The organism is Tabrizicola caldifontis, assembly GCF_004762095.1.
In the GTDB taxonomy this organism is placed as follows: Bacteria; Pseudomonadota; Alphaproteobacteria; order Rhodobacterales; family Rhodobacteraceae; genus Tabrizicola; species Tabrizicola caldifontis.
Genome location: NZ_SIJH01000016.1, coordinates 1 through 54104, shown reverse-complemented (window position 1 = coordinate 54104; position 54104 = coordinate 1). Strand labels below are relative to the sequence as shown.

The 54104-nt window shown below is 64.4% G+C and carries 62 protein-coding genes (1 of these 62 running past the window's edge); 21 read left to right on the top strand and 41 right to left on the bottom strand.

All coding sequences use genetic code 11. The features are described from left to right. Positions 1–501: the 3' portion of a ParA family partition ATPase gene (gene parA / locus EYB42_RS14255; protein WP_135450795.1), read on the top strand. 129 nt of this gene lie to the left of the window's left edge; the window shows 501 of its 630 coding nt (coding positions 130–630); its start codon lies off the left edge, out of view; it ends in the stop codon at positions 499–501. A gap of 147 nt (positions 502–648) precedes the next feature. Here parA and dacB read toward each other — a convergent pair whose 3' ends face one another. Together dacB and EYB42_RS14245 are read right to left on the bottom strand one after the other, a co-directional pair. Continuing rightward, positions 649–2145, bottom strand: a complete 1497-nt coding sequence (dacB, locus tag EYB42_RS14250; RefSeq protein ID WP_240784185.1) for a D-alanyl-D-alanine carboxypeptidase/D-alanyl-D-alanine endopeptidase — start codon at positions 2143–2145, stop codon at positions 649–651. A 59-nt stretch (positions 2146–2204) separates the two neighbouring features. Beyond that, a complete protein-coding gene (locus EYB42_RS14245) occupies positions 2205–2807 on the bottom strand; it encodes a nicotinate-nucleotide adenylyltransferase (RefSeq protein WP_135450794.1) in 603 nt (200 codons plus the stop codon). Positions 2808–2932: 125 nt separating this feature from the next. Between EYB42_RS14245 and ettA the strand changes: the two genes are divergently transcribed. Further along, entirely contained in the window at positions 2933–4588 is a 1656-nt protein-coding gene (gene ettA / locus EYB42_RS14240; RefSeq protein ID WP_135450793.1) for an energy-dependent translational throttle protein EttA, read from the top strand. Between the two features lie 314 nt (positions 4589–4902). Here ettA and EYB42_RS14235 read toward each other — a convergent pair whose 3' ends face one another. From EYB42_RS14235 to EYB42_RS14205, 7 genes are read right to left on the bottom strand one after another with little or no spacing between them, the layout of a single operon-like run. After that, positions 4903–5793, bottom strand: coding sequence for a lysophospholipid acyltransferase family protein (locus EYB42_RS14235; protein ID WP_240784183.1), 891 nt, complete (start codon positions 5791–5793; stop codon positions 4903–4905). 29 nt (positions 5794–5822) lie between these two features. Then, positions 5823–6092 carry an HPr family phosphocarrier protein gene (locus EYB42_RS14230; RefSeq protein WP_135450792.1) on the bottom strand — a complete coding sequence of 90 codons (270 nt, stop codon included), beginning with the start codon at positions 6090–6092 and terminating at the stop codon, positions 5823–5825. Between the two features lie 3 nt (positions 6093–6095). Further along, a complete protein-coding gene (locus EYB42_RS14225; protein WP_135450791.1) occupies positions 6096–6491 on the bottom strand; it encodes a PTS sugar transporter subunit IIA in 396 nt (131 codons plus the stop codon). Then, positions 6488–7396, bottom strand: a complete 909-nt coding sequence (gene rapZ, locus EYB42_RS14220) for an RNase adapter RapZ (RefSeq protein WP_135450790.1) — start codon at positions 7394–7396, stop codon at positions 6488–6490. Before rapZ ends, EYB42_RS14225 begins: the two co-directional genes overlap by 4 nt. A 19-nt stretch (positions 7397–7415) precedes the next feature. Further along, positions 7416–7835 (bottom strand): HPr kinase/phosphorylase, encoded by a 420-nt coding sequence (locus EYB42_RS14215; protein ID WP_135450789.1) that lies wholly within the window; start codon positions 7833–7835, stop codon positions 7416–7418. Beyond that, complete coding sequence (locus tag EYB42_RS14210) at positions 7832–9529, bottom strand: sensor histidine kinase (RefSeq protein ID WP_135450788.1); 1698 nt, start codon at positions 9527–9529, stop codon at positions 7832–7834. Before EYB42_RS14210 ends, EYB42_RS14215 begins: the two co-directional genes overlap by 4 nt. Before the next feature lie 12 nt (positions 9530–9541). After that, entirely contained in the window at positions 9542–10243 is a 702-nt protein-coding gene (locus EYB42_RS14205) for a response regulator transcription factor (protein ID WP_135450787.1), read from the bottom strand. A 357-nt stretch (positions 10244–10600) separates the two neighbouring features. On the opposite strand from EYB42_RS14205, the gene EYB42_RS14200 reads away from it, so the two are divergent. Next, the gene (locus tag EYB42_RS14200) at positions 10601–12211 is read left to right on the top strand and encodes a phosphoenolpyruvate carboxykinase (protein ID WP_135450786.1); all 1611 of its coding nucleotides are present in this window, start codon (positions 10601–10603) and stop codon (positions 12209–12211) included. Between the two features lie 72 nt (positions 12212–12283). Here the strand turns inward: EYB42_RS14200 and EYB42_RS14195 are convergent, their stop codons facing one another. Together EYB42_RS14195 and EYB42_RS17610 are read right to left on the bottom strand one after the other, a co-directional pair. After that, positions 12284–12886, bottom strand: coding sequence for a sulfite exporter TauE/SafE family protein (locus tag EYB42_RS14195; RefSeq protein ID WP_240784181.1), 603 nt, complete (start codon positions 12884–12886; stop codon positions 12284–12286). Beyond that, positions 12886–13053, bottom strand: coding sequence for a hypothetical protein (locus EYB42_RS17610; RefSeq protein WP_240784179.1), 168 nt, complete (start codon positions 13051–13053; stop codon positions 12886–12888). Before EYB42_RS17610 ends, EYB42_RS14195 begins: the two co-directional genes overlap by 1 nt. Positions 13054–13129: 76 nt before the next feature. On the opposite strand from EYB42_RS17610, the gene EYB42_RS14190 reads away from it, so the two are divergent. The 4 genes from EYB42_RS14190 (at position 13130) to EYB42_RS14175 (ending at position 16349) form a co-directional block, all read left to right on the top strand. Beyond that, positions 13130–13645 carry a DUF3859 domain-containing protein gene (locus EYB42_RS14190; protein WP_135450785.1) on the top strand — a complete coding sequence of 172 codons (516 nt, stop codon included), beginning with the start codon at positions 13130–13132 and terminating at the stop codon, positions 13643–13645. A gap of 112 nt (positions 13646–13757) precedes the next feature. Further along, positions 13758–15422 (top strand): acyl-CoA dehydrogenase family protein, encoded by a 1665-nt coding sequence (locus EYB42_RS14185; protein WP_135450784.1) that lies wholly within the window; start codon positions 13758–13760, stop codon positions 15420–15422. Positions 15423–15743: 321 nt separating this feature from the next. After that, entirely contained in the window at positions 15744–15914 is a 171-nt protein-coding gene (locus EYB42_RS17840; protein WP_394346494.1) for a hypothetical protein, read from the top strand. 18 nt (positions 15915–15932) lie between these two features. Further along, the gene (locus EYB42_RS14175; RefSeq protein WP_135450782.1) at positions 15933–16349 is read left to right on the top strand and encodes a Rossmann-fold NAD(P)-binding domain-containing protein; all 417 of its coding nucleotides are present in this window, start codon (positions 15933–15935) and stop codon (positions 16347–16349) included. On the opposite strand, the gene EYB42_RS14170 is transcribed toward EYB42_RS14175, so the two are convergent. The 13 genes from EYB42_RS14170 to folK form a co-directional block, all read right to left on the bottom strand. Next, positions 16324–17652, bottom strand: coding sequence for an MFS transporter (locus tag EYB42_RS14170; RefSeq protein WP_135450781.1), 1329 nt, complete (start codon positions 17650–17652; stop codon positions 16324–16326). The genes EYB42_RS14175 and EYB42_RS14170 overlap by 26 nt on opposite strands. 62 nt (positions 17653–17714) lie before the next feature. Beyond that, the gene (recO, locus tag EYB42_RS14165; protein WP_135450780.1) at positions 17715–18434 is read right to left on the bottom strand and encodes a DNA repair protein RecO; all 720 of its coding nucleotides are present in this window, start codon (positions 18432–18434) and stop codon (positions 17715–17717) included. A gap of 36 nt (positions 18435–18470) precedes the next feature. Next, entirely contained in the window at positions 18471–18806 is a 336-nt protein-coding gene (locus EYB42_RS14160; RefSeq protein WP_135450832.1) for a DUF1491 family protein, read from the bottom strand. A 69-nt stretch (positions 18807–18875) separates the two neighbouring features. Then, positions 18876–19787: a GTPase Era gene (gene era / locus EYB42_RS14155; protein WP_135450779.1), complete on the bottom strand. Its 912-nt coding sequence runs from the start codon at positions 19785–19787 to the stop codon at positions 18876–18878. 153 nt (positions 19788–19940) lie between these two features. Further along, positions 19941–20630: a ribonuclease III gene (gene rnc / locus EYB42_RS14150; protein ID WP_135450778.1), complete on the bottom strand. Its 690-nt coding sequence runs from the start codon at positions 20628–20630 to the stop codon at positions 19941–19943. Further along, complete coding sequence (lepB, locus tag EYB42_RS14145) at positions 20627–21415, bottom strand: signal peptidase I (protein ID WP_135450831.1); 789 nt, start codon at positions 21413–21415, stop codon at positions 20627–20629. Before lepB ends, rnc begins: the two co-directional genes overlap by 4 nt. Before the next feature lie 60 nt (positions 21416–21475). Continuing rightward, positions 21476–22189, bottom strand: a complete 714-nt coding sequence (locus EYB42_RS14140; protein ID WP_135450777.1) for a hypothetical protein — start codon at positions 22187–22189, stop codon at positions 21476–21478. Between the two features lie 3 nt (positions 22190–22192). Further along, on the bottom strand, positions 22193–22603 hold the full coding sequence (gene acpS, locus EYB42_RS14135) for a holo-ACP synthase (protein WP_135450776.1): 411 nt from the start codon (positions 22601–22603) through the stop codon (positions 22193–22195). 64 nt (positions 22604–22667) lie between these two features. Continuing rightward, positions 22668–23426, bottom strand: coding sequence for a pyridoxine 5'-phosphate synthase (locus tag EYB42_RS14130; RefSeq protein WP_135450830.1), 759 nt, complete (start codon positions 23424–23426; stop codon positions 22668–22670). A gap of 46 nt (positions 23427–23472) precedes the next feature. Beyond that, positions 23473–24156: a DUF2062 domain-containing protein gene (locus tag EYB42_RS14125; protein WP_240784177.1), complete on the bottom strand. Its 684-nt coding sequence runs from the start codon at positions 24154–24156 to the stop codon at positions 23473–23475. A gap of 67 nt (positions 24157–24223) precedes the next feature. Then, positions 24224–26341 (bottom strand): RelA/SpoT family protein, encoded by a 2118-nt coding sequence (locus tag EYB42_RS14120; RefSeq protein WP_135450774.1) that lies wholly within the window; start codon positions 26339–26341, stop codon positions 24224–24226. Between the two features lie 25 nt (positions 26342–26366). Next, entirely contained in the window at positions 26367–26720 is a 354-nt protein-coding gene (rpoZ, locus tag EYB42_RS14115; RefSeq protein ID WP_135450773.1) for a DNA-directed RNA polymerase subunit omega, read from the bottom strand. A gap of 83 nt (positions 26721–26803) precedes the next feature. Beyond that, positions 26804–27382, bottom strand: coding sequence for a 2-amino-4-hydroxy-6-hydroxymethyldihydropteridine diphosphokinase (gene folK / locus EYB42_RS14110; protein ID WP_240784175.1), 579 nt, complete (start codon positions 27380–27382; stop codon positions 26804–26806). Positions 27383–27516: 134 nt separating this feature from the next. Between folK and EYB42_RS14105 the strand changes: the two genes are divergently transcribed. The 8 genes from EYB42_RS14105 (at position 27517) to EYB42_RS14070 (ending at position 32412) form a co-directional block, all read left to right on the top strand. Beyond that, the gene (locus EYB42_RS14105; RefSeq protein WP_135450771.1) at positions 27517–28092 is read left to right on the top strand and encodes a LabA-like NYN domain-containing protein; all 576 of its coding nucleotides are present in this window, start codon (positions 27517–27519) and stop codon (positions 28090–28092) included. 19 nt (positions 28093–28111) lie between these two features. Continuing rightward, entirely contained in the window at positions 28112–28543 is a 432-nt protein-coding gene (locus tag EYB42_RS14100; RefSeq protein ID WP_135450770.1) for a YqaA family protein, read from the top strand. A gap of 64 nt (positions 28544–28607) precedes the next feature. Beyond that, positions 28608–29561, top strand: coding sequence for a 4-hydroxy-3-methylbut-2-enyl diphosphate reductase (gene ispH / locus EYB42_RS14095; protein WP_135450769.1), 954 nt, complete (start codon positions 28608–28610; stop codon positions 29559–29561). Positions 29562–29789: 228 nt separating this feature from the next. Beyond that, positions 29790–30263: a hypothetical protein gene (locus tag EYB42_RS14090; RefSeq protein WP_135450768.1), complete on the top strand. Its 474-nt coding sequence runs from the start codon at positions 29790–29792 to the stop codon at positions 30261–30263. 41 nt (positions 30264–30304) lie between these two features. After that, a complete protein-coding gene (locus EYB42_RS14085) occupies positions 30305–30766 on the top strand; it encodes a DUF3429 domain-containing protein (RefSeq protein WP_135450767.1) in 462 nt (153 codons plus the stop codon). A 4-nt stretch (positions 30767–30770) separates the two neighbouring features. Then, positions 30771–31229 carry a ribonuclease HI gene (gene rnhA / locus EYB42_RS14080; protein WP_135450766.1) on the top strand — a complete coding sequence of 153 codons (459 nt, stop codon included), beginning with the start codon at positions 30771–30773 and terminating at the stop codon, positions 31227–31229. After that, positions 31226–31873, top strand: a complete 648-nt coding sequence (locus EYB42_RS14075) for a trimeric intracellular cation channel family protein (protein WP_135450765.1) — start codon at positions 31226–31228, stop codon at positions 31871–31873. The genes rnhA and EYB42_RS14075 overlap by 4 nt, the downstream gene beginning before the upstream one ends. A gap of 38 nt (positions 31874–31911) precedes the next feature. Continuing rightward, positions 31912–32412 carry a TetR family transcriptional regulator gene (locus EYB42_RS14070; protein WP_135450764.1) on the top strand — a complete coding sequence of 167 codons (501 nt, stop codon included), beginning with the start codon at positions 31912–31914 and terminating at the stop codon, positions 32410–32412. Here the strand turns inward: EYB42_RS14070 and EYB42_RS14065 are convergent. From EYB42_RS14065 to def (EYB42_RS14045), 5 genes are all read right to left on the bottom strand, one after another. Further along, the gene (locus EYB42_RS14065; protein WP_135450763.1) at positions 32405–32638 is read right to left on the bottom strand and encodes a GlsB/YeaQ/YmgE family stress response membrane protein; all 234 of its coding nucleotides are present in this window, start codon (positions 32636–32638) and stop codon (positions 32405–32407) included. The two genes, EYB42_RS14070 and EYB42_RS14065, sit on opposite strands and share 8 nt — an antisense overlap. A 53-nt stretch (positions 32639–32691) precedes the next feature. Continuing rightward, positions 32692–33585 carry a methionyl-tRNA formyltransferase gene (gene fmt, locus EYB42_RS14060; RefSeq protein ID WP_135450762.1) on the bottom strand — a complete coding sequence of 298 codons (894 nt, stop codon included), beginning with the start codon at positions 33583–33585 and terminating at the stop codon, positions 32692–32694. Continuing rightward, complete coding sequence (gene def / locus EYB42_RS14055) at positions 33582–34085, bottom strand: peptide deformylase (protein WP_135450761.1); 504 nt, start codon at positions 34083–34085, stop codon at positions 33582–33584. Before def (EYB42_RS14055) ends, fmt begins: the two co-directional genes overlap by 4 nt. After that, positions 34082–34567 (bottom strand): peptide deformylase, encoded by a 486-nt coding sequence (def, locus tag EYB42_RS14050; RefSeq protein ID WP_135450760.1) that lies wholly within the window; start codon positions 34565–34567, stop codon positions 34082–34084. Before def (EYB42_RS14050) ends, def (EYB42_RS14055) begins: the two co-directional genes overlap by 4 nt. Before the next feature lie 180 nt (positions 34568–34747). After that, positions 34748–35263: a peptide deformylase gene (def, locus tag EYB42_RS14045; protein ID WP_135450759.1), complete on the bottom strand. Its 516-nt coding sequence runs from the start codon at positions 35261–35263 to the stop codon at positions 34748–34750. A 203-nt stretch (positions 35264–35466) separates the two neighbouring features. Here def (EYB42_RS14045) and EYB42_RS14040 point away from each other — a divergent pair, with 203 nt between their 5' ends. Further along, positions 35467–36639, top strand: coding sequence for a MalY/PatB family protein (locus tag EYB42_RS14040; RefSeq protein WP_135450758.1), 1173 nt, complete (start codon positions 35467–35469; stop codon positions 36637–36639). Further along, positions 36636–37175, top strand: a complete 540-nt coding sequence (locus tag EYB42_RS14035) for a L,D-transpeptidase family protein (protein WP_135450757.1) — start codon at positions 36636–36638, stop codon at positions 37173–37175. Before EYB42_RS14040 ends, EYB42_RS14035 begins: the two co-directional genes overlap by 4 nt. A 210-nt stretch (positions 37176–37385) precedes the next feature. Here EYB42_RS14035 and EYB42_RS14030 read toward each other — a convergent pair whose 3' ends face one another. After that, on the bottom strand, positions 37386–37739 hold the full coding sequence (locus tag EYB42_RS14030; RefSeq protein WP_135450756.1) for a hypothetical protein: 354 nt from the start codon (positions 37737–37739) through the stop codon (positions 37386–37388). Positions 37740–37960: 221 nt separating this feature from the next. Between EYB42_RS14030 and cbiB the strand changes: the two genes are divergently transcribed. The 3 genes from cbiB to EYB42_RS14015 are packed head-to-tail and all read left to right on the top strand — an operon-like array spanning position 37961 to position 40936. Then, positions 37961–38860, top strand: a complete 900-nt coding sequence (gene cbiB / locus EYB42_RS14025; RefSeq protein WP_135450755.1) for an adenosylcobinamide-phosphate synthase CbiB — start codon at positions 37961–37963, stop codon at positions 38858–38860. Between the two features lie 16 nt (positions 38861–38876). Further along, positions 38877–40034: a lytic murein transglycosylase gene (locus EYB42_RS14020; RefSeq protein WP_135450754.1), complete on the top strand. Its 1158-nt coding sequence runs from the start codon at positions 38877–38879 to the stop codon at positions 40032–40034. Then, positions 40034–40936: a glycosyltransferase family 2 protein gene (locus EYB42_RS14015; RefSeq protein WP_135450753.1), complete on the top strand. Its 903-nt coding sequence runs from the start codon at positions 40034–40036 to the stop codon at positions 40934–40936. Before EYB42_RS14020 ends, EYB42_RS14015 begins: the two co-directional genes overlap by 1 nt. Here EYB42_RS14015 and EYB42_RS14010 read toward each other — a convergent pair. Then, a complete protein-coding gene (locus EYB42_RS14010; RefSeq protein ID WP_135450752.1) occupies positions 40933–41316 on the bottom strand; it encodes a group II truncated hemoglobin in 384 nt (127 codons plus the stop codon). The genes EYB42_RS14015 and EYB42_RS14010 overlap by 4 nt on opposite strands. Before the next feature lie 125 nt (positions 41317–41441). After that, entirely contained in the window at positions 41442–43811 is a 2370-nt protein-coding gene (locus tag EYB42_RS14005) for an aminomethyltransferase family protein (protein ID WP_135450829.1), read from the bottom strand. A 126-nt stretch (positions 43812–43937) separates the two neighbouring features. Here EYB42_RS14005 and EYB42_RS14000 point away from each other — a divergent pair, with 126 nt between their 5' ends. Next, entirely contained in the window at positions 43938–44918 is a 981-nt protein-coding gene (locus EYB42_RS14000) for a DMT family transporter (RefSeq protein WP_135450751.1), read from the top strand. Here the strand turns inward: EYB42_RS14000 and EYB42_RS13995 are convergent. The 9 genes from EYB42_RS13995 to EYB42_RS17400 all read right to left on the bottom strand — a co-directional run bounded on the left by EYB42_RS13995 (position 44822) and on the right by EYB42_RS17400 (position 53978). Then, on the bottom strand, positions 44822–45829 hold the full coding sequence (locus EYB42_RS13995; RefSeq protein ID WP_135450750.1) for a GlxA family transcriptional regulator: 1008 nt from the start codon (positions 45827–45829) through the stop codon (positions 44822–44824). The genes EYB42_RS14000 and EYB42_RS13995 overlap by 97 nt on opposite strands. Further along, the gene (locus tag EYB42_RS13990) at positions 45822–46892 is read right to left on the bottom strand and encodes a heme-dependent oxidative N-demethylase family protein (RefSeq protein ID WP_135450749.1); all 1071 of its coding nucleotides are present in this window, start codon (positions 46890–46892) and stop codon (positions 45822–45824) included. Before EYB42_RS13990 ends, EYB42_RS13995 begins: the two co-directional genes overlap by 8 nt. Positions 46893–46901: 9 nt before the next feature. Then, positions 46902–47864: a PDR/VanB family oxidoreductase gene (locus tag EYB42_RS13985; RefSeq protein WP_135450748.1), complete on the bottom strand. Its 963-nt coding sequence runs from the start codon at positions 47862–47864 to the stop codon at positions 46902–46904. Beyond that, positions 47861–48451: a dimethylamine monooxygenase subunit DmmA family protein gene (locus tag EYB42_RS13980; protein WP_135450828.1), complete on the bottom strand. Its 591-nt coding sequence runs from the start codon at positions 48449–48451 to the stop codon at positions 47861–47863. Before EYB42_RS13980 ends, EYB42_RS13985 begins: the two co-directional genes overlap by 4 nt. A 93-nt stretch (positions 48452–48544) precedes the next feature. Next, positions 48545–49684 (bottom strand): aminomethyltransferase family protein, encoded by a 1140-nt coding sequence (locus tag EYB42_RS13975; RefSeq protein ID WP_135450747.1) that lies wholly within the window; start codon positions 49682–49684, stop codon positions 48545–48547. A gap of 157 nt (positions 49685–49841) precedes the next feature. Continuing rightward, a complete protein-coding gene (locus EYB42_RS13970; RefSeq protein WP_135450746.1) occupies positions 49842–51605 on the bottom strand; it encodes an APC family permease in 1764 nt (587 codons plus the stop codon). 425 nt (positions 51606–52030) lie between these two features. Beyond that, on the bottom strand, positions 52031–53401 hold the full coding sequence (locus EYB42_RS13965) for an ammonium transporter (RefSeq protein ID WP_135450745.1): 1371 nt from the start codon (positions 53399–53401) through the stop codon (positions 52031–52033). A gap of 229 nt (positions 53402–53630) precedes the next feature. Continuing rightward, on the bottom strand, positions 53631–53792 hold the full coding sequence (locus EYB42_RS17405) for a hypothetical protein (RefSeq protein ID WP_167851032.1): 162 nt from the start codon (positions 53790–53792) through the stop codon (positions 53631–53633). A 15-nt stretch (positions 53793–53807) separates the two neighbouring features. Then, entirely contained in the window at positions 53808–53978 is a 171-nt protein-coding gene (locus EYB42_RS17400) for a hypothetical protein (protein WP_167851031.1), read from the bottom strand. Positions 53979–54104: the final 126 nt, after the last annotated feature.

Here is a 54104-nt window from a genome sequence, read left to right as displayed (position 1 = left end):
AGCCTTGGCCGCTGGTTCCTGTCACGACGTGAGCGGTTGGGCGAGGCTGGCATGGAACTTTCCACAGCCTCTGCCTGGGGCGTCGGATATGAATGCGAGAAACTGAAACGGCAGGCCGATCTGGTAATTGTCGATACGCCCCCCAAAGTGGATGCCGATCTGCGACCTGCACTGAGAGAGGCGGATCTTGTTCTGGTCCCGGTTGCAGCGTCGATGGTGGACCTGTGGGCAACGGATGGCGTCTTTGACCTGATCGAACGGGAAGGCAGGCGCGCGGTCATCGTCCTGAACCGGGTCAAGTCGGGAACCAGACTGCAAGACCAGGTTGCCGCAGCCGCGGCAGAGGTTGGCGGTGTGGCAAAGGCAAGCCTGGGTCAGCGTGTCGTCTATGCCGAAACACTTGGGCAGGGGCTCGGCGCCGTCGAGGTACGCAGCCGGGCAGCCGAAGAGGTCGCGCGCCTTGCCGATGAGGTTCTGGGTCTGCTGGATCTGTCCCGCTAGCAGGGAAGTTGGCTTCCCTTTCCCACCGCATCGAATCTGCCTTGCAGCCGCACGCATGACGCCGGACGGCTGCCTCTGATCCAAAACCCGCGATTTGCCGCAAGACCCCCCTCTTTGCGGGCGATCAGGGCGCGTGGCGCTGCCAGGTCAGAGATAGAGCGCACTCCAGCGGTTGATCAGCTGTCCCTGCAGGCGACGGGAACGGCCTATCCAGGCCTTTCCGCCTTCCGGCGATTCCCGTAAGGCAACAGGAACCGCATCGCGGCGCGCCGGGTCAGCGGTGAAGATGGCAAAAACAAGTTCTCGCCCCGATGGCGGAACAATATGGCCGGCCAACCCGGAGACGAAATTCAGCGTTCCCGACTTGGCAAGCACCTTCACTGGGTGTCGTTCGACCATCTTTCCCTTGTCGTCCTTCATGCCGACATCGCGCAGGATCGGCTTCAGCCCGCGTCCCTCGCGTTCGGCCTGGGCAAGTATGCTTATCATCGCCGAGGCCGTCACGCGCGAGGCGCCGCCAAGGCCCGAATGATCGCGTATTGCCATCCGAACACCGAAGCTGCCCTGCACCCAATCCGCCATGGCCTGCCCTGAGGATGCAAGATTGTGTCGTCCCGATGCGGCCAGCCCGACGCATTCCGCTGTCAGGTTGGTGGAAAAGCGCAGCATGTCGCGCAAGACGACAGTAAGCGGCTCACTTTCCACGCGGCCGAGTTCGGTTCCCCCCGGCAGCGCATCGACGCGACCCCCCGGCTCCAGCCGGATTCCTTGCGCCAGGGCCAGCGTCCTGAACACATCGGCCACATATCGGCCGGGGTCTCGAACGGGCAGCCAGCGGCTGCCATCCTTGCCCAGTGCCGCCGAAGCCACCGTCCATTCCTCGACCAGGCCCGGGGCATAGGTAAAAGTGGGCGCATCACGGCGGGCAATGGCCACGCTCACCATGCCGACTTCGGGCCGGAACCTTTCGCCCCGGGCATCCACGGCCACCTGCCAGTCGCTTCCGGCACGTTTCCATTCGAAATGCACGCGGTTGAAATTCAGATTCAGCCCCGAGACAGCAGCGTTGTAACCGACATGCACCGGCTGATCCTCGGCGATTTCCTTCATGACGGGCAGCGCGCCGTCCCAATACAGGAAACGCCCGGTCGCGCCCTTGCAGCCGGATCCGGCCAGCCGCGCCACCAGATCGCCTAGCTGATCTGTCTGCAGGGTCGGGTCGCCGCCCCCGACAAGCACGATGTCCCCCTGCACGATTCCCGACTGAACCGGCCCTGTCGCCAGTACCCGGGTCGTGAACCGGTGGCCCGCGCCCAGCCGGTCCAGCGCATAAAGGGCGGTGACCGCCTTGACGACACTCGCGGGCGGCAGAGGCAGATCGGGTTGCCGCGACTCGAGGATCGTTCCCGTCCGGGCATCGGCTACCGCATAGGCAACTTCGCCACCCAGCTTCGCCGCGGCGACCAGCGCCGCGGCATCACCGGCCGAGGCACCGACCGCCGCCGCGGCCTTTCCACCGCGGGGCACGGGCCGGGGAGAGCTGTCCATGACCTCGCCCCAGCCGGGGAAGGCTGCCCCCGCCAGCAGTCCGGCCAGCATCATCCGCCGCGTCAGCACCGATCCATCCTCCATCATCCCGCTCATAGCGCCGATCCGGGCGATTCCTCCAGCATGACGATGCTGCGCTGCCGTTCACAAGGCGTTCAGCGCCCCGATCTCCAACCGCCGCGGGCGCGGATCTCGGTCGAAGAGGCATCGTTCATTGGCACGTTCACGAACGCCCAGACCGGAGGCTTGTGCCCCCGCAACGTCTCACCGCGTGCCACGCGATGCACCCGGAAGGCCCGGGCCGCGACGCTGAGCCGAGCGGCAACGCCGGACCCCGGCCGCGCCAGCACCCCCACCGCAACGCTGCGAAGGATGTCGCGCCAGCGTCCCCAGTGATGGAACTGCACCAGATTGTCCGCCCCCATCAGCCAGACAAAGGTGACACCGGGATAGATGGCCCGCAGCCGGTCAATCGTGTCCGCTGTCGCCCGCGTTCCCAACTCCGCTTCAAGCGCCGTGATCCTGACACGCGGATGCCGCATCAACTTTCTGGCCCGCGCCAGCCTGTCCGCCATTGGCGCGGGCTGCCGCGCCTTCAGCGGGTTTGCCGGCGTGACAAGCCACCATACCTGATCCAGCCCCATGCGTTTCAATGCCTCTCGGGTGATGTGGACGTGGCCCTCGTGTGCCGGATCGAAGGATCCGCCCAAGAGACCAATCACCATCCCCCGGCTGGCCACCGGAAATCCCGCCCGCATCGGCACTCTCCATCCCTCGCGGCCAGAAAACCCGAAGCGCTGCGCCTGCACAACCCGCTTCCCGTTGCAGCGACGCCCCTTCACCGCTACATACGCGCCAACCCCCGAATTCAGGAACCCTACCCATGGCCAGCTACCAATACGTCTATCACATGGAGAATGTCTCCAAGACCTATCCCGGCGGAAAGAAATGCTTCGAGAACATCAGTCTCAACTTCCTGCCCGGGGTGAAGATCGGTGTCGTCGGCGTGAACGGCGCGGGGAAATCCACGCTGCTGAAGATCATGGCGGGCATCGACAAGGATTTCAAAGGCGAAGCCTGGGCCGCCAAGGGCGTGCGCGTGGGCTATCTGCCCCAGGAGCCACAGCTTGACCCGACGCTCGACGTGAAGGGCAACGTCATGCTGGGCGTCGCCGACAAGCAGGCGATCCTGGACCGCTACAACGAACTTGCCGTCAACTATTCGGACGAAACGGCGGACGAGATGGCCGCCCTGCAGGACAAGATCGACGCCGAGAACCTGTGGGAACTCGAAGCCACCGTGGGTGTCGCCATGGATGCGCTGCGCTGCCCGCCGGACGATGCCGACGTGACCACGCTTTCGGGCGGCGAAAAGCGCCGGGTGGCGCTGTGCCGGCTGCTGCTGGAAAAGCCGGATATGCTGCTGCTCGACGAACCGACGAACCACCTTGACGCGGAATCGATCGCCTGGCTGCAAAAGCACCTGATCGACTACAAGGGCACGATCCTGATCGTCACCCACGACCGCTATTTCCTGGACGACATCACCGGCTGGATCCTGGAACTCGACCGCGGACGCGGCATTCCCTACGAGGGCAACTATTCGGCCTGGCTGGTGCAGAAGGCCAAGCGGCTGGAACAGGAAGCGCGCGAAGACAAATCGCGCCAGAAGGCGCTGGAGAAGGAACTGGAATGGATCCGCTCGGGCGCCAAGGCCCGCCAGGCCAAGCAGAAGGCCCGTATCCAGCGCTACAACGAACTGGCCGGCCAGACCGTCCTGGAACGTGCCTCGACTGCGCAGATCATCATCCCGAACGGCGAACGCCTGGGCAACCGGGTGATCGAGGTCGAGGGCCTGCGCAAGGCGATGGGCGACAAGCTTCTGATCGAGGATCTGTCCTTCACCATCCCGCCGGGTGCCATCGTCGGCGTGATCGGGCCGAACGGGGCCGGAAAATCGACCCTTTTCCGCATGATCACCGGCCAGGAACAGCCCGATGCGGGCACGATCAGGATCGGCGAGACGGTGAAGCTGGCCTATGTGGACCAGTCGCGCGACGCGCTCGACCCCGAAAAGACGGTTTGGGAGGAAATCTCGGGCGGGGCCGAGATCATCCATCTGGGCGACATGCAGATGAACTCCCGTGTCTATACCGGCGCCTTCAACTTCAAGGGCACCGACCAGCAGAAGAAGGTCGGTCTTCTCTCGGGCGGCGAACGCAACCGCGTGCACATGGCGAAGCTCCTGAAATCCGGCGGCAACGTGTTGCTTCTCGACGAACCGACCAACGACCTCGACGTGGAAACGCTCCAGGCACTCGAGGCTGCGATCGAAGACTTCGCCGGCTGTGCGATCATCATCAGCCACGACCGCTTCTTCCTCGACCGGCTCTGCACTCATATCCTTGCCTTCGAGGGCGACGCGCATGTGGAATGGTTCGAGGGCAACTTCGAGGCATATGAGGCCGACAAGATCCGCCGCCTTGGGCCCGACGCGCTGGAGCCGAAGCGGGTGAAATACAAGCGCTTCGCCCGCTGACCCGTTCGGTTCACGGAAGAAGATCCGATGCGACCCGCCCGGCAACGGGCGGGTCGTGTCTTGTCTGGTGATCGGTCAAAGACATGGGAAGAGCGGACGATGCGCCACGGGGCCGCAATGCGCCGGACGGTCGGGCCGGGTCCTCACTTGCGCCAAAGGCCGGGTTTCCCGGGCCATCGGGTTTTCCGGATGCCTCCGGCGTCCGTCGGGCAAAGGCAGAGGATAGCGCCCAGAGGCGGGGGCCCGAAAAGCAGGTTCGCTTAGCGCGACTTTGGCTAAATATTCATGTACCGCGACGCCGGCTCCTTCAGGGGTCACGACTTCCCCAGGGCCAGCGTGTGCTCTCTCAGCCAGGCCAGGAACCCGCGCGGATTGCCTTCCCAGTTCTTCAGCTCATCCGGCAGGATCGGCTCGCCGATCACGGGGCGCGTCGGTTTGAACAGGCAGCGCTTGATTTCATAGAGAAGCAGCCCCTGCCGCAGCGTGTCGCTGATCTGATTGGCGATCTGGAACCAGCGGCTGTTCTGCCCTGGAAAGTAGATCGGCAGGATCGTGGCCCCGGTGGACTTCACGATCTTGTGCGTGAAGAGATTCCACTCACCCTCGACCGCAGGCCCCCACCAGCCTTCGGACATCGCTACCTTGCCGGCCGGAAACAGGATGATCACCCCCCCGGCCTTCAGGTGCTTCATCGTCTCCTCCCGCATCTGCAGACCCAGCTCGCGGGCGTTGTCCTCGTGCGGGAAGGGCACGGGGATCATGAACTCCTCGACCTCGGGGATCCCGGTCAGAAGCGAACGGGTCAGGATCTTGAAGTCGGAACGGACCCGGTTGACCATCTCGGCCAGCACCATGCCGTCCACCAGCCCCGACGGATGGTTCGACACCACGACCAGGGGGCCGGTCCTGGGGATTCGGGCGATTTCCTCGGCTGGGGTGTCTATGCGGATGCCCATATGGCGGATCGCCTTCGGCCAGAATGGCGGGCCGAAAGGGGCGCCTGACTTCTCGAACTGGCGGATCAGCCGCAGAAGCTGGACCTTAGCGGTCAACCATTCGATGGTGCGAATCGTGTTGGCCTTGACCGGGTTCTTGAACGTGCCCGCATAACTGAGGCGGCGCATGTCATACTTGCGCTCGGCCCGCCGGATCTGCGTGACCTCCAGCGGCTCAACCGTCCCATCGATCTGCGACTGTTCTGACACGAAGCGACTGCCTTCATCCCCAGCGCGCTTCAATACTCCTCACCGAAGCGGGCCGCAACCAGGGCTTCCAGGGCATCGGCGAGCTTCCCCGCTTCGGCGCCGGAGGTTCGGACCTCAATAGTGGTTCCGCGCGAGGCTGCCAACATCAAAAGCCCCATGATGCTGTCGCCCGACACCGTCATGCCGTCCTTCGAGACCTCGGCATCGGCGTCATGTGCCTCGACCACCTCGACGAATTTCGCGCTGGCCCGGGCATGCAAGCCCTTTTCGTTCACGATCTTCAACGTGCGGATTTCCATCCCTCAGGCTCCGCCCCCAAGATCAAGACTGTTGATGTACTTTCGCCCTGCGTCCAGCGCGGCAGCCACGGCATCGGATACGGCCAGGTCGCGCGACTTGGCCAGCTTGATCAGCATGGGCAGGTTCGCACCATAAAGGATACGCCGCCCGCTGGCCGCGCAGGCCGGAAGTGAAAGGTTCGACGGCGATCCGCCGAACATGTCGGTCACCAGGACCACGCCCTGCCCCGTGTCCACCGCATCAGCCGCGGCACAGATCTCGGCCTGCTTGGCCGAACGGTCATGATCGTCCTCGATCGAGATCGCCATGACCCCGCTCTGCTTGCCCACGACATGTTCCACCGCCGAGAGATACTCGCGCGCAAGACCGCCATGAGCCACGATCACGATCCCGATCAAGCCTGAGCCACCTTCCCTGCGTCGGACAGCCCGGTGGCTGCCCGTCGTTCCAGTTCACGGTGTCGTTTTGACACCGCCCAGCCCGCCTCTGCAAGCGCATTACCCACAAGTTCGGTCACCGCAACCGACCGGTGTTGCCCGCCGGTGCAGCCAAAGCCGATGGCGAGATGCGCCTTTCCCTCGGCCAGATGCGCCGGCAGCAGAAACAGCAGCAGGTCACACAATTTCTGAAAGAATTCCGCAAAACGCGGATCCTTGCGAATGAAGGCCGCAACGGTCGCGTCGCGGCCGTCCAGTGGCCGCAGGTCAGGTTGCCAATGGGGATTGGCAAGGAAACGGCAGTCGAAGACCATGTCCACCCCGCGCGGGATGCCGCGGGTATAGCTGAAGCTCTGCACCGAAACCGACATGCGACCAGAGGGCCCGGCCTCGAAACGGCTGGCAATCTCTGCCTTCAGGTCGTGCGGGGTAAGGTCGGTCGTGTCGATCAGATGATCGGCCCTGACCTTGATCGGGGCCAGGATGTCGATTTCCTGCTCGACGCCCTGTGTCGGCGTTTCAGAGGGGGCCAGCGGATGTCGACGGCGGGTTTCAGAAAAGCGGCGGATCAGAACCGAGGGTTCGCAATCCAGGTAGAGAACTTCAAGGGATACGCGCGGATTTCGGGTAAGGGTCTCGATCAGTTCGATCAGTGCCGTGGCGTTGAAATCGCGGTTACGGACATCTAGGCCCAGCGCAATCGGCCGGTCCAGCGGCGGACCCTCGGTCAGGCGGGGCACAAGGTTGAGCGGAATGTTATCGATGCCTTCGTAACCCAGATCCTCAAGCGCGCGGATCGCCGTCGACCGTCCGGCGCCGGAGGGGCCGGTAACGAGGATCAGGCGGTGGTCAGACACGTTGGTCATTCCTGGGTCTCCGGAGGCATCATGCCTGCCGACCGTTGCGAAGATAGAGCAACAGCGCTTCGGGAAAATGGTCGTTTCGCGGATGCAGCACAAGGTCCAGCTCGCATCCCATCAGCGTTATCCGGCGATATGGGGGCAGGCGCTGCTCTTCGGTCCGGCCAAGATCGGCGACAAGGACGACCGGCACCTCGCCCGATGTCTCGGCCCGCAGCAGCCCTACGCCGCGCGCTTCGACCAGACCGCGAATCGCAGGAGGGCAGCGGGCAATCAGCCGGTTGTCGATGGCGACGACTTCGGTTCTGTCATCGGCCACAAGCCGTGCGCCAAGCGCCATAAGCCGCAGCGCGAGGGAGGATTTGCCCGAACCTGACGGGCCAAGGATCAGCAGTCCTCGCCCGTCAACCGAAATGCACGAGGCATGCAGGATCGTCGCGCTCACACCGGCAGGCCGACGACGAAGCGCGCGCCAAGGGGTTCAGAGGTCGGATCCGCGGCGGTCGGGCGGATGTTTTCGGCCCAGATCACGCCGCCATGGGCCTCGACGATCTGCTTCGAGATCGCAAGGCCAAGGCCCGAGTGGTTGCCGAAGTCATCCTTTGGCCGTTCAGAGTAGAACCTCTTGAAGACCTTGGTCAGCGCCTGTTCGGGGATGCCGGGGCCGGTATCCTCGACCACGACAAGCACGCGGTTTTCCCGGCGCCGTGCCCAGACCCGCACGGCATCGCCTTCCTCGCAGAAGGAAATCGCGTTGGTCACGAGGTTGACGAAGACCTGCGCCAGCCGCGCCTCCAGTCCGTGAATCATGATCGGTTCAGAGGGCAGGTCGATGATGAAGTCGACCCCCTTCTCACCTGCCTGCTGCGACAGATACTGGCAAAGATTGGATACGGTCTTGAGAAGGTTGAACTCTTCCTCCTCCTCCTTCACCAGTTCGCTGTCCAGCCGCGAGGCGTTGGAAATGTCGCTGACCAGCCGGTCCAGTCTGCGGACATCGTGTTCCACGACATCCAGAAGCTTCTCGCGCTGTTCGTCCCTCTTCACGAAGCGCAGCGAGCCTACTGCCGATCGAAGACTGGCCAGCGGGTTCTTGATCTCGTGCGCCACGTCAGCTGCAAACTGTTCGTTGGCGTCGATCCGGTCGTAGAGCGCTGCGACCATCCCGCGCATCGCGACCGAAAGCCGACCGATCTCGTCCGGTCGGGCAGCAAGGTCGGGAATGCGGACCCGGCTGGGTGCAACCCGGCGGGCGTCGCGGTCCCGCCCGATTTCGGCAGCCGCGGCCAGGTCGGACAGCGGATTCGAGATTGTCGAGGCCAGCATCAGGCTAAGTCCGATCGAAACGACAACAGCCAGCAGGAACATCTGCAGGATCTGTTCGCGCTCATAGCGCACAAGGCGGTCGATCTCGGCCGAGGTCGAGGTGATCGCGACCGCTCCCACCACCTCGCCCGAAACGACAATCGGCGAGGCGACGGAAAACAGCAGGCTGCCTTCGCTGTCCTTCGTGGTGCGGCTGAACGTGTCGCCTGCGCGCGCGCCTTCGAATGCGGCAAGGGCCCGTTGTGCAGGGTCGATCGTTTCGGTCCGCACTCCGCGCCCCTGACGCAGCAGCACGGTCACCCCGTTCCAGACCCCTTCAAGAAAATCCGCAAGAATGGTCGGCCGGCCGGGGTCGGTCACCAGCGTGTCGGTTCCCTGGCCGGATTTCGACGCCACGATGCGCCCCGTCGGATCGAAGACGAACACTTCGAGGAACGGATCGATGTTCATGCCTTCCAGCGGCTGACGAAAATCGAAACCGGCAGAGCCGGGGCGAAGCCGGGCTTCGTAGATCTGCGCGATCAGCTCTGCCTGGCGCGCCATCGCCTGCTGGCGCTGCAACGCCAGACTGTCGCGGAACGGGTTCATGAACAGGATGCCCACCACCAGCATGACCAGCGCCATCAGGTTGAAGACGACGATCTTGCGGGCCAGGGGCGAGCGGTTCAGCGCGACGATGCTGCGCGCGCCGCGGCCTTCCTTCAGCCGTTCTACGGTCGCATCGGGCGACACCCAGTCTTCGCCCAGAAGCACATCACCCGAGCGCTTCGGCGGCTGGTCCTCCATGCTGGACAGGCGCGGGGCCGAGGTCATTTTGGGGCAGTGTCACTCTTCATTGTAGCGATAGCCGATACCATAGAGCGTCTCGATCGCCGAGAATGTCTCGTCAACCGAGCGCATCTTCTTGCGCAGCCGCTTGATGTGGCTGTCGATCGTGCGGTCATCGACATAGACTTGGTCGTCATAGGCTACATCCATCAGCTGGTCGCGGGATTTCACGAACCCCGGCCGCTGGGCCAGCGCCTGCAGCAGAAGGAATTCGGTCACGGTCAAAGAGACCTCCCTTCCCTTCCAGGTCACCGAATGGCGCAGCGGATCCATCCGCAGGTTGCCGCGCTCCATCATCCGGGTTTCCTCGGTCGCCGCGGCTTCTCCGGTATTTATTGCCTCCTGACGGCGCAGCAGGGCACGGATCCGTTCGACCAGTAGGCGCTGACTGAACGGCTTCTTCACATAGTCGTCCGCACCCATGCGCAGGCCGAGCACCTCGTCGATCTCGTCATCCTTCGAGGTCAGGAAGATCACGGGGATCGAACTTTTCTGGCGCATGCGCTGCAAAAGGTCCATGCCGTCCATGCGCGGCATCTTGATATCAAGCACGGCCATGTCGGGCATTCGGCGGTTGAACGCCTCAAGCGCGGACTGGCCGTCATTGTAGGTCTCGACCTCAAAGCCCTCAGCCTCAAGGGTCATCGAGACCGAAGTCAGAATGTTTCTGTCGTCGTCCACAAGGGCGATGCGCGACATCTTCGACCTCCCTGTAACTGCTCCTGCCCGATCAATATTTTTCTCACATTGTCAGGCGTTGAACACGGATAATCAACAGTAAAGCGAATCACCTTGGCAGAACTACGGCAAAGGGTGGCAATTTCGCCGACAGTTCTGCCACAGGGCACCGGAACCGGCAGGCTTTCCGAAATGGTGGCGCTAACGTCGGGATGATTGCGCTAACGCATTGAAAATAGGCTATTCTGGGCTGAGACCGTCATGCTATAGCCCTTTCATGGCTTCCCCGTTCATGGGGGTGTCGGGGCATCCGGTCTTGCGGATGCCATGAACGGAAACTGCCGCCGCCCATGTGCCGCGGCTTTCGGAGCTTGCAGGATGACGGATGGAACGACCCGCGGACGCGTGAACCCGGTTCACCAGCTGGAACACCAGGGTATTTCGGGTGTGGCGGTCGCCCATTACAACTATGTCGAGGCGGCACTGGTCGAAGCGGCCGTCGCGCGTGGCGAAGGTCGTCTGGGCCAGGGCGGCGCGTTTCTGTGTACAACGGGCCAGTTCACCGGCCGGTCGCCGAAAGACAAGTTCGTTGTCCGCACCGCCACGACCGAGAACACCATCTGGTGGGAAAACAATGCCGCCATGACGCCAGAGGCCTATGCCCGGCTGAAGGCCGACATGCTGGAACATGTGAAAGGACGTGAGGTCTTCGTTCAGGATCTCTATGCCGGGGCCGATCCGATGCACCGGCTGGATGTGCGCGTGGTGACCGAGCTTGCCTGGCATGGCCTGTTCATCCGCCACCTCCTGCGCCGCCCGGCGCGGGAGGAACTGGACAGCTTCACCCCGGACTGGACGATCATCAATCTTCCGTCCTTCAAGGCCGACCCGGCCCGCCACGGTTGCAGGACCGAAACCGCGATCGTGCTGAACTTTGATGAAAAGACCGTGCTGATCGCGAACACGGCCTATGCCGGGGAAAACAAGAAGGCGGTCTTCACGGTCCTGAACTACCTTCTGCCGGAAAGCGGCGTCATGCCGATGCATTGCAGCGCCAACCACGCCATCGGCAATCCGGTCGATGCCGCCGTATTCTTCGGCCTGTCGGGCACCGGAAAGACCACGCTGTCCGCTTCGCCCGACCGCACGCTGATCGGGGATGACGAACACGGCTGGTCGGATCGCGGCATCTTCAACTTTGAGGGCGGCTGCTACGCCAAGACCATCGACCTGTCGCCCGAGGCCGAACCCGAGATCTATGCCACCACCCACCGCTTCGGCACGGTGGTGGAAAACATGGTCTACAACCCCGATACCCTGGAACTGGACTTTTCCGACCGCTCCCTAACCGAAAACACGCGCTGCGCCTATCCGCTAGAGGCGATCTCGAATGCCAGCGCCACCGGCCTTGGCGGGCCGCCGCGGCATGTGGTGATGCTGACCTGCGATGCCTTCGGCGTGCTGCCGCCCATCGCGCGGCTTTCACCCGCGCAGGCGATGTATCACTTCCTGTCGGGGTTCACCTCGAAGGCCGCTGGGACCGAACGCGGCATCACCGAGCCGCAGCCCACCTTCTCCACCTGCTTCGGTGCCCCATTCATGCCGCGTCGGCCCGAAGTCTATGGCAAGCTGCTGCAAGCCAAGATTGCCAAGACCGGCGCTTCCTGTTGGCTGGTCAATACTGGCTGGACGGGGGGGGCCTATGGAACGGGGCGGCGGATGCCGATCAAGGCGACGCGGGCGCTGTTGGCAGCGGCGCTGGATGGCTCGCTGAACAGTGTCGATTTCCGCAAGGATTCGGTCTTCGGCTTCGAGGTGCCGATCGAGGTGCCGGGCGTCGACTCGGCGCTTCTGGATCCGCGTTTCACATGGGACGACCCTGACGCCTATGACGCGCAGGCGGCGAAACTGGTGGCGATGTTCCAGAAGAACTTCGCCCAGTATGTGCCGCATATCGATGCCGACGTCAGGGCGGCGGCAATCGGCTGAGGCCTCGTCGTGCATCGTCGTCGCCTCGTCGGCAACACCGGCGGGCGGCGACGCCAGCACGAAGATCCTGCCTCAAAAAAGCGCCGTGCGCACCATGTTCAGGCCGGTCAGGACCAACAGCGCCTGGGTCCAGCGGCGAAAGCGCTTCTGGTCCAACCGGTCCTGCACGGCATAGCCCGCGTGAAGCCCGATCAGCGCCGGCAGACACAGCGCTGCGGAAAAACCCAGGCTTTGCGCATTCGCCAGCCCCGTGCCCAGATGCGAGCCGATCAGCGCCACTGCCCCGATCAGGAAGACGACACCCTGGGCGCGGATCATCTGCAGCTTCCCCGCGCCGGTGGACAGAAGAAGAACCAGAAGCGGCGGTCCCCAGATGCCGGAGACCCCGCCATACAGCCCGCCGACCGCCCCCAGTGCCCATTCGGCGCGGTCGCGGTGTTCAAGCCGGATCGCAAGGCTGCGGCCCATCAGTTGCAGCGCAGCGAAGGCGATGATCGGGATGCCGAGCAAGAGCAGATAGGCCGCGCGCGGGATCGTATCTGCAAAGGGGGCTGAGACCGCGATGCAGACGACCGTGGCGACAAGGAACCTGTGGTAGGTCCACGCCGTCTCGATCGCCGGGCCCATGCCCTGCCGGAAGGCCTGGCTTAGGTTGGTGACCAGCGTCGGCAGCATCAGCCCGCAAGGGCCAGGTCCTGCGGCAGAAAGACCGCAAAGCCGGAAATCAGGATCATCGGCATGGCAAAGCCGACCGCACCCTTCACGAAGCCCGCGAACAGCGTGATCGCCAGCGCAACAGCGAATTCCGCAAGGCTCAACCCAACCGGGACGAATTGATGCATGACTTGCCCTTTCCCCGTCCTTGTGGCGCAGTGAAAGGGTGGAGGGAAGTGACTTCCGCATCAAGATGGGGGACCGATGCACCGCCTCGCCCTTGCCCTGCTGCTGGCCGACGCTGCCGCAGCCGACCCCGCGCCGCCTGCCGCCGGACCGCTGGTGGCCCGGCTGCAGGTCGGCGTCTTCTGTTCGCTGGACCCGATGAACCAGCGCCCTGCGCCGGGCACCATGTCGGGCTGGATCCATGTACCCGAAGGCGAAATCACCTTTCACTGGCCCGACCGCCAGGTGGTGCCCGCACAACTGGGCATCGCCTTCGGCGTCAGGGCGCAACTGGTGCCGGGCGCTTTCGTCGCCATGGGCGAGATGCGGGTCTGGCGGCCCGGCAGCGACCGGCCGGAGGTCTGGGATTCGGCCTTCGGCGACATGGGCGGTTCGGTCAATTTCTTCCGTTTCGACCATGATACAGAGCTTGTCCCCGGGTCGTGGCGCTTCGAGGGCTGGGATGGCGCTACCCAACTGTTTTCGGCAGAGTTCGAGGTGGTTCCCGCCGAAGCCCTGCCCGAAATCGCCCAGGCCTGCGGCGCGACCTCATAAGTTCATCGCGACATTTTCAGTCTTGTAGTGAACTTCATTTGAAATCTTGTTGCTCTGCGATTGCGAAGGCGCTAGGTCTTCGCAGGTGCAGAATCTCGCCCGGAGCCCCGAAATGCCGCATGATGGACAACCGATGACCCAGACCCCGATCCTTGCCGATCTGCGCGCCCTGACCACCGCCGCCCTGCCCGAGGTGGAGGCGCTGTTTGCCTCTGCGCGTGACGGGCTGCGGGCCCAGGTCACGGTGGCGGGCAAGTTGTCGGGACCGGCGCTTGAGGAACGTCAGTTCCAGGCCCATGCGCTGGCCTGGCTGGCTACTTATGTCGAGGCGCTGCGGCAGCTGGATGCCTGGGCGGGGCGCCTCGCTGCGACGGGCAGCTTCGGCGAGATGGAGGCGCTGATCCTGCAGATCGGCTTCGGTGAATATCTCGCGCAGATCGCGGGCGGCATCCCGATGAGCCAGGGCGAAATGGCACGGCTCGCCGATCTGGGGCAGGCCTGGACGCCGGGCGAGGCCGCAGCGCGGTTGATCGCGGGCGGAAACACGCCGGCGGCGCGTGATGCACTCGTGCGGCTGATGCGCGACAATCAGGGACGGGCGACGTTTGGCGCGACAGGCCTTGACGAGGAACTGGAGATGATCCGCGACCAGTTCCGCCGCTACGCCGATGAAAAGGTGATCCCGTTCGCGCACGACTGGCATCTGAAGGACGAACTGATCCCGATGGATGTCATCACCGAGCTTGCCGGGATGGGCGTCTTCGGCCTGACGATCCCCGAGGAATACGGTGGATTCGGTCTGTCGAAGGCCTCGATGGTCGTGGTGTCCGAGGAGCTGAGCCGCGGCTACATCGGCGTGGGCAGCTTGGGCACCCGCAGCGAGATCGCGGCCGAACTGATCCTCTGCGGCGGCACCGAGGAGCAGAAGACGAAATGGCTGCCGGGGCTGGCCAGCGGGGAAATCCTGCCGACCGCCGTCTTCACCGAACCGAACACTGGGTCTGACCTTGGCAGCTTGCGCACGCGGGCGCGGCGCGATGGCGACGACTGGATCATCACCGGCAACAAGACCTGGATCACCCATGCCGCGCGGACCCATGTGATGACGGTACTGGCGCGCAGCGTCGAAGGCACGACCGACTGGCGCGGCCTTTCGATGTTCCTGGCGGAAAAGACTCCCGGCACAGACGAGACGCCCTTCGTCGATCCCGGCCTGTCGGGCGGCGAGATCGAGGTGCTGGGTTATCGCGGCATGAAGGAATACACCGTCAACTTCGACGATTTCCGGGTCAAGGGCGAAAACCTGCTGGGCGGCGTCGAGGGGCAGGGCTTCAAGCAACTGATGCAGACCTTTGAATCCGCCCGCATCCAGACCGCCGCCCGCGCCGTGGGCGTAGCGCAATCGGCGCTTGAGACGGGGATGCAATATGCCGAGGACCGCAAGCAGTTCGGCAAGTCGCTGATCGAGTTTCCCCGGGTCGCCGGCAAGCTGGCGATGATGGCTGTGGAAATCATGATCGCCCGGCAGCTGACCTATTTCAGCGCCTGGCAGAAGGATCACGACAAGCGCTGCGATCTGGAGGCCGGGATGGCCAAGCTTCTGGGTGCCCGCGTCGCCTGGGCCGCTGCCGACAACGCCCTGCAGATCCACGGCGGCAACGGATTTGCGCTGGAATACCGGATCAGCCGTATCCTTTGCGATGCGCGCATCCTGAACATCTTCGAGGGTGCCGCCGAAATCCAGGCCCAGGTCATCGCGCGGCGGCTGTTCGACTGACAGGTTGACTTCCGCCCCGCACACCCACCCTTGCGGTGGAAAGATGGGTGTGGAGATGGCGATGATGCTTGCAGTTCTGACGAGATTTTGGGGGCTCATCGCCAGACACGTTGTCCTGAAACTGCCGAATGCAAGGTTCGATGTGCGCGGCACGGTGCGGCGGCAGGACCAGCCGACGAAGTGCGCGCCGCCATTGCTGCGCATCTGGCCCGGGGAGCGGGCAGGCCGCGTCTGATCGAGACCGATCGGGAAGCGGATGCCGGCTGGTCCGCGGCAATGTCCGGGGTGGCTGCGGTTGTCCACACCACCTCACCCTAACCGATTGCCCAACCGAAGGATCCCACCGATCTGATCCGCCCCGCAGTCGAAGGCGCCTGCCGGGTGATGGAGGCTGCGGCAAATGCCGGGGTGAAGCGCGTCGTTCTGACCTCATCGATCGCTGCGGTGTTGGACCTGTCGAAAGGCACACACCTGCATGACGCGTTGGACTGATACGATTCGGCAAAGCCCTTGGCCACCGCCTGCGAAAAGTCGAAGACCCCGGCCGAACACAAGGCGTGGGAGATTGCCAAGGAACGCGGCCTGAACCTGACGGTGATCAGCCCCGGCTTCATCCCGGGCCCGCCGCCGGACCGACATCACGGATCTTCGCTGGGGCTGGTGGAGCGTTTCCTGAAGGGTCGCGGTGCGATGGTGCCGCCGATGGGGCTGGCAATCGTCGATTTGCGCGAGGCGCCGAAGCCGGTGCTCCGTCAGCTGTCGCTGTTGGATGAAGACATACGCACGATCCTGCCCCGGCTGGGCCTTACCGACAGTCTGCAGAATACTCGCGCCGCGCTGGAACTGGGGACGCAGCTCATTTCGCCTCAGGCGGCGCCAATCGCTGCGGCAGAGTGGCTGGTCAGCCACGCGACGGCGAGGGGGTGACAGCGACCGCTCCTCGTTCGACTGCGTCTCCTCGTCGCGATGATGTCTCACATGGCGCGTGGTTCGACATCATCGACGAGCCCTGCCCCAGCCCCCCGCGCGACGGGCGCTGGACGCCCAGCCTGGGATGCAGCCGTCCGGCGATGCCCCATGACACCAGCAGCCCCACCCCTGCGGCCGCGAAGATGCCGGGCAAGGGCGCGACCAGCAGGATCGCCCAGGCCGCCCCTGGCGTCAGGATGCCCGACACATCGCGGAAACTGGAATAGACCGCCGACATCTCGGTGCGCTCGCTGGGCTTGACCGACATCAGGAAGGGCAAGCCCCCCACCACATCAAGCATCACCAGAAAGACCGAAGCGCTCATGATCAGCCCCACAGTGACCCAGGGCAGGAATGCCAGCAGTCCCGCGGCGACAAACAGCCCTCCACAGGCACCGAAGGCAAGCCGCACCGACCGGCGCACCGACAGGCGTCGGCCCAGCCGGTTCAGGGCAGGCGCGGCGAACAGCAGCGCGTTGGTGATCGAAAGCGCAATGCCACCGACCTTGTCGCCCAGGCCCGCCTCGATGCAGAAGATCGGCAAGTAGACAACATAGACCCACCAGCCGCAGCTGCGCATCACCGCAAAGGTCCAGCCAGCGATCAGCCGGGGCTGGCTGAAGAACCGCCCCAGATAGCCCAGGGGGTTCACTGCCGGCCGCCGGGCCCGCGCAATCTGCTTTCCATTGCCCAGCCGCAGAACCCAGAAGCTGACCAGCAACACCAGCGCGAAGCCCCCCGCCACAACAAAGGGCAGCGGCGCCCAGGTATGATACAGCCAGACCCCGGCCATCGGCCCCAGCGTCCAGGCGGCGGCGGCATAGGCCATCTGCACCGACTGGCTGCGCCCGAGGTTGGCGCGGTCCACATAATCCAGCACATAGGCGTTCAGACAGACGAAGATCGTCACTGTCGCCATGGCATTGCACACCAGCGCCAGCGGCACTGACCAGCCTGTTCCGACCGCGCCCAGCGCATTGCCCACAAGGTAAAGGACGACCCCGCCGGTATAGGCCCAGCGGCGCGGCACCCGGCGCGTGGCCCAAGGGACCATCAGCCCCCAGACCAGCGCCACGATGCCAGAGACGAAATAGACGACCGACGTGGTCTGCGCATCCTTCAGCGCATCATAGACCACCAACGGCATGGTCGAGATCAGAACCCCGCGGATCGCGGCATCAAGGCCGGCCAGCAATGCGAAATGCTCGATGCTGGGCGTGGGGCTGTGCTTCAGCGCCAGGGGCAGGTATCGGGTGGCCATGCCCCAACTTCGATGCCCGAAGCCAGGGTCCGTCTGTCACGGGCGCGACATCCGGTGTCGCTTCACGTCGGGCGGGCCAGAAGGTCCAGAAACCGCGACCGCGCCTCGGGCAGGGGCTTGTCATGCAGAACCGGGCGCAGGCCCCGGTCAAGGAAATGCCCGGTCAGCTTCAGCCCAAGGTTGACAGCCTCGCGGTTCAGCGGGCCGGTGCCTGCCAGCCCCTCGGGCAACGGCAAGAGCCGGTCGGCCCAGTCGCCAGCGCCTTCGGCCGTCACTGCCCGGCCGGATTTCGGGCTGACATAGGCCAGTCCCTCGGTAGCACCGGTTACAGCGCAACTGGACAGGTCCAGACCGTAGCCCAGGCTCTCCAGCAAGTGCAGTTCCCAGCGCAGATAGGCAGAGGTCCAGTCCCCCTGCCCCAGCGTATCGAACAGGGCCAGTGTGACCGGCCACAGCCCGGGCTGGGGCTCGCGCTCGGGCAGGGCGATACGCAGCAACGCGCAGGCCGACAGAAGGCCGGCCAGTGCCAGACGGTCCGACAGCAGATGGGCCCGGCTTCGGATGGGTTCGACGGTGAAGCTGCCCAGATGATCGTCAAGCCGCGCGCGCCAGTCCAGCATCAGCCCTGTACCGGGTTGCAGCGTGGCGGCCATCTTCCGCGACGCACCGCCCCGCACAACGCCGGCGTGACGGCCATGCACTGCGGTCAGCACCTCGATGATCGCGGCACTTTCTCCATGCGGCCGCATGGACAGAAGGATGCCTTCGTCGCGCCAGTCCATGCGCCGACTATCCTTCGCGGCTGCGGGCCGTGCAACTCACTCCGAAAGGCCTTCCTCGTCCAGCAATGTGCGCCCCTGCCGGTCTTCCAGCTCGATCACCCATAGGTCGGGGTCGCGCGCCCGCGTCCTGCCTACCAGAGCATCGACATCGGTTTCCGGCCCCTCGGCCAGCAGGAACCACGCCCTAGCACCGGTCAGGATGTCCGACCGCCGCTCCCACGCCCTCGCCGTCCCGTCCATGAGCGCAACCTTGACCAGCACCGCCCCGGCCTCTGGATCGCCCCTGGCGGTGACATAGGCGGGGATTCCGGCAAGCTCCAGCCGCTTGAGATAGGCCGAGACCCAGATGTGGGTTGCCAGACGCGGCACCATCATTTACCCTCGGGCCAGCGGAGTTGCCCGAGGGTTCCCCGCCAGAGTTTTCGATCCGTTCCGTACAGATCAGGCATCGCCATCCCTGAAGTCGAGGCCCATTTCCGAATAGCGTTCGGGTTCGTCCAGCCAGTTGGGCCGCACCTTGACCTGAAGGAACAGGTGAACCGGCCGGCCCAGGAATTCGGCGATCTCGGCCCGGGCCGCCTGGCCGATGGCCTTGATCGTCTCTCCCTTGTGGCCCAGCACGATCCCCTTGTGCCCTTCCCGCGCGACATAGACCACCTGGTCGATCCGGGTCGATCCGTCGGGCCTATCCTCCCATTTCTCGGTCTCGACCGTCAGCTGGTAGGGCAGCTCTTCATGCAGGCGCAGGGTCAGCTTCTCGCGCGTCATCTCGGCGGCGATCATCCGCATCGACAGGTCAGCGATCTGGTCCTCGGGGTAGAACCACGGGCCCTCAGGCAGGGTCGCACCCAACCAGTCGCGCAGATCATCGACCCCATGTCCTCGCTCTGCGCTGATCATGAAGGTGCGGACAAAGGGGAAGGCCCGGTTCGCCTCTTCGGCCAGCGCAAGCAGGGTTTCAGCCTTCACCCGGTCGATCTTGTTGATCGCCAGCGCCACGGGCTTGCCCTTGGGCATCTCGTCGCGCAGGCGCTCGATGATTGCCATGACACCTTCAGTCAGCCCGCGGTGCGCCTCGATCAGCAGAACGATCACATCGGCATCCGAAGCCCCGCCCCAGGCGGCCTTGACCATGCTGCGGTCCAGCCTGCGCCGCGGCCGGAAGATGCCGGGGGTGTCCACGAAGACAATCTGCGTGTAGCCCGCCATGGCGATCCCGCGGATGCGCGTCCTGGTCGTCTGCACCTTGTGGGTGACGATCGAGACCTTGGCGCCCACCATCCGGTTCAGAAGCGTCGATTTCCCGGCATTCGGCTCGCCGATCAGGGCAACGAAGCCCGCGCGTGTGGTCATGTGATGGCACCCTTTCCTTGACCCGAACCCATAGGCCAAACCGGCGGAAAAGGCCAGATTTCCCTGAAACGCCAAGCAGGCCTGATCATGAACTGCGTTCGCGTGCGGGCAAGCCCCCGCGAAGATTGCACGCAATCCTGGACAAGCGGCTGCTCAGCCCCCCGAGTCCGCCACCCGATCTAGGAGTGCTCTGGCCGCGGCCTGTTCGGCCACCCGTTTCGACCCGGCAGAGGCCTCGGCCGTCTCGCCGCTGGCCAGTTTGACCCGCACGGTGAAGACCGGCGCATGGTCCGGGCCGGAACGCCCGGCCTCCTCATAGACGGGCGGCGGCATGCCGCGCGCCTGCGCCCATTCCTGAAGGCTGGTCTTCGCGTCGCGCGCGTCGGGCTCCACAGCGGCGATCCGGTCGCCCCACAGCCGCAGGACCAGCGCGCGCGCGGCCTCGAAGCCTGCGTCCTCATAGACGGCGGCAATCACCGCCTCCATGGCGTCACCCAGCAGGGCATCTTTCCGGCGCCCGCCGGTCAGCATCTCGGACCGGCCAAGCTTCAGCACATCGCCAAGACCGATCTCGCGCGCCACGGCAGCACAGGTTTCCTTGCGCACCAGAGCGTTGAAGCGGGGGGCAAGCTGGCCCTCGCGCGCGCTTTCGTCGGCCGCAAGCAGCGCCTCGGCCATGACAAGACCCAGCACGCGGTCGCCCAGGAACTCCAGACGCTGGTTGTCGGGTCGGGTAGCCGTTCCGATCGAGGCATGTGTTACAGCACGCAGAAGAAGCTCGGGCTGCCGGAAACGGTGTCCGAGCCGGGCCTGGAAGGCGACAAGTTCGGCCGAAAGCCTCACTCGATCGCCTTGAAATAACGGTCGGACCGCCAGGTCCAGAAATACAGCATCCGGGTTCCGGCAGAGGAAAAGATGATACGGTCGGCGCGGCCGATCAGATATTCTGCTGGAACAAATCCCACGCCGCCCACGGCCTGGGCATAGCGGCTGTCCTGGCTGTTGTCGCGGTTGTCACCCATGAAGAAGTAATGCCCCTCCGGCACGGTGAAGACATCGGTGTTGTCGCCGAAGCCGTTCGTGTCGATGTTCAGGACATGATGCTGGCGGCCCTCGGGCAGGGTTTCGATGAAACGGGACTTCTTGCAGATGCCCCCGGCCCCGACAGCGCCGTTCTCACAGCGTGGCAGGTTCCGCATCGGGCCCTGGGGTTCATAGACCTCTTCGAACACGCCAGCCGGTTCCTGCGGGGCGGCAACACCGTTGATGTAAAGGATCCCGTCCTTCATCTGGATCCGGTCCCCCGGCAGGCCGATCAGGCGCTTGATGAAATCCGACCCGTTCACCGGGTGGCGGAACACCACGACATCGCCGCGCTTGGGTTCGCTGGCGAAGATGCGGCCTTCGAAGGGGCACATTGCGAATGGGCAGGAATATTTCGAATAGCCATAGGCCATCTTGTTGACGAACAGGAAGTCGCCGATCAGCAGCGTGTCCTTCATCGATTCCGAGGGAATCCAGAAGGGCTGAAAGAACAGCGTGCGGAAGACACCTGCGATAACCAGCGCCCAGAAGACGGTCTTGATCGTCTCGACAAAACCGCCGTCGGACTTTGCCTTCGCCATGATCTGCCCTGCCCCTTGCCCTTTCACGGTCTCGCGCTTCTTGCGCGCAAGCGTCGGGGGAAGTCAAGGCAACCGGCTGTTACCGCGCGGACGGTCGGTCGGAACGACGACCTCGGCACGGAACTCAGGGCCCGCCGTCGGGGCCGTTACGACGAGCTTCCAGTAGCGCCCCACGGGCGGGGTGTTGCTGGCAACGACCTGCTTCATTCCCGGGACATGCACTGTTAGCCGGTGACGCGACGCTTGCCCTGGCAGGATGCCGGAAGGCACAGGGTCGAGGCCCACCGAGGCGGGAAGAACGAAACGGAAGGCAAGGCCCTGGGTGGCATCGGTTTCGCGTGGCAGTGTCCTTTCATCGGTCCACACCGGAAAATCCACGGTCTTGAAGCGCCCGTTGTCCTCGAATTCGTGAACATCGAAACAGGTCAGCACCATGTGGAAAGGTCCGGCGGCAGCAACCGGCCGCTGCACCTTCAGCCGGCCGCTGAGCGCCCCGCCCAGTCGCAGATGGCCGGGTGGATCAAGGTTCAGATGACCATTCCCGAAGGCGCGGTGCCGGCGTTCGTGGCCCACGGCCTTGATCCCGAACCAGACCGCAGCGCCCAGAAGCCCCAGGATCATGATCGAGATCGGATTGACGAAATCCGGGTCGGAGGTATCGAAGCTTCCGGGCCAGCCGATCATCCATCCCAGCCAGCCCGCCACACCCAGCGCCGCCACCGCAACGCCCGCCGCCACCAGCGCCTCGATCCGGGGCGAGTATTGCGGCTGGGACATGCTTCACCTCCGGGTGATGGGCCTTGCCTCGATGATGACGAAAGCCTGCGCCCATGGGTGGTCGTCAGTCAAGGTAACATGGATCACTGCCTCATGCCCTTCGGGCGTCATTGCGCGCAGGCGGTCGGCGGCCCAGCCGGTCACATGCATCACCGGCTGGCCCGAGCGAAGGTTGGTCACCGCCATGTCCTTCCAGGCTATGCCCATGCGCAGGCCCGTGCCCAGCGCCTTCGAGCAAGCCTCTTTCGCTGCCCAGCGCTTGGCATAGGTTGCTGCGACCGCGCGCGGCCTGCCTTCGGCCTTGCGCTGTTCGCGTTCGGTGAAGACGCGATCGCGGAAACGGTCGCCAAACCGGGTTAGCGTCGCCTCGATCCGGTCGATGTTTGCAAGATCGGTGCCGATGCCCAGGATCATCGAGGGAGGCCCTTCCGACAGCCGCCGCCGATTTGCGGTCCGGAATTCATGCCGGATTCCGCTGTCACGCGGCCACCCCGCGCGCCAGGTCCATGCGACGGCGCATTTCCTCGATCGCGGGACCTAACCCGCGGAAGATCGCCTCGCCCACCAGGAAATGGCCGATGTTCAGTTCGGTCAGTTCCGGAATTGCGGCGATGGCTTCGACATTGTCGTAGGTCAGCCCGTGACCGGCATGCACCTCAAGCCCCAGGGCGGCGGCACGTTCCGCGCCCTTGCGCAACGCGGCCAGTTCACGCTCGGCCAATTCGCCGTGGCCTTCCGCCAGCAGGTCGGAATAAAGCCCGGTGTGAAGTTCCACCACTGCCGCACCGATGGCCGCGCTGGCCTCGATCTGGCGCGGGTCGTGGCTGATGAACATGCTGACACGGCAGCCGGCCTCACGCAGAGGGGCGATGTAATCTGTCAGGCGCGGAATGTCGCCGGCCACGTCCAGCCCGCCTTCGGTCGTGCGTTCCTCGCGCTTTTCCGGCACCAGGCAGACGGCATGGGGCCGATGGTGCAGCACGATCGCCTGCATCTCTGCCGTGGCGGCGCATTCGAAGTTCAGCGGAATGGCAATCCCCGCCATAAGCGCCTCGATGTCGGCATCGCGGATGTGGCGGCGATCCTCGCGCAGGTGGGCGGTGATACCGTCTGCCCCGGCCGTTTCGGCCAAGAGCGCCGCGCGCAGCGGATCGGGCCAGGCAGAGCCGCGCGCATTCCGCACGGTGGCCACATGGTCGATGTTGACCCCAAGCCGCAACCTGCCCGGAGCGCGCAATGGCAATGTCATGGTTCCGTCCTCACCCGCTTGTCATCCGTTCAGTCTAGGGCGCGCCCGGGCCGTCGTCACCCGCTTCGTCACCGGGAACCTCGTCGCGCCGCGAGATTGCGGCGGCGGCCTCGGCCAGCTTGGCCCGCATCTTGCGCCGCCGCTCGCCCCGTTCGTGCGCAGTGGCGGCTCGGGCCTTCTGGTAGGCCTCCACCAGGGGGATCGTGACGTAGTAGGCAATCGCGCTGATCACGATCCCCGGCCCAAGGGCACCGATGAAATAGGGCAGGTAGATTTCGTGCCAGAACTGGATCAGCCCGTCCCAGCGGGCCTTTTCGGGGCCGAAGATCGCGGTGAAGTTGAACCACAGATCGCTGCCCGCGCCAGCGAAGGCATGACCGATGTAATCGGCATTGAGCGGCGCCTCGATCCCCAGGATCCAGTGGCCCAGTGTCATGGCCAGGACAGCGAAGAAGGGCGTGGTGACGGGATTGGTGTTGAAGGTCGCCAGAAGCGCGGCAAGCATATTGCCCCGCGCCAGGCGCGCCGCCCCCCAGGCGGCAAGGAATTGCAGGCCGGGCAGGGGCAGGAAGCCGATCAGCGACCCCGCAAAGACCCCCCGCGCCACACGGTGCGGCTGGTCCGGCAGGCGGCGCATGCGGTGGACGACGTACCGGGTCGCGCGCTTGAAGCCGCCGCGCGGATAGACCTGCTCGCGCAGCCACGCACTCCAGCCCAACGGTTCCCTGCGCTTGAAGACCAATTCGCGTGCCTCTCTGCCCGGGTCGCCTGCCCGATGTGCCGCCTTAAGGACGCCGTGTCAAATCGCGATGGCGTGCGATCTGCGCAACATCGGTTTCGGCTTCAAGGGCAGTCATCACCATGTGCAGGTGTTCCACGTCGCGCAAGTCTACATCAATGATAAGGCGGTAGAAATCCGGCTTGCGGTCGGTGAATCGCAGATCCGAGATATTGGCCTTCTGCTCGCCAATCAGGGTACAGATCCGGCCCAGAACGCCCGCGTCATTGGAAATGGTCAGGTCCAGCGACACCGTGTAGACCGGCGCGTGACGGCCCGAGTGCCAGTGCAGATCCACCCAGCGCGAGGTCTGGTCCTCGAATTCCTCCAGCGCCGGGCAGTCGATGGCATGAACCACGACACCCTGGCCGCGATAGGTGATGCCGACGATGCGCTCGCCTGGCACGGGCTGACAGCACTGGGCGCGCCGAAAGCTCTGGTCAGCGGTCAACCCGACGACGGGGCGCCTTGCGTCCACCTCTTCCGCCACAGCCTGGGCAAGTTCGGGATACAGCGTCTCGACCACGCGACGCGCGGGCAGTTCGGCAGATCCAAGGCGGGCGAGCAGGTCGTTCTCGTCAGAAAGCCCCAGCATCTTTGCCGCCGTGCGCAGGGCCTTGTCCGTCGCCTTCTTGCCGACGTGATCGAAGGCGGCGCGGGCCAGTTCCTGGCCAAGCTTGACGAACCGGCCCCGGTCCTCTTCCCGCAGACTGCGCCGGATCGCGGCCTTGGCGCGGCCCGTGGTCACGATGTCGATCCAGCTGGCCTGCGGCCGCTGGCCCTCGGCCGTGATGATCTCGACCGACTGGCCGTTCTTCAGCCGGGTCCACAGGGGCACCCGGATGCCGTCTATCTTGGCCGAGACGCAGGAGTTGCCGATCCTCGTATGGATGGCATAGGCAAAGTCCAGCGGCGTCGCCCCCCGGGGCAACTGCACCACGTCGCCCTTGGGCGTGAAGCAGAACACCTGGTCGGAATACATCTCGAGCTTGACGTTTTCCAGAAACTCGTCGGTGTCGCCCTCGTCCAGACGTTCCGTCAGTGTCGCGATCCACTTGGCCGGATCGACCGCAAAGGGGTTAACCGCACGGACGCCCTCGCGATAGGACCAGTGCGCGGCGACCCCGGCCTCGGCCACCTCGTGCATCTCGCGCGTGCGGATCTGCACCTCGACCCGCTTGCCGTCGCGGCCCGACACGGTGGTATGGATCGAACGGTAGCCGTTCGATTTCGGCTGACTGATGTAATCCTTGAACCGACCCGGCACTGCGCGCCAGCGCTGATGAATCACCCCGAGGATCCGGTAGCAGTCGGCGACCGTGCCGCAGATGACGCGAAAGCCGTAGATGTCGGAGAGCCGGCTGAACGCCAGGTCCTTTTCCTGCATCTTGCGCCAGATCGAATAGGGCTTTTTCGCCCGTCCGTAGACATCGGCCTCGATCTGGGCCTTTTCCAGTTCGTGCCGGATATCGGCGGTGATCTTGTGGACCACATCGCCGGTTTCGCGTTGCAGCGTCAGGAAGCGGCGCATGATGGAATTGCGCGCCTCCGGGTTCAGGACCTTGAAGGCCAGATCCTCCAGCTCCTCGCGCATCCACTGCATGCCCATCCGGCCCGCGAGCGGCGCAAAGATTTCCATCGTCTCGCGCGCCTTCTGGGCCTGCTTTTCCGGACTCATGGACTTGATCGTCCGCATGTTGTGCAGACGGTCACCCAGCTTGACTAGGATCACCCGCAAGTCGCGGGACATCGCCATGAAGAGCTTTCGGAAGTTTTCCGCCTGCTGGCTGCCGGCCGAGGAAAGCTGCAGATTCGTCAGCTTCGTCACCCCGTCCACCAGTTCGGCGATTTCTTCGCCGAACAGGGCGGCAATCTCGGAATAGGTGGAACGTGTGTCCTCGATCGTGTCGTGCAGAAGCGCCGTGATGATTGTCGCATCGTCCAGCCGCTGTTCGGTCAGGATGGCTGCAACGGCGACCGGGTGGGTGAAATAGGGCTCGCCCGACTTGCGGAACTGCCCCTCATGCATCTTGAGCCCGTAAGCGTAAGCCTTGCGGATCAGATCGGCGTTGCACCGCGGATTGTAGTTGCGGACCAGGGCGATGAGGTCTTCGACGTCGATCATCAGCGCCCCACCCGGGCCGTAACCCTCAGAGCTCGCCCTGGGCTTCCATCAATGCGCGCAGAAGCTTTTCTTCCGACATGTCATCGACCACCGGACGATCCATCTCGCCGCCCATCAGAAGCGCCATCTGGTCTTCTTCCGGTTCGTCAACCTCGATCTGGGTCTGGTAGCTTTCGATCATCCGTTCGCGCAGTGCATCGGCCGACTGGGTCTCCTCGGCGATCTCGCGCAGGGCGACGACCGGGTTCTTGTCGTTGTCACGATCAACGGTGATCGGGGATCCGGCCTGGATCTCGCGCGCACGATGGGCGGCCAGCATCACCAGTTCGAACCGGTTCGGAACCTTGTCAACGCAATCTTCGACCGTCACGCGGGCCATGGGCTACTCCATACCGAAGCTTCGCTGGAAGTCGCCTCTTTATGCCCATCGGACAGACTTGACAAGCGCGGAATCGCTGCAAATCAAAGCGGTTTCACGGCGGCGCGATCTTCCGGTGGCAGGGCATCCAGCATCTGCAGCACGCCGAGCCCCGTCCGCGGGTGCACCCAGTCGGGCGCGACATCGGCAAGCGGAACCAGAACGAAGGCACGGTCCTGCAGACGCGGATGCGGCAGGATCAGCCGGTCGGGCGTGGTACGCACCTGCGCTTCGGGCGGCAGAAGACGCCAGCGATCCTGGGTTTCGGCATCGGGCAGAACCGAATCGCCAACAGCCAGAAGATCGATGTCCAGCGTCCGCATACCCCAGCGCTGCGCGCGCTCGCGCCCGAAGCGGGCCTCGACGGCATGAAGACGCGCAAGAATTGACGTAAGGTCAACATCTTCGCTGCAAGTCAGCAGCGCTGCGGCGTTCACATAGTCAGGGCCCGCCCCCGCCGGAAAGCAGGGCGTGGCGAAAAACCGGCTAAGTGCAAATAATTGCAGACCTTCCCCGGACAAGGCCGCCACAGACTTCAGGATCGTCTCAGCCGGACCCGCGCCGTCGAACGGCAGATTTGCGCCGAATGCAACCAGAAGCTGCCCGTTTTTCCCGACATTCACGTTTATTGTCTCACAGTTGACTTGTCCGCGCCCGCGCCGGCCTGATATTCACGGGCAGTTGGTCGGCGAGCTTCACTACACCACGTGATCCAGACACGAAAGCACGTTCGGCGCAGCGCTTTGAGGGGACCATAATGTTTTACAAGGACGAACGGCTTGCGCTGTTCATAGATGGATCGAACCTTTACGCAGCCGCCAAGGCTCTGGGCTTCGACATCGACTACAAGCTTCTGCGGATGGAGTTCATGCGCCGCGGCAAGCTTCTGCGGGCTTTCTACTACACGGCGCTGCTGGAGAACGAGGAATACTCGCCCATCCGCCCGCTGGTGGACTGGCTGCATTACAACGGCTTCACCATGCGGACAAAGCCGGCAAAGGAATACACCGACAGTCAGGGGCGGCGGAAGGTCAAGGGGAACATGGACATCGAACTGTGCGTCGATGCCATGGAACTTGCGCCGCGCCTGGATCATGTGGTGCTGTTCTCGGGCGATGGCGACTTCCGCCCGCTGGTGGAAAGCCTGCAGCGCCAGGGGGTTCGCGTTTCGGTCGTTTCGACGATCCGCAGCCAGCCGCCGATGATCGCGGACGAACTGCGCCGTCAGGCCGACAACTTCATCGAACTGGACGAGCTGCGCGAGGTGATCGGACGCCCGCCACGCGAGCCGCGCCCGGTGACGAACGAAGAGATCGCGGTCGAGGCTAAGTGACGCCGGCCCCTTCGCCCAGATGATCCCGCTGGCGGGACTGTTCCTTGCGGCCTTCCTGGCCGCAACTCCGGTTCCCTTCCAGTCCGAAATCGTGTTCCTGGGCCTTCAGGCCGCGGGATGGCCGGCCTTGATACTGGTCCTGGTCGCCTCGTCCGGCAACGTGTTGGGGTCGTGCCTGACCTACGCGCTGGGGCGAGGCTTTGGCGGCCTGCGCGAACACCCGCGGTTTCCGGTCCGCCCGGCGCAGCTTGCGCGCGCCGAAGGCTGGTTCGCGCGCTGGGGTCTGTGTTCGCTGCTGCTGTCCTGGGCGCCCGGGGGTGATCTGATCGTCTTTGTCGCCGGGCTTCTGCGGGCGCCTCTTCCGTTGGTGCTGCTGCTGCTGATCATCGCCAAGACCGGGCGCTATCTTGCGCTGGCCTGGGCCGGGGGCACGGCCCTGTCGCTGGTCTGAGCGCCGATCGGGCTGGACCTGCGGCGCGGCGCGGCTTACCTCTGGGCCAAGCGAAGGATGTCAGATGACCGAAAGAACGCCCCTGACCCTATACCTCGCCGCCCCGCGCGGCTTTTGCGCGGGCGTGGACCGGGCGATCCGCATCGTCGAGATGGCGATCGAGAAATGGGGCGCCCCGGTCTATGTCCGGCACGAGATCGTGCACAACCGCTTTGTGGTCGATGGCCTGCGGGCCAAGGGGGCGGTTTTCGTCGAGGAGCTGTCGGAATGCCCCGACGACCGGCCCGTGGTCTTCTCCGCCCATGGCGTGCCGAAATCGGTGCCGCTCGAGGCCGCAAGCCGGCAGATGATTGCCGTCGATGCAACCTGCCCACTGGTGACCAAGGTCCACAACGAGGCCGCGCGGCACCACGAAAATGGCGTACAGATGATCTACATCGGCCATGCGGGCCACCCGGAAACTGTCGGCACCATGGGCCAGTTGCCGCCCGGCGAGGTGCTGCTGGTGGAAACCGTCGAGGATGTGGCAAGGCTTCAGGTCCGCGACCCGGCGAAGCTGGCCTTCATCACCCAGACCACCCTTTCGGTCGATGACACCGCCGCAATCGCAGCAGCGCTGAAGGAACGCTTTCCACTGATCCACGCACCCGCGCACGACGACATCTGTTATGCCACCACGAACCGGCAGGCGGCAGTCAAGGCCATCGCGCCGAAGATTGATGCGCTTCTGGTGATCGGGGCGCCGAACTCCTCGAACTCGAAACGGCTGGTCGAAGTCGGCGCCGCGGCGGGCTGCGGCTATTCCATGCTGATCCAGCGCGCCGCCGACATCGACTGGCGCGCGCTGGGTGGGGCCCGTGCAATCGGCCTGACCGCCGGTGCCAGCGCGCCGGAAGTGCTGGTGAACGAGGTGCTCGACGCCTTCCGCGTCCGGTTCGACGTGACGGTGGAGCAGGTCGAAACCGCCGTCGAGGACATTGAATTCAAGGTTCCCCGCATCCTGCGCGAACCGGCATGACACGCCCGTTCGCGGGCGGCAGCCGTATGGCAGTGCCCCCACCGGACCGCGCAACCCGCACCGTCCGGCACCTTCGGGCCTGGGCCGCCCAGAGGGGAGCTGGCAGGGGTCCGGTGACGTGGGAAAGCCTTACTTCCGAAAGTTGGCGGGGCCTGCTACACGGGATCGCGGTGGACAGGCGGAACCGACCTGCCGGAAACGCATCGTGAAACCCATGGAAAGCCCGGAATGAACCGCCTGGCACGCAGCCTGACCCTTGCTGCCCTGCTTGCCACCCCGGCCCTGGCCCAGGACGCGCCTGTTCTGGCAGAGCTGTGGGCGAACAACGGCAGCCTGCCGCCGGAATTTGCCTGGGAAACCGGTGTCACGATCCACGACAACGGGCAGCTGACGCTGAGGCACTGCAGGGGCTATGAAACCGATGGTCCGGCCTGCAAGACCCGCAAGGCGAAGGTCGGAGCCGACGCTCTGGAGGCGATCCGTGCAGAGGCCAAGACCAGCGGCCTGCACGACAAACCGGCGCGCCCGCCAGAGGTGGTGATGGTCGGAGGCGCCATGACCGGCGGTCTGGTCTGGCTGGACGGCCAGCGGATCGACCTGCCGGCAGAGGTGCACGAGGACGACTTGGACCGCGTGTCCGGGGTGATGCGCGCGATCCGGGCCGCGATCCCGGACCGCTTCGACCGTTTCCTTGACGATTGATCCCGCTGGTCTTGGCCGCTGCATCGGGCTAGATCAGCCAAATGACCGACGACCGCCGCATCCCCCGCCCTGCCCTGCTGCTTGGCCTTGCCGGGCTGATCCCGTTTCTATGGTCTGCCGCAACACACCTGTCACCCGGGCTGCTGGCCTGGGCCGGGCAATGGCTGCCGCCAATGTTCCTGGGCGCCTATGTCGGCATCACCTACGGAACGGTCATCCTGTCGTTCATGTCCGGCGTGCTCTGGGGCTTTGCCACCCGGGCAGATGGATCGGAGGCTGGCATCGCCTACGCCTTGTCCGTCATCCCTGCGCTGTGGGTCTTCTTCATGGTCACCGATGCATCGGCGAACTCGGTGATCTTCCTGGCGGCCGGCTTTGTGGGGCTGTTGCTGCTGGATGCCATGTATTCGGCCTGGGGACTTGCCCCGCGCTGGTGGCTGCGGCTGCGGGTGATGCTGACCATCGTGGTGCTGGCCTGCCTGGCCATCCCGTTGCAGGAATAGTCTGATGCCCGAACTTTTCGCCTTTACCGACGGCGCCTGTTCCGGCAACCCCGGCCCGGGCGGCTGGGGCGTGCTGATGCAGGCGCGTGAGGGCAACACAGTGGTCAAGGAACGCGAACTCTCCGGCGGCGAGCCGCTGACCACGAACAACCGCATGGAACTGATGGCGGCCATTTCCGCCCTCGAGGCACTGGCGCGACCGTCAGAGATCGTCATCGTTACCGACTCGGCCTATGTCAAGAACGGGGTGACAGAATGGATTCATGCCTGGAAGCGCAGGAACTGGCGGACGGCCGGGGGATCCCCGGTCAAGAACGTCGAGCTTTGGCAAAGGCTTGATGCCGCCCAGGCACGTCACAAGGTGACCTGGCGCTGGATCAGGGGCCATGCGGGCCACCCGGAGAACGAACGGGCCGACGAACTGGCCCGTGCGGGAATGGCGCCCTTCAAGGCCACGGCATGACCCCGGCATTCACGCTTCTCGCGGCGCTAGACTATGCCTCGGTCCTGATCTTTGCCCTGACCGGCGCGCTGGCGGCCAGCCGTTCACAGCTTGACATCGTGGGCTTCATCTTCATCGCGTGCCTCACAGCCGTCGGGGGCGGTACGATCCGCGATGCGATTCTGAACCGCGAAGTCTTCTGGGTCGCCGATCCGGTGGTGATCGCGGTCGCCTCGGCTGCCGCCATCGTGGTCTTTTTCACGGCCCATCGGCTGGAAAGCCGATACCGTGCGCTTCTATGGTTCGATGCCTTCGCCCTGGCGGTTGCTGTGCCTGCCGGCGTGGCCGTCGCGCTGGCCGAAGGCAAGGACTGGCCGATCGTGCTGGTGATGGGAATGATTACCGGCTGCATGGGCGGGCTGATGCGCGACGTGGTCTGCAATGAGGTACCGCTGGTGCTGAAGCAGGGCGAACTTTACGTCACCTGCGCCTTTGCCGGGGCGCTTGGTGCGGTGCTGGCCGGTCTTGCAGATCTGCCTGCGGGTGCGGCTCTGACGATCTGCGCAGGCATCGTCTTCATCCTCCGGGCGGGTTCCATCGCCTTCGGATGGCGCCTGCCGGTGTACAGGTCGCGGCCCCCAAGACCCGGGGCCCCGAAACGCTAGGCTTGCCGGATGAACGAACATTCGTTTACGCTGGTCCCATGCCACGCACCCGGACCATTCCCGACAGTCAGGTTCTTGCCGCCGTGCGCCATCTGCTTGGCGAGGGCGGCGAAAGGGCAGTCAGCTTTGCTACCGTTGCTGCGGCAACCGGACTGGCCCCGCCGACATTGGTCCAGCGCTACGGCAGCCGCGAGGCGATGGTGCGCGCGGCTCGCATGGCTGCCTGGGACGAACTGGGCAACCGCACGACAGAAGCCATCAGCGCGACAGCAAACAAGGGGCCCCAAGCCCTGCTGAAGGCCATCGGGCCGGTGAACATCGCTGCAATCGCCTCGGACCTGCGTGACCCCGACCTCGCCCAGCGGGCCGCGGCTTGGCGCGCGACGGTCGAGGCGGCGCTAGCCCTGCGTCTGGGGACGGGCAGCAAGGCGAAAGAGGGCGCTGCACTGCTTTTCGCCGCCTGGCAGGGACAGGCCCTATGGGCAGCGGCTGGTGATGACGGATTCCGGCTGAAGGATGCTGTCAAGCGGCTTACCTAGCCCAGGTCTTCCACGCCCAGATCAGCAGAAGTGCCCCAAGCAGCGCACCGACGAAACCGGCACCCATTCCGACAAGCATCACCAACCCGCGCAACACCATCCCGCCGATCAGCGCTCCCAGCACACCAAGCGCAATCGTTGATGGTGTATCCAGATCGACACGAAGAATCCGGGTGGCCAGAAACCCGACCGCAACCCCCACAACCAGAAGCCAGATGAGCGGCATGTGATCCCTCCCCCGTATCCTGCGGGTGATATGGGCACCCCCTGCCCCGTATACTATAGCCGATCAGGAAGATTCAGACCACGCAGCACCTCGGCGGCAGGCATTGGACGCTTGCCCTCGCGCTGTGCCTCGGTGATCTCGACGGCACCCTCGCCGCAGGCGACCGTAAAGCCCGAAAGCACCTGACCCGGCTGCCCCCGGCCCGGGGCAAGGCGGGACCGCAGCAGCTTCACCCGCTCGCCCCGCACCTCTATCCACGCGCCGGGAAAGGGGGAAAGACCACGGATCAGCCGGTCCACCTCGACTGCGGGGCGGGTGAAATCCACGCGCGCCTCGGACTTGTCGATCTTGGCGGCATAGGTCACACCCTGTTCTGGCTGTGGTTCGGGGCGCAGCTCCGGCAACCGGGCCAGGGCCTCGACGATCAGCCGCGCGCCAAGCGCGCTGAGCCGGTCGTGCAGGTCGGCCGCCGTGTCCTCGGCGCCGATGGCCACAGCCTCGCGCAGCAGCACCGGTCCGGTATCAAGACCCGCATCCATACGCATGATGCAGACCCCAGTCTCGACATCGCCGGCCATGATGGCCCTCTGAATCGGTGCCGCACCGCGCCAGCGGGGCAGAAGCGAGGCATGGATGTTCAGGCAGCCATGGCGCGGCGCATCAAGGATCGGCGGAGGCAGGATAAGGCCGTAGGCGACCACCACGGCCACGTCCGCCCCCAGCGCAGCGAAATCCTGCGCGGCTTTCTCGCTGCGCAGCGAAACCGGGTGCCGCACCGGCAACCCAAGCGCCTCGGCCCGGGCCTGAACGGGACTTGGACGGTTCGCCCGCCCCCGACCTGCCGGTCGCGGCGGCTGGCAATAGACGGCGGCGATCTCATGCCGCCGATGCAAGGCATCCAGCACCGGAACCGAGAACTCGGGCGTGCCCATGAAAACGATTTTCATTTCTGACGCCTCACCTTTTCCGCCCTTGCGATAAGCATTTTCCGTTTGAGAGGCGAGAGGTGGTCGAAATACATCTTGCCGGCCAGATGGTCGATCTGATGCTGCACGCTGATGGCCCATAGACCCACGAAATCGCGCTCCTCCACCACGCCCCGATCATTCAGGAAACGCACCGTAACCGCACGCGGCCGCGCGATGACCGCCGACACCCCCGGCAGATTCGGCGAGGCTTCCTCATGTTCGCGCAACTGAATGCTTGCATGCAGCACCTCGGGGTTGGCCATCCGCACCGCCTGCCCCCGGGTTTCGGAGCAATCCACTACCGCCAGCCGCAGGGGCACGCCGATCTGCACCGCGGCAAGCCCATAGCCCGGCATGGCCTCCATCGTGTCGATCATGTCGGCCCAGATCGCGCGGATCTGGTCGGTGACGGCCTCGACGTCCGAGGCAGGCGACCGCAGCACCGGATGCGGCCACGGCAGACAGCGGCGAACGGTCATCGCAGCACCTCTGCCTCTGCCCTTGCGCGCATCTCGGGCGACACGCGGTCCAGCGTCAGGATGCCGTCCAGGTGGTCGTGTTCGTGCTGGATGCAGATCGCGGCAAAGCCGTCAAAGGCCGCCTCCCGCGCGGCGCCATCCAGATCTGTCCAGCGCACATGCACCTGCGCGTACCGCTCGACCTCGATCACCGGGCCGGGGATCGACAGGCACCCCTCCGGCCCGGTCAAGCGGTCGCCAAAGGGCTGCAGCTCGGGGTTCACGAAGATCATGGGGGACGGCTTGCCTGACTTCCAGCCCACATCCATCACGAAAACCCGCAAGAGATGGCCAACCTGCGGCGCCGCAAGTCCCCGGCCCGGCGCCGCATACATCGTCTCCAGCATGTCGGCCGCCAGCCGCCGCAGATCGTCGTCCGGCACGGCAGGTGCGCAGGGGCGGGAAAGGCGGGCATCTGGCCATCGCAGGATAGGCAGCAGCATCGGGATACCTCTGTGTCAGCTCTGCGGCATAGCCTTCCCGGCCGGAAAAGTCACCCCAGAACGCCTGTGGGCAGGATGGGGCGCGTGTCCATGACCGCGGCGGGTCGTCGGGACTGCCGGGTCACCAGGCCAAATGGTCAGGCACCAAGGATAAGACCAGATCTTGCGCCCGAAGCCGCATCAGACTGCGCGGGCGCGCTCGCGCTTCAGCTTTTCCATCTTGCGGGTGATCATCTGGCGCTTCAGCGGGCCCAGATAGTCGATGAACAGCTTGCCATCCAGATGGTCGATTTCATGCTGCACACAGGTCGCCCAGAGACCCGAGAACTGCCGCTCCTGCTCAGTCCCCGTCTCGTCAAGCCAGCGGACCTGCACCTCGGCCGGGCGCTTCACCTCGGCATACTGGTCAGGGATCGACAGGCACCCCTCCTCGAAGGTCGAGACATCCTCCGAAGCCCAGATGATCCGAGGATTGAACAGGATCAGCGGTTCGGGTGGACCGTCCTTGATGCAGTCCATCACGATCAGCCGCTTCGTTACGCCGACCTGCGGCGCAGCCAGACCGATTCCGGGGGCGTCATACATCGTCTCCAGCATGTCGGCCGCAAGCGCCCTCAGCTCGGGGGTGATTTCGGCCACCGGCTCGCAGACCTTCTTGAGGCGCGGATCGGGATGGATCAGGATAGGGCGGATCATGGAAAGGGATCTACGAAAGCCGATGCGTCATGGCAAGGGGAGGGTGAGCCGGCAGGGTTGCGGCGGCGCATTACGACAATCGGGACACCTTCCCACCTCAAACGTATACTGCGGATCCATTTTCGCTCTTGTGTTATTTTTTGGAATGATTTTTTAAAATTTTGCATTATTCGGACAAAAATCCCCCACTCGGGACTGGTGACATGACCTTCGACACCCCCATCGACCGCACCGGCAGCCATTGCGTCAAATGGGACATGATGCCGGCGCTCTACGGCCTTGCCCCGGATGAGGGGTTGGCCATGTGGGTAGCCGACATGGAATTCCGCCCGCCTGCCTGTGTGCAGCAGGCGCTGGAGCGGATGCTGGCCCACGGTGTCTATGGTTACTTCGGCGATGACCGGGCCTATCTCGAGGCGATCCGCTGGTGGATGGCCAATCGCCACGGATGGGACGTGGCGCCGGAATGGATATTCACCACCCATGGCCTTGTGAACGGCACCGCGCTTTGCATCCACAGCTTCACCCGGCCGGGTGACGGCATCATCCTGATGACGCCCGTGTATCACGCCTTTTCGCGGATCATCAAAGCGGCCGGACGCGAGGTGGTGGAATGTCCGCTGGCGCTGGCAGAGGGCAAGGCGCAACTGGACATCCCCGCCTGGGAGGCGCAGCTGACCGGGCGCGAAAGGATGGTGATCCTCTGTTCCCCACACAATCCGGGCGGACGGGTGTGGAGTGGCGACGAACTGCGCGCAGTGGCGGACTTCTGCCAAAGGCACGACTTGATCCTTGTCTCGGACGAGATCCACCACGATCTGGTCTATCCCGGTCACACTCACACTGTCATGGCAAAGGCCGCGCCCGGAATCGCCGACCAACTTGTGATGATGACCGCCACGACCAAGACCTTCAACATCGCCGGCGCCCATATCGGCAACGTCATCATCGCCGACCCGAACCTGCGCAAGGCCTTCGCCAATACGATCAATGCCATGGGCATATCGCCCAATTCCTTCGGCATGCACATGGCGACCGCAGCCTACTCGCCCGAAGGCGCGGCCTGGGTCGATGACCTGATGCGCTATCTCGACGGCAACCGGAGGCTCTTTGACGAGGGCATCGCAACGATCCCCGGACTGCGCTCAACCCCGCTGGAGGCCACCTATCTGGCCTGGGTCGATTTCTCGGGCACCGGGATGGCCGCGGCGGATTTCATCGCGCGGGTCGAGAAACAGGCGAAGATTGCGACGAACCATGGCGAAAGTTTCGGCAAGGGCGGCGCAAGCTTCCTGCGCTTCAACCTGGCCTGCCCGCGCGCCCAGGTGGCCGAGGCGATCCGGCGCCTGCAGAGGGCCTTTGCCGACCTGCAATGACCCGCCCTGACCGCCTTCTTGCCTGGCTTGTGCTGATCGCGCTGTTCGGTGTGATGATCGCGTCATTCTTCGTGCCGCGTGAAGAGGTTGCCCTTCCCCCACCCCCGCCGCTTGCGGGCCAGATCGATCGGATCGTGATCGAAAAGGCCGCACGTCGCATGCAACTGATCCAGAATGGCAAGCCGGTGCGGACCTACCGGATCGCGCTCGGCTTCGCGCCCGAGGGTGACAAGGAACGGCAGGGCGACGGGCGAACCCCGGAAGGAGAGTTCACCATCGACCGGCGCAATGCAAAAAGCGTCTTCCATCTGTCGCTCGGGCTGGACTACCCGCAGAGAACCCATCGGGCCCGGGCAGCCGAAGCAGGGGCGGATCCGGGCGGTGACATATTCATTCATGGCCAACCGAACGCCCTGCCCGAGGGGTTCAAGCTGCGCGGCGACTGGACTGCGGGCTGCATCGCGGTGACGAACGCCGAGATGCGCGAAATCTGGAAGGTCACGCCGGTCGGCACCAAGGTCGAGATCCGCCCCTAGCACCGTGGCCCGGCTGCCTGTTCACCCTTTCCGGTCGGCCGCGGTCTGTCGATTGCTGACTGTAGCCCCGATAGCTTGAACCGGTCCTTCCGGTGTGCCAAGCCCGCGTTGCGCGTCAGCCGAATTCGCGTGGTAATGTCTTCGGCACGCCTGGCTGTGCCTCGGTCGCCGCCACACCATCACACACTGGCAGCATGGATTCCTGGCAAGTCAGGCGCGTGGCAGATAGCCTACGGGCGCATTCTCGTCGCGCCAGAAGTCCAGCGCCGCCCGGTCCTGCACTGCCGTAGCCCGCTTGAAATCGCAGACAAGTTCGCCGTTTTCGATGAAAGAGGCCACGATCAGGCACTGGAACACATGGCGAGAGCCATCGTACACATCGACCAGCCCACGCAGTTTGCCCGGCGAAAGGTCGGCATCCAGGGCAAAGCCGCTGTCCCAGAAGCGAAGCACCGGAAAGACCGCATCACCCACCTGAACACGAAGTCGCGCGCGACGCTTCAGATCCTTCTTCCGCGCGGCATCCAGCCCTTCGCGGATCTCTTTCGGCAGAAACTCAAGCATCGCAGGGCTCTTTGGCAGCAGTTACGGAATTGTTGTACCGGACATGAAGAAAATCAATATTTTTCAAATATATCGATTGATTGTAACCGGGATGCGACCTCATCATGGAAAATCCCGCACGCACCGGTTGAATCCGTGCGGTTCCACCGATGCTTCCTGCAAGCCTGGCGCAGTGTCGCACCTCTCTTGCGAATCGCCTGCGTCGCGCCGATAGCCGGGCCATGATGCTGATTGCCGCACTTCTGCTTGATGCCGTCTTCGGGGAACCGAAGCCCATCTGGGACCGCGTTCCCCATCCCGCGGTACTCATGGGCCGTCTGGTGGACTGGCTGGACCGTCATCTGAACCAAGGAGAGGCGCGCAAGGCCCGTGGTGTCCTTGCCGTTGTGGTGCTGCTTGCCGCAGGCCTCGGGTCCGGCTGGATCATTCGCATCCTTCCCGATTTCGGTGTGCTGGAAACCCTGACAGTCGCGATCCTGATTGCGCAGAAAAGCCTGGTCGAACATGTCCGTGCCGTCGCCACGGCGTTGCGCCGCTCGGTGGCCGAAGGGCGCAGGGCCGTTGCCATGATCGTAGGTCGCGACACGGCCGACATGACCGGGCCGGATGTGGCCCGCGCCGCCATCGAAAGCGCGGCCGAGAACCTGTCGGACGGGGTGGTGGCCCCGGTCTTCTGGTATCTGGTCGCGGGCCTGCCGGGCATCGTTGCCTACAAGCTGATCAATACGGCCGACAGCATGATCGGCCACATGACCCCGCGGTATCGCGATTTCGGCTGGGCCGCAGCGCGGCTTGATGACCTGCTGAACCTGGTTCCCGCCCGGCTGACTGCGCTGCTGATAGCGCTGACCCACGGCTGGGTGGACCCGCAACCCATTCTGCGCGACGCCCCCAAGCATCGCAGCCCAAACGCCGGCTGGCCGGAATCGGCCTTGGCCCCGGTACTGAACGTGGCCCTGTCCGGCCCGCGCAGCTACAACGGTGTCCGCAAGGACTTTCCCTGGGTCTGGCCGGAAGGGCGCCGCGACCCCGGACCGGACGACATCGACGCCGCGGCCGATGCGCTTTGGCGGGTCTGGGCCGCGCTACTTGCCTTTGCCGTTCTTCTTGCGCTTTTCTAGGCGCAAAGGAGGCTTCATGCGCGCTAGCCTGCTTGCCGCCGTTCTGGCCGCCCCCGCTGCTGCCGCGCCCTGCGGCGGCGATTTCGGCGCCTTCCTGGCCACAATGCAGGCAGAAGCCATCGCCGCCGGGATACCCGCCGACAGCGCGGCCAGGTTTTTCGCCGGTGCCCGGATCGACGAAAAGGTTCTGAAGGCCGACCGCTCGCAGGGAGTGTTCCGCAAGACCTTTCTCGACTTCTCGCAGTCGCTGATCTCGAAGCAACGCCTTGCCACCGCCAAGGCGAAATCGGCAAGCCTCGACGCAATCCTGGACCGCGCCGAGGCCGAATACGGTGTCAGCCGCGGCATCCTTCTGGCCTTCTGGGCCTTCGAGACCGATTTCGGCCAGGTGCAGGGCGACTTCAACACGCGGAACGCGCTCCTCACCCTCGCGCACGACTGCCGCCGGCCCGATCTGTTCCAGCCGCAGGTTCTTGCCGCGGCCCAGCTTCATGCGCTGGGTGAATTCGATCTGGACACCACAGGAGCCTGGGCAGGCGAGATCGGCATGGTCCAGATGTTGCCGAAGGACATCCTGGAGCGCGGCGTCGATGGCGACGGTGACGGGTTGATCCTGCTGAAGTCCTCGGAAGCCGACGCAATCCTGTCGGGCGCGCGAATGCTGCAATACCACGGCTGGCGGGCGGACGAGCCCTGGCTGACCGAAATCACCCTGCCCGCAGATTTCGATTGGGCGTTGACCGGGCTGGAAACCGAACGGTCAACCGAAGAATGGGCAGCCCTTGGCGTCACGCCGAGGCAGGGGGCGCTGGAGCCGGGCCTTTCGGCCTCGATCCTGCTGCCCCAGGGGCGGAAGGGACCGGCCTTCCTTGCCTATCCGAACTATCTTGTGCTGTTCGAATGGAACAAGAGCTTCGTCTATGTCACCACGGCCGCCTACTTCGCCACACGGATCGAGGGCGCGGAACCCTATCTGGCAGGGAAGCCAGACCCCGCGCTTGAGACGGAGCAGATGATGGCGCTGCAGGAAAGGCTTGCCGCGCGCGGCCATGATGTCGGAAGGATCGACGGCATCCTGGGCGCAGGCACGCGGGCGGCGGTCCAGAAGGAGCAGATCCGCCTCGGGCTGCCGGCAGATGGTTGGCCGACACGGGCCTTGCTGGACCAGCTGTGATGGCAAGTTGGGGCATTGTCACCACGGTCAAGGCACCCGAGGACAAGATCCTCGCGTTTGTCGCACATCACCTGTCGATTGGCGCCGACCATTTGGCGCTCTATTTCGACGACCCCGACACGGCCATACCTTCCGTTCTAGCCGCTCACCCAAAGGTCAGCGTTACGCTTTGCGACGATGCGCACTGGGCCAGCGCCGGCAAGAGCCGCCCGGAGCAGCACCAGAGCCGGCAGACGCGGAATGCCCGCCACGCATCTCGGCGCGCGAGGACGGAGTGGCTGGTCCACATCGACATCGACGAGTTCATCCATACCCCGCGCCCGCTTGCGGCGATCCTGGACGATACGCCGGGCGAGACCCTTGTGATGAAGCTGGAGCCGTTCGAGGCGATGCACGATCCGCTGCTGCCCGACGACATCTATACCGCGCGCCAGTTTCGGGGGGCACTCCGGCATGACTTCTGGCCCAGCGGCCGCAAGGCGCTTGGCGACTACCGCAAGATCATCCGCGACGGGATGCTCAGCCATACGGTCGGAAAGGTGATCTTCCGTACCATGGGGCCGAAGCTCATGCCCAAGATCCACACGGTGATGCTGGACGGCAGCCATGTGCCGACGCCTGACTGGCACCCAGAGTTGAAGCTGCTGCACTTTCACGCCCAGGACCGGGCGGCCTGGATGGCCGCGCTGCCGTTCCGCCTGACCAAGGGGGCCTATCAGTTCAGGCCCGAATTGCAGGCCTTCCTCAGCAAGGCCAGCCCGGCCGAGATTGCCGATTTCTACCTGCGCACACAGGTGCTGTCGGTGGGCCTGGCGGAAGACCTCCTGCGCCAGGGGCGGGTGGTGATTGCCGACCTGCACCTGCGCGACAAGGTTGACGCGCTGCGGAAGGGCCAGCTCTAGCCGGTGTTCACCAGCGTCAGCGCGGCCCGGCGCAAGGTCTGCATGATCTCGGCCCGCTCGCCTTCGCCCACGCCCGTGTCGACCATCGCGCGCTCCATCACCTCCAGCCAGTCCTCGGCATCCTGACGGCGAATCTCCACATGGGCGTGGATCTCGCGCAGGTTCATGTGGCCATGGCGTTCCTGATAATAGCGCCGGCCACCGAAGAAGCCGCAGAGAAAGTCGAACTGTTCGGGCCGCACGTGGGCGAGCCCGTGGCCCTTCAGATGCATCTCCATGATCGCGCGGCCCTGCGGCAGCGTCTCGATCAGATCGTAGAAGTGGTTCACCAGCAGATGAACCTGCTTTTCGCCCCCGATCCGGTCGATCATAGGTTTCATCGCAGCCTCCACCAAGTGACGCGCCGGTCACCCACAGGGAAAAACCGATTTCTTTGAAGGAATGGAACCGGAGCCTTCGATGGCTCCGGTGCGGAATCTCCGAAAATTCCGCCCGCGCGCATCGATCAACTTTGCGGTCGGGTCTTCTTCGGGTCGTAATGCGACAAGGGCACAATCACCGCTGGCAGACGCTTCTGCTGGCCGTCCAGCTTGCCAACCTCCAGCGCGGTGCCGATTTCGCTGTGCGCGACATCCACCCGCGCCAGCGCGATGTTCTTGCCCAGGATCGGCGAGCGGACCGAGGATGTCACCTCGCCCACCTGCGCCCGCCCGACATGCAGGCAGTCGCCATGGCCCACATCGACATTCGCGTCGATCTCCAGGCCCACGAACTTCCGGCTCGGATGCTCCTTCCGCCGGATCAGCGCCTCGCGGCCGATGAAATCGTCGGTCTTGGTCTTGAGCGGCACGGTAAAGCCGATCCCGGCCTCGAACGGGTCGGTCTGGTCGCTGAAATCGTAGCCGGCAAAGATCAACCCGGCCTCGATCCGAACCATGTCCAGCGCCTGCAACCCCATCGGACGCAGCCCCAGGTCTGCGCCATTGGCCCAGACAGCATCATAGACGGCATTGCCATCCTTCGGGTGGCAGAAGATCTCGTAGCCCAATTCGCCGGTGTAGCCCGTGCGGGACACCACAACCGGGGCGCCGGCAGGTCCGCCGATCCTGCCCACCGTGAAGCGGAACCAGCCCAACTCCTCGATCGTCGGCTGGTGCGGCGCGGTCCAGATGATGCGCTTCATGATCTCTCGGCTGTTCGGCCCCTGGACCGCCAGATTGTGCAGCTGGTCGGTCGAGGACCGCACCATGACCTTCAGCCCCAGCTTCTCGGCCTGCTCGCGAATCCAGATGCCGCCATAATCGTCGCCGCCGATCCAGCGGAACTGGTCGCGGCCCAGCCGGAACAGCGTGCCGTCGTCGATCATCCCGCCGTGCTCGTAGCACATCGCGGAATAGACCACCTGACCCTGGCTCAGCTTCTTCACATCGCGCGTCAGCACCCATTGCATCAGGGCTTCGGCGTCCGGCCCCGTGACCTCCCACTTGCGCAGGGGTGACAGATCCAGCACTACCGCAGCCTGACGGCAGGCCCAGTATTCTTCCAGCGCGCCATTCGCCGAATAGACCTGCGGCAGCCAGTAGCCCTTGTATTCCACATGGTGCCGGGTCTTCTGGCTGATCCGGTCGTGGAACGCGGTTTCCTTGGTCATCTTCGGCTCCGAGGCGGGCGTTGGGCGCCAGGCAATGGCGCGGCTGAACTTTTCCGCCCCCGAATAGGTGCGGATGTGGATGTCGCTGAGATACCAGCCGTTCGCGGGCGACGTGTCATCCGGGCAGGCAGAATTGACGCAGACGATGTCGGTCAGCGCGCGGAACAGGACATAGTCGCCGGGCCGGCTCCAGGGTTCATCGCTGATCAGCACGCCGTGAGCGTCGATGCTGGTGTTGAAGAAAAGGTTCACCGCCATCCAGCCCGGACGCGAGTCAACCCCATGTGGCGCCAGCGCCTTGTTGAAGTTGTCCGAACAGTTGACGTGACCGGGATAGCCGATGTCGTCGTAGTATTTGCTGGCACAGGCCATCGCAAAGGCGTCATGGCGGCCGACGGTATCCTGCACGACCTCGACCAGCGGCACCCAATCCTGATCATAGTATTTCGAATGCAGACCGGGCATGGAATAGGCATGGCCCATGAGGGTCCGGCTGGTCGTCACGTCAAGCGGATGCTGGATCCCCCTGTCCAGCTTGCGCGCATCGAAGCACTGGAAATCGGTGCATTGCCGGCCGTCCACGTCGAGGATCTGGATATAGTCGCCCGCCTTCACGAAATAGCTTTCCGCCGTGGCGGATTTCACCCTAAGGTCCAGGATCGGGTCGGCCAGCGGATCGGGAAGGTCATAGTGCCCCACCAGCCTCGGGCGGGCCCGCTGCAGCAGCAGGGTGATGGGCGTTGCCGTATCCTGCGCGTCCGGGGCCATCGGAAGGCCGGGTGCGGCCACGACCAGCCAGCCGTCATCAAGCACCGTCAGGTCGGCCCGCGTGCCAGCCGGGGTTTCCTGCCCGAACAGGCGCAGTGCGCCAGCCGACGCAAGATCGATGCTGCGCCCCTCCAACCCCTTGCGCAGCCGATCAAGACTTGAATCTCCCGACACAAGCAGCGCCTTCAGCCCCTCGGCGGTGGAATTGGCGGCATGGCCCAGGATTACCGCGTCGATGCGCCCGTCTTTCGCGGCCGCAACCAGCTCCACCGGCTGTCCACCTTCGTCGTTCAGCACGGTCAGTCGGTCGCCTGTCATGATTTGCAAAACCAGTGCGCCGCCGCCCGGAACGACATGACGCTCTTGTCCGTGGTGTCGCGAAAAGCCCTGCGGCGTCAGAATCCGGCTTGGGCGCGGTGGACCTGGGATAACGGCGGGATAGATCGTGTCGAGCATCGGCTTCCCCATCTGGGCCGGGTGCGGCAAGGTCGGGCCCGTTTAACAAGGATAAAACTTGTTCATTCACAAGAATAGCGGCAGGGTCAGCGTGACACAAGCGCGGGGTGAGGGGAAGGTGGCGCAATGCTGGCATTGAGCTTCGGGCTGACTGCGGCGCTGATCTGGGCGGTTCATGACCTGCTGGCGCGCAAGCTCAGCCAAGGGGCGGCGATCCTGCCACTTCTGACGATTGTCGTGGGGACGGGTTGCGTGGCGCTGCTGCCGATCGCCTTTGCAGCAGGCGACTGGCAAGCCATGACCGGGGCGGCGGCTGCCCTGGCCGCTGCCTCGGGTCTGGCTTTCGCGCTGGCGATCGGAACGCTGTACAAGGCCTTCAGCCTGGCGCCGGTCCGCGTCGTCTCGCCCGTGATCGGGGCCTACCCGATGCTTACCCTGCTGATCGCGGTTGCGCAGGGCCGGCCGGTGACAGCCGGAGACTGGCTGGCCGTCAGCGCCATCGTCATCGGCATCAGTATTGTCGCCGTCGCTGCGCGGGACGACGCACCCGAAGGCTATGCGTCGTCACCCGGGGTGGCCATGGGCTGGGCCATGCTTTCGGCTGCCGGCTTCGCAGCAACTTTCGCATTTGGCCAAGAGGCGACACGACAGGGCTCGGAGCTGCCTGTGGCGCTGATCGGGCGCGTGGTGGCTCTGGCAGTGATCGTGGCCCTGCTTCTTTGGCATCGGGGCTCGCTGGCGCCGCAGCGGTGGCAGTTCGGCGTTCTGGCCCTGATGGGTTGCCTTGACGCGGCAGCGCTGGGTCTGGTCACCGCCTCGGGCGGGTTGCCGCAGGCGGAATATGCATCAGTCACGTCATCCCTGTTCGGGGTGGCCACAATCCTGCTGGCAGCCTGGTTCCTGAAAGAGCGCGTCCGGCCCGTTCAATGGCTGGGCATCGCCACGGTCTTTGCAGGGATCGCCACCCTGGGCCTGCAAGGGGCCTCACGCCGCGCAGCGGACGGGCCGCCCTATTCCGCCGCCTCGACCCGGGGCGGGCCCGACCGTCGCATCGACTGTGTAAGCCGCCGTTCATCCCGCGGCGATACCCCGAACAGCTGCACATAATGCCGGATCATCGGACTGGAGGTCATGTAACCGACCGAAGCGGCGATCTCGCGCAGCGAGTCGTTGGAATACAGCACCCGCTGCCGCGCCTTCATCAGCCGCAGGTGGTGGTAATAGCGCAAGGGGCTTTGCCCCGTCTCGCGCTTGAAAATGCGTTCGAAATGCCGGCCCGACAGGCCCACCGCCTGGGCCACATCGGGAATGCGAAGCGGATCCTCGATGTGGGTTTCGAACAGCCGGATCGCCTCGCGGATCGGCGGGGAAAGGTCGTCGGCGGTTCCCTGCCCGCGCGCGACGGGCACCTTCTGGGCCGCAGCCTCGTCGCGGACAAAGGGGTGCTGGAACCAGCAGGCAACCTCGGTCATCACTTCGCGGCCCAACCGTTCCTCGATCAGCTTCAGCATCAGGTCGAAGACAGCCCCGGCGCCAGAGACGGTGTTCCGCCGGCGGTCGCGCAGGATCGTGCTGTCAGAGGCCGGCACATTGGGAAATTCGGCCTTGAAGGCAGCCTCGTAACACCAGTGCACCGAACAGGGCCGTCCCTCCATAAGCCCGGCGCGGGCAAGCGGGAAGATACCGCCGGAAAAGGCACCAAGCGTCACGCCGATCCGGTCCAGCCAGCGCAGCCGCGCCGGACTTCGGCGCGGATCTGCGAATTCGGCCGTCGGCGGCGCAATCAGATAAAGCTGATCCAGACCCTCGGCCTCCTGCAGGGTCTCGTCGGGATCGAAGCCGATGGCCGCGCTGCACCGGACCGGCCCGGCCGTCTCGGAAAGCAGGCGCCACACGAATTCGCATCGACCGGTGATTTCGTTCGCCGCACGCAAGGGTTCGATGGCCGAGGTCAGACAGGCCATCGGAAAGCCGGGGAACATCAGGAACCCCAGCCGCAGCGGTCCGCGCTCAGTCATCGGGGAACCAGCCGGGGCTGGTGGGGGCACCATCGTCATACTTGGACAGCCACTCCACCATCGCGTCGCGGTTGCGGATGAAGCCCTTGTAGGTCGCCAGTTCTACCGGCAGGTCGCGGATCACCCGGTGCAGGCGGCGGGCCCATTTCGGCACCTCGACGATCTGCTCGAAGCTGCACAGATAGCAGCGGATGTCGAAGGCGATCGCGTTCGACCGGGGCAGGCGATAGAGGCTTTGCAGCTCGACCCGCAGATGCATCTTCTGCCCCATGTTCTCCTGCGTCAGGGTGGTGCGCATCGGGCCCCATTTCGGATAGGTCTCGGGCGCGGTATCGAGCAGCGGATTCACCGTCATCGTCCAGTTGAACCGCCGGACCGGCGCGCCGTGCTGAAGCTTCAGAAGGAACTTCAGCGCCCGGTCGAACACGCCCTTTTCATGCGCAAGCGGCACCGGGGCGTGCCATTCGTGGAAATTCATGCCCACGTCGAAATCCACCGACCAGTCGGCCTGGCTGGTCGCAATCCCCGCATCCATCCACAGCGTCCCGTCGCGTTCGTCCTGCAGCGTCCAGTCGCCCTGGGTCTGACGCATGATGTATTCGAAGGGCGGATAGGGCAGCGTGCTTTCGTCCAGGAATGTGAACGATTGTTCGATACCCAGAGGCCGGTTCACCCAGTGCCAGCGGTTGCCGTCCTTGGTCAGCGAAAACCACTGCGGATAGTCGCGCGCCTTCGCCTCCATGATCAGTTCCAGCACGTCCCAGCCGGCCAGCGTCATGTGCGGCAGCGACTGGCAGCGCAACGGATCCTCGGCCAGCACCTTGGCGCGGTCGATCATCTCGGCGATGTAGTGTTCGTCCACGTCCAGCATGTGCTCGAAGGCCGTACCCTTCCGGCCCGGCACATGCGGCTCCATGTTGACGGAATACATGTAGTCGTCGCGGTCGAAGGGGAACGGGAACCGACGCGGGTCGCTGTTGCGGTAGGTGAAGGTGTCGCGGAAGGTCTCGTCCCGGAAGAAACCGCCGAAATCGTCGGGAGCGAACTTGAAATCAAGGCTCATGGTCGTCTCCTATCGGTCGATGACAAGGGTCTTGCCCTCGAAGCGGCTGACGCAGGGCATGATCTTGGTGTTCGAGGCCTGATCCTCGGGCGTCAGCCAGTGGTCGCGGTGCAGGATGGTGCCGTCGCATTTCAGAACGGTCGTTTCGCATTGCCCGCAGGCCCCGCCGCGGCAGAGGTAGGGGGCATCCACCCCGGCGGCCTCCATCGCCTCGAGCAGGCTTTGCGTCGTGCCGACAGTGATGGTCTTGCCGCTGGCGGCCAGTTCCACCTGGAACGGCAGGCCGGTGCCGGGGGCAAGGAATTCCTCGTGGTGCAGCGCCTGCTTCGGCCAGCCCATGGCCTCGGCGGTGGACAGCACCCAGCCGATCATGCCCTTCGGCCCGCAGACATAAAGATGCGTGCCGATCGGCTGATTGGCCAGCACCCGCGCCAGGTCGATCTGCTGGCCCTGGCCGTCGAAATAGCAGTGCACTCTGTCGGGATGCGCCGCTGTAAGCTCGTCCATGTAGGCTCCCAGCGCCTTCGAGCGTGCGGCATAGTGCAGCTCGAACCGCCCCCCGAAATGAGTCAGCTGCTTGATCTGCGCGATGAAGGGCGTGATCCCGATCCCACCCGCGATCATCAGGTGCTTCCGCGCCCGATTGTCCAGCGGGAACAGGTTGACGGGGTGGGACAGCACCATCTCCATCCCCGGCACGACGTGCCTGTGCATGTAGAGCGACCCGCCCCGCCCCTGATCGTCGCGCCGCACGCTGATTTCATAGCCCGAGCGGTCCTCCGGGTCGGACATCAGCGAATAGGGATTCAGGCGGCGGGTTCCGTGATCGTCCATCTCGACCACGGTATGCGCTCCGCCGGAAAAGGCCGGCAATTCCGACCCGTCGCGTGACACGAAGCGGAAACGCTTGATCAGCTCGTTGACCTCGACCACCTCGGCCACGCGGACCAGGAGTTTGGCGCCCCCGCTCATTTGAACCTCACCACGCTTTCCGGCACCTGGCCGGGATCCTCGGCGTCGATGTTGACGCCCTGGAAGGCGGCGATCCGCCGGGAATAGTGGTCGCGGACGAACAGGTTCAGCCCGCAATGGCTGCACTTGAACGGGTCCGTCGCCACGTTCTCGGTGATCCCCTTGCAATGGACGCATTGCACCCGGCGCAGGGTGGACCCGCGATGTTCCTTCTGGATCGAGGCATGAGGAAAGCCGGTAGCCATGATCTCGCGCTCGGCCTGGCCGATCAGGCCTTCGGTGCCGGCCAGGTAGAACTGCGTGCCCATATGCGCGTCGGCCAGCACCCGCACGAGCCGTGGCAACAGCGCCGGAATGGTCGGGGCACGGAAGAACTGGGCCGCACCCAGGACTTCGAGCTTAGTGGAAAGATCAGTCCCGGTCGGCCCGGGGCAATACATCACATGGGCGTCCGCCAGGATTTCCGAACGATTGTTCGACTTGTCCAACATATCGGTCACGGCGTTCGCGCCTTCATCGTCGGCGACGATCACATGCAGCTTTCCGGGCCGCGGCTCGAGCGGCGCATAGACCGGGCGCGAGCGCATCGAGGGGGCATTTACCGGGGTCAGTTCCACTTTCACGAGGGCAGTTCCCTTGGGCAGGCAGGGGCCCGCGACGAAGCGCGGGCCCCCGGAAGCTCAATCCTTGGCGGTGCGCCGCTTCTTTTCCACGTCGTAGAAGGGCAGCGGGGCCGATACGGCCTTCAGCGGGCCGTGCGTGCCGCAACGCACCTCGAGTTCGGTGCCGTTGTTGGCGCAATCCACATCGAGGCGGGCAATCGCCACGACCCAGTCGTTCAGCGGCGAATACATCGGCTGCGTCACCACGCCGACCTTCTTTCCGTCCTTGTAGATCGGCGCGTTGCCCGGAACCTTCGTCTTGTCTGCAAATTTCAGACCCGAGATCTTGAAGCGTTCCTTGCCCTGCAGGCGGTAATGCTCTTCCGCACCACGGAAGCCGGTCTTGCCCTTGCTTACCGTCCACTCGAGGCCCAGCTCCCACAGCGTGTCGCCCGGCCCCTCGTTCTCGAACGGATACATCTCGGAATTGTCGAAGGGGTAAAACAGCAGGTAGCTTTCGGCCCGCAGCATGTCGAGCGTGGTGAAGCGGCAGGGGATGATGCCCATGCTGGCGCCTTCTTCCAGGATACGGTCCCAGATTTCCACCGCGTCCTGCCCGCGGCAGAAGATCTCATACCCCCGCTCGCCAGTATAGCCGGTGCGCGAAAGGGTGATCGGCTTGCCGAACAGCATCGCCGGCATGTGACCCATGTAGGGCAGCTGGCGCACGCCCGGGATGTGCTTTTCCAGATAGTCCACTGCCAGCGGGCCCTGCAGCGACAGGTCGTGCAGGTTGTCGTCGAAGCGGATCGAGACGTCGCGCCCCGTGGCGGCCATGGTCAGCTGCTCATGGCCCTGGCCTGACCCATGCACAACGGTATAGGTGTTCGGCCCGAAGCGGTAGATGATGCAGTCGTCGATGAATTTCCCGGCATCGTTCAGCATGCAGGCGTAAAGCGACTTTCCGGGTGCGATCTTCTCGGGATCGCGGGTCGTCGCCCGGTCGATGATATGGGACGCCGCATGGCCGGTGATGTGCACCTTCTTCAGGCCCGACACATCCATGAGCCCCGCCTTGGTGCGGATCGCCATGTATTCGGCATTCGGGTCGCCCTTGGAATAGGACCAGGCCGTGCCCATCCCGCTCCAGTCTTCGAGGTTGGAGCCGAGGGCTCGGTGCCGGTCCATCAGTGCCGAGAAACGCCAGGAATTCGTCATGCGCAGTCCCTCCCAGTGGGTTGTCATTTTCGCCCAGTGTCAGGCGATTCCCGCCAGAAAGCAATAATGAAGTGCAACAAAATTTCTTGTCAGAAAACAGATGCAAGGAAAAAAGGCCGCCCGAACCGGCGGCCTTTTCCATCACGTATCAGGGACTTCAGGCTGGCAGGACGAAGAACCAGTTCGCCCAGAGCACCACGGCCGCCCCGGCGATCAGGGCCAGATAGGGCAGGAACCCGGCCTTGCGTTGGCCCAGCTCGCCATAGGGCAGGCCAAGATCGTCATAGGCTTCCTTGGGGAACTTGCCCTTGTCCACGATGTAGTGGCGATACCAGAACACCGGAAAGATCAGGGCCGCAAACAGCAGCCCCGACCACAGCGCATTCTCGTACCCCCAGACCTTGGCGCCCGCGCCCAGGAACAGGGCGTTGACGAAGGCCAGCAGCGTGTTCAGCCCGATCAGCCAGGAGGGTGCCTTCCAGGGCCGCTCCATGTGGGCGCTGTCGATGCGGTGGATCCAGCCGGCGTTGAGGTTCAGGAAGTTGAACAGGATGTAGCCGACATTGGAGATCGCGAGGACGTAGAAATACCCCGCCGCGTCCGAGGCCAGCGCCAGAAGGAAGATGTTGAAGGCCACATCCGTCCACATCGCGCGTCGCGGCACGCCATGCTCGTTCAGCTTCGAGAGGTAACGCGGCAGCCAGCCGTCGCGCGAACCCTGATAGAGCGTGCGCGACGACCCCGCCATGGCGGTCATGATCGCCAGGAACAGCGCCATGATCATCAGGATGACGAAGATCTGGGTGACGACCGGCCCGCCGCCGATCATGTTGCCCAGCGCCTCGCCCACACCGGTGCCGTCCACGATGCCAGGCTGCAGCATGCCTTCCTGGCCCAGCACCCCCTGGAACGAGAACGGGATCAGGAAGAAGAACACCATGCACAGAAGGCCGGAATAGAAGATCGCCCGGAAGGTGTCGCGCTTGGGATCCTTCAGTTCGCGCGTATAGCAGACCGCGGTTTCAAAGCCGTAGGTGGACCAGGCCGCGATGTAGAGACCGCCCAGGAACAGCGTCCAGCCGCCAATGTTCCATTCGCCGTCCACGCCGGAATAGGCGGCCGTGGGCGGCACCAGGTTGGTGACGTTCATCCAGTCGATCGCTCCGGTCAGGATCGGCACCAACCCAACCAGGAAAAGCGGCACCAGCACGATGATCGCCAGCCATTTCTGCGCTGCCGCCGTATTGGCGATGCCCTTTTCCTGAATCGCCAGGATGATCAGCATCAGGATCACGCCGATCAGGAAGGTGGTGTTGAAATGCAGCGTCCCCAGCGCCGGAATGGTGATCTGGAACGCCTCGTAGGTGCGGAACCAGGGCGTCAGCGCCGAGACCGCATCCGCCGTGGCGACCGCCTGGATCGCCTGCTCGACCGTCGCGCCGGCATTGTTGGCGATGTAGTCGGCAACCGCCGGGGTCTCGGCCGTATAGCTGGCCAGGTTCGCCGTCACCCAGTCCATGACCGGCTGGCTGTCGGCCAGCGGGATCGGGAACAGCGCATTCAGGATGTAGCCCGCGGCAATGGCGCAGCCCAGGGACAGCACCGGCGTCCAGGCGAACCAGTTGCACCAGACCGACAGGGGCGCGATCAGCTTGCCATAGCGCAGCCAGGCCGTCGCACCATAAACCGAGGTGCCGCCCGACTTGTTGCCGAACATCCCCGCCATCTCGGCGTAGGTGAAGCTTTGCAGAAAACCCATCACCATCGAGATCATCCAGACCACGAAGGCCAGCTTGCCCGTCGTCCCGGCTATACCGCCGATCGAGAACAGCACCAGGGGCGGCACGCCGGCGGCAACCCAGAAGGCCCCTCTCCAGCTCAGCGCCCGGACCATCTGGCCCGATCCAGTTTCCATCGTCATTCCTTGACTCCTGTTGTCACGCACCGCGTCACGGGCAGGTTGCAATCATCCATGCACCCCGGCCGCGTCTGCGTATCGGTTCGATTTTCTTCGCTAGCTCCGTGTCAGGCAGTGTTGCCTGGCGGCGGCTGGGCAAGCTTGCGGTGCTGCGGACCTCGACGCAGCGGGCGGCTGGTGCCGAACCGGCGGCAGACCATCGCCGCAACGCGCATGGCCGGAAGGGTCCGGACAGGCAGCAGGAAAGGATTGGGCCAGGTCATCTGAAAGTCTCCTGCAAGGCCGCAGGCATGGATGAATGATGGGCTGCACTGGCTAAACCACGTCCGACTTCTTGCATGCCGTCGGCCCTTAATGGCTTCCGGCTGCTGCCACCACCCGGGCGCTTGGTCCCGCGCCCGGGGATGGGACGTGCACAGTTCTTCCCGTCAGGCGCGGGGCAGGTCTTCTTTCGTCACCACATCGGTCTCGACGCCCCAGCGCAGGCTGTCCAGGCCCTCGGCCATGTCCTCGTCCGAGACCCTGAGTCCGATGGTCGCCCTAAGGATGACTGCCGTGACAAGGCCGGTCACCACGCCGGCACCGATGCAGACGACGATCCCTGCCAGCTGCATGATCAGGCTGATCTCGCCGTGCTGGAAGGCGTAGGCACCCTCTTCGATGCCGAAGTATCCTCCGCGCGGCGTGCCGGACTTGAAGATGCCCAGCATGATAAGACCGTAGCTGCCCGCCCCGATGAACAGGGGCGTCAGCTTGTGCTCGTCGAACCTGCGCTTGAACGTGAACTCATACACAAGCCAGGCAACAACAGGGGCGCCCAGAGACACAAGGAACATCTGCCACGGCATGTAGACGTCAAAGCCCGAAGCCCCCGAAACATAGCCGGCAAGGGGCCCCAGCAGCAGATAGGCATATTTCCGGGTCGCATAGGCAATGATCATGCCCGACACCGCGCCCCCGGCCCAAGCCAGCGCGTAGTTGTTCAGCGCCACGCCGACGCTGGTCGTGGCCATGGTGACCGACACCGCAAGCGCCTCGGGATCGAAGAAGAACAGGCAGGACATGATGATCATCGGCAAGCCGGCGAAGATCGTCAGAAGGCCCGTCGCCGCCAACCCGATTGACGGAGCATAATAGCCCGGCACCCGGGGATGTGCCTCGAACACGCCCGGGCGGGCGGGCAGCATGTTCACGAGAACCAGCGCCATGCCAGCGGGGAACATGTAGACGAAACCGACACCGAAGAAGTCGTGGAAACCCGCGTTGGTCAGCGGCCCGACCGAACCCCAGGTGATCCAGCTGAGCACCGACGAGGCCACGGCGGCCACGACCGAAATGACATAGTAGGCCGAGGCCTTCATCCGTTCGGACACGGCGAAATGGAACAGGATGTTCACGATCCCGGCGAAGCACGCCAGGAAGAACACGAAGATCTGGAACGAGTTCAGCCCCGGGAAGACCGCCGGGTCAACCTCCTGTGCCAGCGCGTTCAGCATCGCGCCACCGATCCACCAGTCCTTCAGGCTGTCGGTCAGCGTGCCGTCCACCATGATGTAGTATTGCGCGGCCCAGAATCCGAAGCCGATCACGTAATAGACCGTGAAGCCCAGAAAGAAGCCCATCACCTTTTCGATCGTCGAGTTGAAAAGGCTCTTCCGCCGTGTGGTGCCTGCGTCGATCAGCAGAAGTCCGACAACGACGAGGATTGCCCCGACGGTGCCGGAGGCATAGACGACGTTCTGGACCAGCGAATTCAGGCTGACCTGATCCGCATAGAATGCGATCGTTTCGCTTTCCATGTCATACTCCCTGTTCCCGTTGTTGTTGACGCAGGAACCGGGTGCCCCGACACCATCGCCGCGTGACCCAGCATCCTGACGTCGGGCGTTTTGCCCGTAGGGACAGATTGGCGCAGTTGGCGCAGGTCACAAAGCAATTTTTGCCCTCGAAGAAACTTTTTTTCTTCCAGCAGAGAATTTGGGGCCGGAAGCGTCGGGCCCGCCCGACCGGTGGGCCCGCCTTGTTGCGCTATTTCGTCTTGCGGTAGGCAGCTTTTTCGTGCCGTGCGCCCAGCACAAGAACGGCAACACACAGCACCATCGACAGGCCCAGCCAGAAGGCCTCGCTACCCATCCCGGCATAATACGGGCCTTCGACCGCGGCCCAGTCGGCGATATCGGTTCCGACCATCGTCATCATCCTTTCTTACTGTGCCGGGGTCACCGGCCCACGCGCCGGTTCACCCAGGATTTCGGGATAGGCGACTGCCGGAACCTTCACCTTGTCTAGGCCCAGCACCTCGGCCTCTTTCGGCACCCGCAGAAGCCGCAGCTGCTTCAGGATCAGCGAAACGACGTAGCCCGGCACAAAGCCCATGACGTTGCCCCCTCCGCCTAATCCAGTTTGAGGTAGACTCTGGCCCAACCGAGAGGACCAGAGATGAAGCGCAGCAGGTTCACCGAAGACCAGATCATCGGCATTCTGAAAGAGCACGAGGCAGGG

Coding starts and splice junctions, on each gene's coding strand:
- ispH (WP_135450769.1), top strand. CDS start 28,608: ATGACCGAAAGAACGCCCCTGACCCTATACCTCGCCGCCCCGCGCGGC.
- EYB42_RS14140 (WP_135450777.1), bottom strand. CDS start 22,189: ATGTCCCAGCCGCAATACTCGCCCCGGATCGAGGCGCTGGTGGCGGCG.
- EYB42_RS14230 (WP_135450792.1), bottom strand. CDS start 6,092: ATGGAAATCCGCACGTTGAAGATCGTGAACGAAAAGGGCTTGCATGCC.
- EYB42_RS14195 (WP_240784181.1), bottom strand. CDS start 12,886: ATGCTGCCGACGCTGGTCACCAACCTAAGCCAGGCCTTCCGGCAGGGC.
- EYB42_RS14085 (WP_135450767.1), top strand. CDS start 30,305: ATGACCGACGACCGCCGCATCCCCCGCCCTGCCCTGCTGCTTGGCCTT.
- EYB42_RS14105 (WP_135450771.1), top strand. CDS start 27,517: ATGTTTTACAAGGACGAACGGCTTGCGCTGTTCATAGATGGATCGAAC.
- EYB42_RS17400 (WP_167851031.1), bottom strand. CDS start 53,978: ATGGGCTTTGTGCCGGGCTACGTCGTTTCGCTGATCCTGAAGCAGCTG.
- EYB42_RS14170 (WP_135450781.1), bottom strand. CDS start 17,652: ATGGCCACCCGATACCTGCCCCTGGCGCTGAAGCACAGCCCCACGCCC.
- EYB42_RS14000 (WP_135450751.1), top strand. CDS start 43,938: ATGCTGGCATTGAGCTTCGGGCTGACTGCGGCGCTGATCTGGGCGGTT.
- EYB42_RS14030 (WP_135450756.1), bottom strand. CDS start 37,739: ATGCTTGAGTTTCTGCCGAAAGAGATCCGCGAAGGGCTGGATGCCGCG.
- def (WP_135450761.1), bottom strand. CDS start 34,085: ATGACCGTTCGCCGCTGTCTGCCGTGGCCGCATCCGGTGCTGCGGTCG.
- EYB42_RS14100 (WP_135450770.1), top strand. CDS start 28,112: ATGATCCCGCTGGCGGGACTGTTCCTTGCGGCCTTCCTGGCCGCAACT.
- EYB42_RS14035 (WP_135450757.1), top strand. CDS start 36,636: ATGACCCGCCCTGACCGCCTTCTTGCCTGGCTTGTGCTGATCGCGCTG.
- EYB42_RS17610 (WP_240784179.1), bottom strand. CDS start 13,053: ATGCATCAATTCGTCCCGGTTGGGTTGAGCCTTGCGGAATTCGCTGTT.
- EYB42_RS14015 (WP_135450753.1), top strand. CDS start 40,034: ATGGCAAGTTGGGGCATTGTCACCACGGTCAAGGCACCCGAGGACAAG.
- rpoZ (WP_135450773.1), bottom strand. CDS start 26,720: ATGGCCCGCGTGACGGTCGAAGATTGCGTTGACAAGGTTCCGAACCGG.
- EYB42_RS14160 (WP_135450832.1), bottom strand. CDS start 18,806: ATGGTGCCGCGTCTGGCAACCCACATCTGGGTCTCGGCCTATCTCAAG.
- EYB42_RS13985 (WP_135450748.1), bottom strand. CDS start 47,864: ATGAGCGGGGGCGCCAAACTCCTGGTCCGCGTGGCCGAGGTGGTCGAG.
- EYB42_RS13970 (WP_135450746.1), bottom strand. CDS start 51,605: ATGACGATGGAAACTGGATCGGGCCAGATGGTCCGGGCGCTGAGCTGG.
- fmt (WP_135450762.1), bottom strand. CDS start 33,585: ATGAAAATCGTTTTCATGGGCACGCCCGAGTTCTCGGTTCCGGTGCTG.
- def (WP_135450759.1), bottom strand. CDS start 35,263: ATGATCCGCCCTATCCTGATCCATCCCGATCCGCGCCTCAAGAAGGTC.
- EYB42_RS13965 (WP_135450745.1), bottom strand. CDS start 53,401: ATGGAAAGCGAAACGATCGCATTCTATGCGGATCAGGTCAGCCTGAAT.
- EYB42_RS14010 (WP_135450752.1), bottom strand. CDS start 41,316: ATGAAACCTATGATCGACCGGATCGGGGGCGAAAAGCAGGTTCATCTG.
- EYB42_RS14005 (WP_135450829.1), bottom strand. CDS start 43,811: ATGCTCGACACGATCTATCCCGCCGTTATCCCAGGTCCACCGCGCCCA.
- EYB42_RS14075 (WP_135450765.1), top strand. CDS start 31,226: ATGACCCCGGCATTCACGCTTCTCGCGGCGCTAGACTATGCCTCGGTC.
- EYB42_RS14200 (WP_135450786.1), top strand. CDS start 10,601: ATGACGGATGGAACGACCCGCGGACGCGTGAACCCGGTTCACCAGCTG.
- era (WP_135450779.1), bottom strand. CDS start 19,787: ATGACCACACGCGCGGGCTTCGTTGCCCTGATCGGCGAGCCGAATGCC.
- rapZ (WP_135450790.1), bottom strand. CDS start 7,396: ATGACCAACGTGTCTGACCACCGCCTGATCCTCGTTACCGGCCCCTCC.
- EYB42_RS14120 (WP_135450774.1), bottom strand. CDS start 26,341: ATGATCGACGTCGAAGACCTCATCGCCCTGGTCCGCAACTACAATCCG.
- acpS (WP_135450776.1), bottom strand. CDS start 22,603: ATGATCCTGGGCATCGGCACCGATCTTGCAAACATCGACCGGATCGAG.
- EYB42_RS14090 (WP_135450768.1), top strand. CDS start 29,790: ATGAACCGCCTGGCACGCAGCCTGACCCTTGCTGCCCTGCTTGCCACC.
- EYB42_RS14020 (WP_135450754.1), top strand. CDS start 38,877: ATGCGCGCTAGCCTGCTTGCCGCCGTTCTGGCCGCCCCCGCTGCTGCC.
- recO (WP_135450780.1), bottom strand. CDS start 18,434: ATGGACTGGCGCGACGAAGGCATCCTTCTGTCCATGCGGCCGCATGGA.
- EYB42_RS13980 (WP_135450828.1), bottom strand. CDS start 48,451: ATGCGCTCGCGCCCGGTCTATGCGCCGCTCGAGCCGCGGCCCGGAAAG.
- EYB42_RS14185 (WP_135450784.1), top strand. CDS start 13,758: ATGCCGCATGATGGACAACCGATGACCCAGACCCCGATCCTTGCCGAT.
- EYB42_RS14245 (WP_135450794.1), bottom strand. CDS start 2,807: ATGCGGGCGGGATTTCCGGTGGCCAGCCGGGGGATGGTGATTGGTCTC.
- EYB42_RS14190 (WP_135450785.1), top strand. CDS start 13,130: ATGCACCGCCTCGCCCTTGCCCTGCTGCTGGCCGACGCTGCCGCAGCC.
- cbiB (WP_135450755.1), top strand. CDS start 37,961: ATGATGCTGATTGCCGCACTTCTGCTTGATGCCGTCTTCGGGGAACCG.
- EYB42_RS17405 (WP_167851032.1), bottom strand. CDS start 53,792: ATGGTCGGAACCGATATCGCCGACTGGGCCGCGGTCGAAGGCCCGTAT.
- EYB42_RS13975 (WP_135450747.1), bottom strand. CDS start 49,684: ATGACGAATTCCTGGCGTTTCTCGGCACTGATGGACCGGCACCGAGCC.
- def (WP_135450760.1), bottom strand. CDS start 34,567: ATGCTGCTGCCTATCCTGCGATGGCCAGATGCCCGCCTTTCCCGCCCC.
- EYB42_RS13995 (WP_135450750.1), bottom strand. CDS start 45,829: ATGACTGAGCGCGGACCGCTGCGGCTGGGGTTCCTGATGTTCCCCGGC.
- rnhA (WP_135450766.1), top strand. CDS start 30,771: ATGCCCGAACTTTTCGCCTTTACCGACGGCGCCTGTTCCGGCAACCCC.
- EYB42_RS14205 (WP_135450787.1), bottom strand. CDS start 10,243: ATGTCGCGCATCGCCCTTGTGGACGACGACAGAAACATTCTGACTTCG.
- dacB (WP_240784185.1), bottom strand. CDS start 2,145: ATGAGCGGGATGATGGAGGATGGATCGGTGCTGACGCGGCGGATGATG.
- EYB42_RS14070 (WP_135450764.1), top strand. CDS start 31,912: ATGCCACGCACCCGGACCATTCCCGACAGTCAGGTTCTTGCCGCCGTG.
- ettA (WP_135450793.1), top strand. CDS start 2,933: ATGGCCAGCTACCAATACGTCTATCACATGGAGAATGTCTCCAAGACC.
- EYB42_RS14065 (WP_135450763.1), bottom strand. CDS start 32,638: ATGCCGCTCATCTGGCTTCTGGTTGTGGGGGTTGCGGTCGGGTTTCTG.
- EYB42_RS13990 (WP_135450749.1), bottom strand. CDS start 46,892: ATGAGCCTTGATTTCAAGTTCGCTCCCGACGATTTCGGCGGTTTCTTC.
- EYB42_RS14210 (WP_135450788.1), bottom strand. CDS start 9,529: ATGACCTCGGCCCCGCGCCTGTCCAGCATGGAGGACCAGCCGCCGAAG.
- EYB42_RS14040 (WP_135450758.1), top strand. CDS start 35,467: ATGACCTTCGACACCCCCATCGACCGCACCGGCAGCCATTGCGTCAAA.